Below are 55,433 nucleotides of genomic sequence, written 5' to 3' on the forward strand. Positions count from 1 at the left end.
GCACGCCTCAGGCGCCCAAAAAAAGTAGGACCGCAGGCGTTGGGACGCTCGCGCGGAGGCCTGACGACCAAGTTGCACTTTGCCGTCGATGCCTTGGGCAAACCGCTGCGCATGATTCTGAGCGCAGAACAGGTCGCCGACATCGAGTGTGCGCACGATCTGATAGCCGATATGCCGTGCGCCAGCTTGGTTGCCGACAAAGGATACGATGCCAACGCCTTGGTCATGAGTATCGAAGCATCCGGTACCCAAGCAGTCATCCCGCCTCGATCCAACCGCATTGCCCCCAGGCACTACGACCGCTGCGCGTACCGCGCGCGAAATCTGATCGAGCGCTTCTTCAACCGTATCAAGCATTACCGTCGGATCGCCACACGCTACGACAAGCTCGCATGCAGCTACATGGCATTCGTGCGGATCGTTTGCGCGGTGATCTCATATCGTTATATGTGAACAGAACCTAGCGCCTTGCAATCCAGCGGGGCGTTGCGACGCCTATCTGTTTTAAGCTTCTAAATGGAGGTCTGCACACGAGCGGTCTCCAAATTGTGGTTGTGGGGCTAGACTTGCATTTTGCTATCTATCGCTGACTGGGTTCGACCCAATCTGGACCTTCACTGCTTCGGGGCTTCATCGGCAGATTTCTGATTGCTGCTGCCGTTCACGGCCTTGGCTGAACGCGAACTCCTCGGCCGGAGCTGCCGGTGGCTTGATGGCGTAACCAGGCAGCAATGTGCTGGTCACCTGCCGTTCGAGCGTCGGGAGACGGCGAACGGCGGCTTCTCCGTTCTGCCAACTGGTGCTACCGACCCTAAGCGGAAATAGCCAAAGATGGGAAGCGGACGGTCGGGAACGTTGTAAATCACTGGTCCAAGCAAGCGCAGCTTGCCCAAAGCCCAGTTGATGTTGAACGTCAAGAACCTACCATCGGCCTTGCCGAATTGACTGAAGCCACCTATCGGCGACTCGCCGCACAAACCGCTCCGCCTCCGCCCTGGTCATTGGGTTCGTGCTATTCATCTTCTGGGGATAAGCATGCCTTGCCCAGTCGCCGGTAACCGCCGGATTGTGAACAGCATCCTTGAAGCGATTGAACTGCTCCTTATCAATAGCAAAATCAGCATGAAATTTTTGCCTGTTGCTTGGATGCCCTTCGGCTAGTTCGTAGATCTTGTACAAATTTTCACCAGATGGATCCTCAACGCATAGCAATTCAATGATCTTCGCAGCTCTTGGGTCAAGAAAAGCAGGCTCAAGAAGTGCACGTTGGCGCTCGAGTAGCGATTGATATTGGCGCTCGTTCTGGTCTTCGTGCCACTTGGCTAACTCGTTGGGAGAGAGTCCTTTTGGCGGACAGATGGTCATAGTTGCGGTACCGCTAGTAATACGCATCGCACGCAACGCCCCCTCTGCAAAGGCATGGCGTCGCGGTGGTGTTGTGCCGTAGTCAATCACCGATCCAAGCGTGAATTCCAGATCAATCCTTGCGGGCCCTTTGAACGCTGCTTCTACATCCTTGGCCATCTCAAATGCATCCGCTGCCGTCGCGCAGGCATCTATGCCCGGAGACGAAAATGCTGGGTATTCGACTCCCCGTATCAGGTCGAATCCCAGCCCATTAAGAAGATCAGCTAGATTCCTACCATCCAAACTCGTTCTTATTACTTCAATTGCCCATTTCATTGTGAGTCCGTATTTATGGTGTCGTCGCTATCCATAAAGGCTCGCCTCGCCCCACTCTGCAACAGTACCGACATCACACCCGCAGCCTCAGCCTATCCACTATGAATCCAAATTTAGCAGCTAAGAACGAACGCCGTGCTGCAGGCATTTCCAAGTGCATCGGGCGATAACTCTCTGCAACCCATCTTTTACATGCAAAAAATGCAATTTATTCAGGCCTGATAGCATCAAAAGGAACTACTTACATTGTGACGGCTTATTTGTCGTAGCTGCGCAGCGCTCATGATCATTAAAGCCAGAGCGTAAAACACAGGGGAAGTAGCGATTATCCTCCCAGTCAACACACGCAGCGCCATCTCTTGCAATACGTTTTGCACGCTTCCACTCCGCATACGAGGCATCTTCACCAAGCAAGTTTAAGCGTGAAGCTTCTGCATGACCAATCCATTGCACTTCGCTCGAAGGTATCTGAATCATACGCTCAAGGAGCCCCGCACCTATTTTCATCTCGACGAAGTACCTACGATGGGCTTCGATAACTGCATCGTACGTTTTCTGAAAGTTCGAGTAACCGCCTGCGATGGCCTGCCGTGGGTCCGCAAAATACGGCCGGTGAAGACCCAATTTCGCGTCTTCTCGCGCATATCGCCATACACCGCCGGCCAGCACTAAAATGCATGCCGACGCGCAGACGCTGCGCTCATGGACAGCAGTAACCACTTGCGCTTGGCGAGCTAGCTTTCCGATGGTCATCGCAGTTGAAACGTCACCCCCTTCAGAATTCAGGAGAAGAGTTCGATGTTTTTCCCAATCAGTATCCGACTTCGCTGCTTTATCTAACGCGTTCTTGAATCGCACTTCGTCGCCTGGCGTTATAGGCCCTTCGAGTATGATTCGAGGCAGCCAGCTGTCAGGAATTATCCCCTCATATCCGGCAATTCGCTCGGGCGCCCCTCTGAAGAAAAAGATGTCTGCGCCGAGTGCGCTCGTACAAACAAAAATAAGACTAAGAGCGAGTGCTTTCATATACAAATTCGGATGAGTGAGGATTCAATCCAAGCAGGACCACGGGGCTCCAGAGGGTGTGACTATGGAACTGCCCCTGACAGGGCATAACGACTACCCGCAATCTAGCTGCATAGCGTACTCCATGTGAGCGTCTATGTTTGGATCTCTAGGCTGAAGGACAGCTCTTGGCCGGCCTGAGACTTTCGGCCCCTTCTGCGCGGGGACGCTGCGAACGGACTGCGACCGTCCCAACCCGACCCGATGCAGCCGTTCAGCTTTGAGGGAAGCTTTCGTTAACGTTCGAAAGGAGCGGACTCGCGCCGCATATTGCGCGAGATCCGCTCGATTGAGGGGTTGGGCGTCATTTCGTTCCCGGATGGACGTGCCGAAAGTCTTTGTGCGTGAGAGCAGTGCTTCTCGTTAGCGTCCGACGCAAGAGGTCGCGTCGAATTGCAAGCACAAGATCTCCGATCCGCTCAAGGCGCTCTTCATTCGGAAGCTGGGTTCCTTCAACCATGCCTTCCATTGCAAGGTTGGCTGCGCGAATGACCTCATCCCCACAGTACAAGAAGCACCGCTTGTACTCCTCCAAGAACTGCCTACGAACCTCCGGATCACTAGCGTGGCCGTAGAACCCGGTGAGTGTCCGAAGTAGCTCTCTGTAACGTTCCTCCTTCCGTAGGTACTCCTCCCAAGCGCGACGTCTTCGTTCATTGAGAAACCAAGCGGCAACCGCACCGACTAGCGGAATGAAGAACTTCAAAAAGTCGGCAGACAAGAACTCGATCATGCTTGTGTGCATGTGTTTGGTGACACCCAACGTGAAAGCTCAGCCGACGCCGAAAAGCGTAGCTTTTTGGCGGTCGGCTGGAGCGGCCTGTTAGCCATGCTCACACCACACATTTGCACGATTTGTTTCTCGTGTAGCGACGAATCGATTTGTTGTGATACTGCGCCAACCAGATGTATTTATCCCGAACGTGATCGGACGTTGCACTGGCATGCGCTCGCTCGATGTGACGCGCATGCTCACAGAACCATCTATCGACGTTTTCTCTGTAACCTGCCTCTTGAATGATTGCCTTCTGTTCTGAGCTGGCGGTGCGAAACGTCTCCAACTGCTCTCTGCTTGTCTGCCAACCGATGGACTCGGTGAAAATTCTGATGTAATCAAGATACCAAAAAGATACGCGCTTTCCTTTGACAGCAGCGCTATACCGTAAGAACGTCCTCTTAACGGGGTCAGAATCGCTGCTGTACCAGCTTCGGTTCTTGTGCTCTGAAAGGAATTTGTAGAGGTCAGGAGTTAGTGCAATAACTGGAACATTTGCGGAGCCCTCGGCTTTGTATGCCCTCGTAAGGCTCTCACTGACTAAAGTAGCCCCATCTTTGTACCACCAGCCCAGATCAAGTCCGCCTCGTATGAAGAGACCTTCTGCAGCACATTGCCCTTGGGCTAGAGCCATGCTCGATATCTCGCTCATAATCGGGTCGAACGTCCCTTCGATTTTTGTGATATCGGACTGCAGAGGAACGTTAACAATCACCGAATCTGAAAACGCCAACACAGTCGTGCTCGAAAGCTTGTGGCTCTCTTTAATGTAGTCCTCATTCGTCTTGTGATCGAACCGCTTTCTAATCAGCTTCACCGATGCAGCGACGCTGCGAATATCTTTCGTTGAGGCTGCCGATAGAACCCGGTCACCGAAGCCGAGAATATCGATGAATGCGGTGACGCCAAAGGTTAATTTGGAAGTTCCCATGAGATCTTTATCAAATGGCTATTAACCCGGCAATCAAATAGATTTTGATATAATTCGGGCATGAAAAAGATCGATGCCCGCAAGCTCCCGCCCGAAGCCCTGGAACACATTCGTCGCCAAGCATTTGTGCTGCGCAAGCAAGGCTACACCTGGACGCACATCGCTGAAGTGTGTGGGGTTCATGTCGGGACCGTTTTGAAATGGGCACGCCGCGCGCAGGCCGACGACCTCGACGCCGTGATCAAGGGCGGGCAACGTGGTCGGCGCCATGGCTCGGGACGAACTCTGACGCTGGTTCAAGAGGAGCAGCTGCGCTTGAAGATCATCGGCTCGAATCCCGCCCAGCTTCAGCTTGAGTTTGCGCTGTGGAATCGTCGCGCAGTGATGCTCGCCATCAAGCAGCTCTTTGGCATCGACATGCCCATTCGCACCGTCGGTGAGTACCTTCGGCGGTGGGGTTTCACGCCGCAGCGGCCGGTCAAGCGTGCGCTTGAGCAGGATCCGGCCCGGCTCAAGGCGTGGCTTGAGGACGAGTATCCGAAGATCGTTGCGCGCGCCAAGACTGAGGATGCCGAGATCTACTGGGGTGACGAGACCGCCATTCGCCAGGACTCGCACTGGGTGCGCGGCTACTCGATGGCGGGGCTGACGCCTGAGCTTCGACTGCCGGCCGGTCGCCATGGATCGACATCGATGATCTCGGCGATCACCAACCAGGGCTTGGTGCGTTTCTCGTTCTTCGAGGGCGCCATCGATGCCGAGCGCTTCATCGTGTTCTTGAAGGGCCTGATTCAGGATGCGCAGCGTAAAGTGTTCCTGATCGTCGACAACTTGCGCGTGCACCGCGCCAACCTTGTCCGCGAGTGGGTTGCCGAAAACACCGAGAAGATCGAGCTGTTTTACCTGCCGCCGTACGCGCCGGAACTCAATCCCGACGAGTATCTGAACCGGGATCTGAAAACGACGATACGCTCCGGGCCGATTGCCAGGACCGCCGCCGCACTTCTCGAGAAGGCGCGTACGTGCATGGAGCGCATTGCCGCGATGCCGGATCGTGTGCGGTCGTATTTCAGCCATGAGTACGTTCGCTATGCTCAGTAATTTAGCTATTTGATTGCCAGGTTAATAACGTGTAGGTGACCGGCCTCGCGCGGCCTTGTCGCGCGAGGTCCAGCGACCGAAGGGAGCGAGGTCGACCGGAAGGTTAGAGGTTTCGTTCACGACAACCATGAGAATAGAGAGCATCCAAGACACGCCCCCTCCGCGCAGTAATCGGCCTTTCTTCCGGATGCGTCCTTCCCAGACTTAGACTGGCGAATCTCTTCTGCGGCCTGGGCACACAAGACGAAACGACGTCGCATTTGCCGCCAACCAACAACGAGCCCATGTTGTTGGAAGGCGACCTTGGCATGAGCTGAACATGATTGGCCACCGTGGTGTACCCGGAAAGCACACACGAAGCCCTTGTGAGGAGAAATGAAGCGTTGATATGCCGTGATAAGTGAGGCAACGACAGTGGCGGCGCACGACGTCATTGATAACCTCTAACGTGCAAAGTAAATGGCGTGCCGCTTGCGGCACGTCCAAGCGCCTGCAAGGCGCGGTTTGACTGGGATGTTAGAGATCACAAGCCCCCGCTAACTGCAATGAGAACGAACGTCAAAACAGCAGCTGCCACCGGGGAAAGCAGTACCCGCTTTTTAACGATGCTGAATCTATGGCGCATGAAGTAAACCATTAGCACGAGTGCTAACCATGCGGGGAAACCCATAATCAGACCCATCGCAGACCCCATCAATAATTCGTGATGCAATGGGTCTGGTGGCTCAACTAACCATCGGGTCGTGAAGTAGCCAGTTACCCCAACTGCAAATACCCCCCATGCGAAGGCAATCCAGGTGAGCACGATCATGATCTCTAACTTTGTTTTAGGGCGACTGCCCTGCTGCGTAACATCGTTGCTGTTCCATAACATCACACATCGACCCACGGCGTAACGCGCTTGCCGCTTGAATGCCCGAGGCATAGACTGTACAAAACAACAGTCATAACGGGCCATGAAAACCAGCACTGCACCGTTACCACCGCTGCGTTCGCTCAAGGTTCTGGACCAGTTGCGTGAGCGAATACGCTACTTGCATTACAGCTTACGAACCGAACAGGCTTATGTCCACTGGGTTCGTGCCTTCATCCGTTTCCACGGTGTGCGTCACCCGGCAACCTTGGGCAGCAGCGAAGTCGAGGCATTCCTGTCCTGGCTGGCGAACGAGTGTAAGGTTTCGGCATCCACACATCGGCAGGCATTCGCAGCCTTGCTGTTCTTCTACGGCAAGGTGCTGTGCGCGGATCTGCCTTGGCTTCAGGAGATCGGAAGACCTCGGCCGTCGCGGCGCTTGCCGGTCGTGCTGACCCCGGATGAGGTGGTTCGCATCCTCGGTTTTCTGCAAGCGGAGCATCGTTTGTTCGCCCAGCTTCTGTATGGAACGGGCATGCGGATCAGCGAGGGTTTGCAACTGCAGGTCAAGGATCTGGATTTCGATCACGGCACGATCATCGTGCGGGAGGGCAAGGGCTCCAAGGATCGGGCATTGATGTTGCCCGATAGCTTGGCGCCCGGCCTGCGCGAGCAGCTGGCGCGTGCCCGGGCATGGTGGCTGAAGGACCAGGCCGAGGGCCGCAGCGGCGTTGCGCTTCCCGACGCCCTTGAGCGGAAGTATCCGCGCGCCGGGCATTCTTGGCCGTGGTTCTGGGTCTTTGCGCAGCACACGCATTCGACCGACCCACGGAGCGGTGTCGTGCGTCGCCATCATATGTATGACCTGACCTTTCAGCGCGCCTTCAAACGTGCCGTGGAAGAAGCAGGTGTCGCGAAGCCTGTGCTACACCGCATACCCTGCGCCACTCGTTCGCGACGGCCTTGCTCCGTAGCGGTTTCGACATTCGAACCGTGCAGGATCTGCTCGGCCATTCCGACGTCTCCACGACGATGATTTACACGCATGTGCTGAAAGTTGGCGGTGCCGGAGTGCGCTCACCGCTTGATGCGCTGCCGCCCCTCTCTAGTGAGAGGTAGGGCAGCGCAAGTCAATACTGGCGGATTCACTACCCCTGCGCGAAGGCCATCGGTGCCGCATCGAACGGCCGGTTGCGGAAAGTCCTCCCTGCGTCCGCTTGTGGCCGGACTGAGACTTTCTGCGCCTCCTGCGCGGGAACGCTGCCAACCGACTGCGACCGTCTCAACCCGAGCCGGAAGAGAGATTCTTAGTGCTACCGCTTTAGCGTCAGATCCCTGAGTCAAGCTGCCACCCGACACGCAGAAGTCGAGAGTGGCACTTTGGCGTTGCAGTGACTCAATGTGAATGCCGGTGATGAATGTCCGGAAAGTGTGGATGTTTGTGCACCATCGCCTCATGCCGGTGCCAATGTTCGTGGGGCTCCTCGCCGGTCCATCCGAAGGCATGCTCGTGCTGGTGGTGATCGTCGTGGACATGCCGATGACTGTGTTCCATAGGCTCGTGCACATGCTCGTGCTCGTGGTGCTCGGTGAGGTGCAGCCACACGCCCCAGACCATCAGGGCGGAAGCGAGCCAGAATGCCGGTGAGGTCGATTCACCGAGCAGCACAAGGGAAACGGCCGCGCCGATGAAGGGTGCCGTGGAAAAATAGGCGCCGGTGCGCGCCGTGCCCAGTCCGCGCAACGCCAGCACGAAGAGCACCAGGCTGATGCCGTAGCCCAGCAGGCCGACGGCCAGGGTCACGAGCAGGATCGGGCCAGTGGGCAGACTGGCGCCAAGTGCGAACGCCAGCCCTGCATTGACCGAGCCCGCCACCGCACCTTTCGCACCGGCGATGAACAGCGCATCCGAGGCGGCGACTCTCCGCGTCAGGTTGTTGTCGATGGCCCAGCACAGGCAGGCAGCAACGATGGCGAAGGGCCCGTACCAATCGCTCGTCCCCGCATGACGGCCCGACCAGGAGAGCACCACCCCGCCCGCCACGATGGCGAGCATGCCGATCACGATGCGGCGGTCGGCGTTTTCCTTGAAGACAACCCAGGCGATCACGGCGGTCAGCACCGCTTCGAGGTTGAGCAGCAGTGAAGCCGTCGAGCCGCTGGTGCGCATCAGGCCGAACATCAATGCGAGCGGCCCGAGTACGCCACCGAAGAAGATCGCGCCAAGCAACCAGGGCCATTCGCCCTCGCCGAGTCCCGAGGGGCGCCAGGAGCGGTCGCGGATCAGCCGTGCCACAGCCAGCCCGATTCCACTCCCGAGATACAGCAATCCCGCCAACAACCACGGCGACATCTCGCCGACGAGCAGTTTGGCGAACGGGGTACTCGCACCGAACAAGGCTGCCGCGAGCAGAGCGTGAATGACGTAGATGTTGTTCATGACCTCGCCAGATCCGGCAGGCCTCCCAAATAACGGGGCACGCTGAACGCGGTCGCATCCATTGTGCCCCCAGCGCTGTGCCAGCAGCCAGTTACGGGCGCGACGTGGCGACCTCCTCGGCCACCAGGCGTGCCAGTTGCTCAGGACCGAAGCTCGGCAGGCTGCGTCCATTGACCAAGAAGGTGGGGGTCTTGCTCACCTGCAGGGCGGTCAGGTCCTCGACGTCCTGCGCGATCACTGCCTGGATCTCGGGCGTCTCCATGTCCTGCCGGGCGCGCCCCATATCCAGGCCGACGCGCGCGGCCGCTTCGAAGGCGAGATCGAGATTGGGAGCCGCATGGTCCGCCCACTGCGGCTGCGCGGCCAGCAGCGCCTCGAGCACCGGGGTGTAGAGCCCTTGCTTGCGTGCCGCCTCCATCAGCTTCACCACTTGGTCCGAGCCGTGGTGGAAGGGCGCATAGCGCAGCGCGAGGCGGACCTTGCCCGGATGCTGGGCCATGATCTGCTTGACGAGCGGATAGAAGGCGCGGCACGTCTCGCAGGCGGGGTCGAAGAACTCGACGATGGTGACCGGCGCGTTCTGCGGCCCGATGATCGGGGTGTGCATCCGCACGAGGCGGCTTGCTTCCACGGCGACGCGCGTGTCCAGCTCGGCCTGCGTGCGATCACGGTAGGCATCCATGCCGAAGTAGAAGGCCAGTCCGAGGATCAGCAGCACGGCGAGTGTCAGCAGTTTTCGTGTGTTCATGTACGGGGCCTTATCAGATAGATCGTCAGGGCGGCGGCGATGGCGAAGAAGGCCGCCAGCGACAGCCATGGAATCTGGATGTCGCCAAGGATGACCAGGGCCTGCTGGCTGCACGAGGGGCCGGTGCCACAAGGCACCCACCACTGCGGCACCCAGCCGGCAATCAGCGCGCTGTGATAGGCCGCGAGGGCGAGGCCAGCCAGCGCGAACGGCATCGCATACACCGCGCCGCGCCGGTCCTCGGTGAACACGGCCATGCCCAGGATGATGGCAAGCGGGAACATTGCGATGCGCTGGTACCAGCACAGCACGCAGGGCGTCATACCCATCACCTCACCGATGAAGAGCGCGCCGAGCGTGGATATCAGGGCCACCGCCCAGGCGACCATCAGCCACCACCATTGGGTTCGTTTGTCTTGCATCGAGTCGGTCTCAAGGTTTGGCTCCCGGGCTACGGGAGGTGCGGCATCCCCAGGCGTGCAGAGAAGTCCGCAATGGAGCACGCCGCCGCGACAGCGCGGTGCGTGCTCGACGAGAGAAGCAAAGGGGGGCTGCCGCTCAGGCAGCGCGGCGCCACTTGGGGCGTTCAGGCTCGGCCACCGGTGCCGAAGCGAGGCTATCCTGCACGGTGTCGACGAGAACCTGGCCCGCTCCTGTCAGCGGCAGGCGGCCTGCATCCAGCAGCACCGCGCCCGCCAGGACCTGGCAGAAGGCGCAGTCGGTGTGAAGCCTGCCCTCCTTGCCGATATCGCCTTCATCCATCTGGCAGGCATGCGGAGGGTGGTCGCCATGGCTGGTCGCGAGTCCACTCGACTGAAGGCAATACGCCTCCACGCCCGCCGAGGCGAACTGGAGCGGTACGAGCAGCAGGAGCAGGATGGCAAACCAATGGCGCATGGACGGCGATTCTAACCGCAGGAAGGAGACAGACGCCGCCATCGCAACCATGAACGAACCTGCTCAGGCCTGTACATCACTGCGGACGCTCTGCGTGGCACACGCAGGCACCGCCCAGCGTCGGTGCTTCGAGCTCATGCAGGATGCCGCATTGTGCAGCACGATCCGGGGCGCCGCACTGGCTGCGCAGGGCAACGAGTTGGTCTTCGAGCGTGCGCAGGCTGTCGAGGCGTGCGCGGACCCGGGCGAGTTGAGTGTCGATGAGCGTGTTCACCTCTGCGCACTCGGCAGACGGATCGTCCACAAAGCGCAGCAGCCGCGCGACGTCGGCCAGGGCAATGTCCAGCGCCCGGCAGTGACGAATGAAGGCCAGGCGCTCGAGATGCATCCCCGCGTAGGCCCGATAGCCGTTGTGGCTGCGGGCAGGCGCGGGCAGCAGCCCGATCCGCTCGTAGTAGCGGATGGTCTCGACCTCGACGTGGGCCGCTTTGGCCAATTCACCGATCTTCATCACGGCTTCTCCGCATTGCGGCGTGTCGTCAGCATAGCCCGTTGACCCTGTAGCGGCTACAGGGTGTGTCATGCACGCCTGACCCTCTTCCCGCCAACAGGAGAATGCCATGTCTGGTTGTTGTTCCCATTCCGCCTGCGATGCCAGCGCGGCGAGCCCACGTTTCCGCCAGGCATTGTGGATCGCCTTGATCGTCAACGCGGCGATGTTCGTGGTCGAATTCGTCGCCGGCCTCGCTGCCGGCTCGGTCGCCCTATGGGCCGACGCCCTCGATTTCGCCGGCGACGCCGCCAACTACGCGCTGTCGCTGACCGTGCTGTCGTGGGGGTTGATGTGGCGGGCGCGCGCGGCCCTGCTCAAGGGTGTGGCGATGGCGCTGTTCGGCGCCGTCGTGATGGCGCGCGCCCTGTGGGCGTTCCAGCACGGCGTTTCGCCGGAGCCGCTGACCATGGGCGCCGTCGGGGTGCTCGCGCTGCTCGCCAATGCGGGGGTGGCGCTGATGCTCTATCGCTTCCGCGCGGGTGACGCGAACATGCGGTCGGTGTGGCTATGCAGCCGCAATGATGCCATCGGCAATCTCGCGGTCATCCTCGCGGCGGCAGGCGTCTTCGGTACCGGCAGCGCCGTGCCGGACCTCATCGTCGCACTGGTGATGTCGGGACTCGCGCTGTGGTCGGGATTGCTCATCATCGCCCACGCCCGACGCGACATGGCCGATTCGGAACAGGTTCACCCCTAAGACCAAGCGCACTATTTGCAAACATACGCACGCTTGTTAGAGTGTGCGTATGAAGAACAACATCACCAAATCCTCCCTTTACGAACACGTCGCCCGCATCGGCAAGGCGCTGTCCAGCCCGAAGCGGCTCGAGCTGATCGAACTGCTCGCCCAGGGCGAGAAGACGGTGGAGACGCTCGCCCAGCAGGCACGCATCGACATGCGGCTGGCGAGCGCCCACCTAAAGGCGCTGCGTGAGGCGCGCCTGGTGGAGAACCGCCGCGAGGGCAAATTCATCCATTACCGCCTGAGCGGACAGGACGTCGCCGAGTTGTGGCTCAACGTCCGCGACGTGGCCGAGGCGCATCTGCTGGAACTGCGCCTCGCGCTCGAACAGATGAGCGCTGCACCCGACCTGCTCAGCGCGGAGAGTCGCGATTCCCTGCTCGCGAAAGCGCGCAGCGGTGACATCGTGGTCATCGACGTACGGCCCGAATCCGAGTACGCGGCGGGTCACCTGCCCTTCGCGCGCTCGATACCGCTCGGCGAACTGGAAAAGCGCCTGGCCGAGCTGCCGGCCAGCAAGGAAGTGGTCGCCTATTGTCGCGGGCCCTTCTGCCTGATGTCCGACGAGGCAGTCGCCTTGCTGCGCAAGCGCGGCTTCAACGCCCACAAGATCACCGACGGCGTCATCGAATGGCAGGCGGGCGGGCTGCCTGTCGAGCGCTGATCCATTCAACCTCCACCACAACAAACGACACAAGCGAGGAGACATCGCATGAGAAGTATCGGATTCACCCTGCTGGGCGCCCTGTTCAGCCTGTCGGCAGTCGCGGCCGACGTATCGATGGCCGTATCCGGCGCCCAGACCGCCGCCGGCCAGAAGGTGCTGACCTTCATCGCCAAGGATCCGCCCGGGCAGCGCTGCAACGGCAACCTGCAGGTGGCGGCCGAGATCGCCAACACCTACCGCGTGCCCATCCAGTTGCTGCCCTCCAGCCTGGCGCAGGGACTGCCCGCGCCGGCCGTGTTCTACGGCAACCAGCTGATCGTCGCCGACGGCAAGGAACACAACGGCGCGGCCAGCTACCAGATCGTCGCCGACGTGCTCGATCTGGAAGGCGTCGCGAAGCAGGACAAGTCCGGCCTGCTGTTCCAGGACACCGTGCGCAGTGACTTCGACGCCCTGAAGGCCACCATCAAGTCGGGCGGCAAGTAATCCCATCGATTGGCGGGAGTCAATCATGAACACGCTTTTCATCCTCAACGACGGCCCCTACGGTACCGTGCGCAGCTACAACGGCCTGCGTCTGGCACGTGCACTGGGCAAACTTCACGGCGAGACCGTGCGCGTTTTCCTGATGGGGGATGCGGTGGCCTGTGCCAAGGTCGGGCAGAAGGTGCCCGAGGGCTACTACAACGCCGGCGACATGGTGGGCATGGTCGGGGGCGAGGTGGCCCTGTGCGGCACCTGCATGGACGCGCGCGGCCTCGGTGACGGTGAGCTGGTCGACAACGCCCGCCGCAGCACACTGAAGGAACTGGCGGAATGGACGGCCGCCGCCGACAAGGTGCTGGTGTTCTGATCGTTCCCACACATGACAAGCAGACGAACACACGGAGACAAACCACATGCCCTTCAAGCTGATCGGCGCGACCGCCGTAGCCCTGGCCATCATCGCCTCACCCGCTATCGCTAACGCGCAGGCCGTCGACGAGATGGCCGGCTACCTGGATTTCGTCGAGTACGGCGGCGGCGTCATCTTCGCCGAGCAGATTCCGCCTGAGGACTGGCCGCGTTTTCACGTGATCGATGCGCGCGATGCGGGCCAGTTCGCCAGGGAGCACCTCCCCGGCGCAGTCAATCTGGAATGGCGCCGCGTGCTTGCCGAGCGCGACAGCATCCCGCGCGACAAGCCGGTGCTGATCTACTGCAACACCGGCAGCCTGTCGGCCCAGGCCGGCTTCGCGTTGCGCGTCGCCGGCTACGAGAACGTGCGCATTCTGCAGGGCGGATTCGAGGAGTGGAAGGCCAAAGGCGGTTTCGACGCGGCGAGCAAGGCGACGGGCCAGGCCAAGCACTGAGGCGTTCATGAAAGGGCGCGAGAGCGGCATGCCGGACGAGGCCTATTGGGCCTCGTTCTTTGATCCTCACACTGTGCTGGATCGGCTCCGGTTGCCGCAAAACAGCAGCTGTAATGTGCTCGAGTTTGGCTGCGGCTACGGCACGTTCACCTTGCCAGCGGCAAGCCGCACGCGTGGCAGGGTGACTGCGCTCGATATCGAGCCGGAGATGGTCAGCCTTGTCGCGCAACGAGCACAAGCCGCAGGACTGGTGAATGTCCATGCCGAGGTGCGCGACTTCGTCGAGCACGGTACGGGTGTGTCAGCTGGTTCGCAGGGGCACGTCATGGTCTTCAACCTGCTGCACATCGAAGACCCGCTGGCCCTGCTGCGCGAAACCCACCGCACCCTTCAACCCGGCGGCACGCTGTCGGTGATTCACTGGCGCAGCGACATCGAAACACCACGTGGGCCGCCACTGGCTATCCGACCCCGACCGGAACAATGTGCAAGCTGGTTGACTTGGTCTGGATTCGGTCCAGTCGTTCAAGTGGAGCTCGCAGCCGCTGCACCGTATCACTTCGGGATTCTGGCAACGCGTGCAGCAGACTGAATTCCATTACGAAGCTCTTCGACGCTGAGCAGCCTTTGATCGAGGCCGTTCCAGCTTCGTACGCGACATGAACTTCGCGAAGGCACGGGCCGCGTCGTTCGCACACCAGGAAGCTTTCGGAGCTCACCGGTCGCTCGCATGACGGCCCTGCTGACACAAGGTATGGCAGCAGTTGGCCGAGGCTGTGTAAAAACGTGAGAAGCCGGCAAGTCAGTTGAGAGATTTCCCACTAAGGGCCTCTTTTTCTCGCATGAAAGACGAGGATGCCCCACTGCAGCCAACCACTTTTCGCCTTTGCGACCATTTCTCCCCACTACGGCAAGCCGTGCGCGCGTTTTTACACAGTCTCGGCCGAATGCTGTCTGCCACTGTAGCCTAAGATCAGGCAAGGACCTTGCCGAAGAAAACCGATGTCATGAGCCCCTTCGCCAGTCCCATGGCGCTACAGGGGCTCTCTCTACCCAGAGCCCGCGTCCGGCGCTTCGGGCCTCGTCCTGCAGACGGTACAGCGTCTCGTCCGTTGCGTAGCGGTCGTAGACCCAGGCCAGGCCGCGGCGCACTTGTGCGGCGTTCGCATCTACGCCAGCGCAGGTGACGCGACCAACGATACGCTTGTACCGATCCACGTCGATGACCCGCACCTCCGCACGCTTCTCGTGGCAAAGCTCACCGAGCGACTGCCGGGAACGGGTACCGAAGGGTTGACGCTTCTCCGGGGCGTCGATCTCCGCCAGTCGAACCTTGACCTGCTGGAAGTCCTCGTTCAGAACAGTCAACGTATCACCATCAGCGACCGCCACTACGAGGCCAACGAGGAATGCTGCGACCCCCGCCACTACGCTGCCTCGCCGGCGGCGGTCTTTGTCCTCTTCTTCGGATGGCCGAACTGGCGGAACTCGTCAAAGATCGCTGCAGCCTTAGCATCCGTAGCAAGCGCGATATTCAGTAGGACCTGGACGGGGTCAGGGATCTCGCGCCCCGACTCGTAACGACTCCCGCCGCTCTGGGTCGTCTGGAAGTGCGCCCAGAACTCGGTCTGGTTCAACCCGAGCGTGCGGCGAAGCGCACGAACTTCCTCGCCGGTATAGATTTTCAGCTTCACCGCATTTCCCCAATTCTCAAAATGCATACTCTATGCCCAAAGGCTGATCGAGGCATCTTGCTCCAACCACGAGGTGGTGCGGGCTAGCGCGCGGCAATGCACCGTCCCGAACACGAGGAAGTTCGCACTGCCATCTAGCCAAGACCGCCGGAAGTTCGCTCCACTTGGTCGTATAATTCGGCGACAACCTGTTCCGACGCATCTGCCGCGGCCGCGCGATCCCCTCGGCAGCGAACTGCAGCGTCCTGCTCCCATAGGCTCATACAGGAGCCGCGCCGGTTTGTACTGCAAGGCCACCACCGGGCGCCGGGCGCCCGCTGCGTGGCCATCACTAGCGGCCGGGTCGTGGGCATGGCAGACGGTGCAGGCAAGCATGCAAGGCGAGGAGAAACGCCAAAGCCTTGCCTGACCGTCAAGGGACACCTAATCTGGCGCAACTTGATTGCCTCGGAGAGGACCGATGCCACCCGTCACTGTGCTTCAAGCGAAATCCATACTGTCTCGGCTAGTACGAGCAGTGGAGGAAGGAAGCGAACGCGAAATCATCATCACGCGTAACGGCCGTCCTGTAGCGCGGCTCGTGCCTTTCGAAGCGCCTTCAGCAGAACCACGGCTGGGTATCGCCAAGGGAGTCTTCACGGTGCCCGAGGACCTCAACGCCAGAAATGCTGAGTTGGCAGCGCTATTTCAGGGGAAGGCCGACTCCTGAACCGCGTGGCTCGCCGTGAATACCTCCCTATTCTGCTAGGAAAATTCTCCAATCTTTTAAGCCCCGTCCCTGACCGCGAACTGCGAAGTCCTGACAGGCAGAGCAGTTCTCGGTCCATACCTCGACCTATCACGTGGCGTCGGGGTGATAATTCGCGGTCGGCAGGCAGCCGTAATAGGCATGCTTCGCTTCATTCGTCAGCACAATACAGCCGTCCGTATGTATTCGCCGGCCGCCCCGTCATAAAGTTGGACTTCAGTGACTATTTTGTGCTGTTCTGGTCCCAGAAAGGCACAAAAAAGATAAAGATCACGCGGCTGCGAAAAGCTCCCCCGATACCGGGGGAGCAGAGATCACGTTAGCACTCTCACGTATCGCGTGATGCCAGCCAACTCCAGCGCTCCCTTCTTGACACGAGTTCGCCGGGGCCGACCATTGCCTCATACATGCCTAACACGAGCGACAGCATCCGCGCATCTGCCGCCATCAACAACTCCTTCGTAACCCCCGCTTCAAGCGCAAACGTCGATTCTGCGATGAATGCCGCTCGACGCTCCAACGACAAAAACTCATCGTCGTAACTACACGTCTCGAAATCCGCGGGCATCAGCCTTTCTGCAAGTACGAAACAGACAACCGGCGGCAGATACAAGAAACCAGCGACACGTCGAATCAAATCATCGCTCGCTTGAGTAAATGACTTGTCACCACCGAGTAGCTGCGACAGGTACGGTTGGCTGACACGCAACCGTTCCGCCAGTTCAGTCACGGAGACCCCTTCGCTACTCATCCGTTCCTTGATGCGGGTAGTAAGTCCGCTACTTTTAAGCGTATTCCTTTTCATTTTGGCCTTCCACGTTCAGGGCACATGCCCTTACTCGTATAGCCAAAAGACTCAAGTCGGATGAAACCTATTGCCGGGAGCAATAATCGCCACTCACTAGCAATGCTTTTTCAAGTGCACTTGTTTTCAGCTAGAGTGCGCGACACACCTTAGCCACCTGTGAAACTGCCTGTTCTTGCTGACGCGATCATGTCCTCAGAAAAAATCCACCGAACGTTAAGAAAATCTTTCGCCACCTTGTCCAACAACGACGACTGGCACACCCCTCTCAAGGGAGCACTGCTTCTAGCGCAGGCCAACACAGAATCAGAAAGGACACTTGGCCTCGTAAAGATGATGCTGGCGCATCTACAGCAGTTCGACGAGTGCTGCCACACGCTCGAAACCGACATCGAAGTTCCAGACGGAATAAACCCTGAAATTTTTCTCAAAGCACTCAAGGAGGAGATGATCGACGACGAAGTTCAGTGCTCCGCAACAAAAGAATCTATCTACGTCACGGCTACGATTAGAGGCTCCCTTGAATGCGCTCAAGCACTTTTTGATTCCAAGACAAGGTCGGCGATGCGATTAGCACGGCTAAGACTTTAAAATACCGCTGCCACGATTTACTCGACCAGCAAAAGTCTCCAGCGCGTCGCCCCACGAGATCTCCATTGGCTTTGAGCGCCTGCAAAAGGCTCAGACCAGCACTGCGAACAGTTTCTTCAGGTAGGCGCTGGGACCGTCTTCCATGAACAACACGTTGCGGCTTTCCAACTCGGCCTTCTTTGCCGGATCGCCCACGTTGAGCAGGTCGGCGAACTTCGTCGGCGAGAGCACGAAGGCATTCAAGACCAGCGGCGCTTCGCCCGCCTTGGCCTGCCCCGCCAGCGTCGTTTCCAGAGTCTTCACTTCCTTGTATAGCCCCAGCTTGGGGTGCGACAGGTCGAGATTGCGCAACCCCTTAGGGTCGACAAAGGTCAGCCACTGCTTACCGCTGGCATCGTCCACCAGCCACAGCAGGAAGTCCGGATAGAAGCTGCCCGCCAACGCGAAGCCCAGGCCTTTCTCTTCCCGATCCGCATTGCGCAGCAGGTACAGACTGCGCGGGCCAATGACTTCCTTGCCTTCGCTGGAGTGGTAGAACGCTTCGAGGTCACGGACAAAGGTCACTTCGCTCGGCGCGCCAAGGCCCAAAGGCTTTAGCTTCAAAGGAACGAGATCTTTGTCCCCATCCTGCTCGAAGCTGAACAACGGGTAAAACAAGTGCCGGTCGAAGCTGATGGCCACCATGTGTGGTGCGTTCCATTTGCTCGCATCACCGATCTTGCCTTCCGCCACGAGCTTCTTCAGAACTTCTAGCTTCGCCTGATACTCGAGGCCGTCGTCGCTGTTCTCGATCTCGAACTGGTATAGCTTGAGCATCGACCCGTGATCTTCATCGATGTGGGTGATGTCGTAGAACTGGCCTTCGTAGCCCGTCTTCAGGGCCTTGTAGAAGCGGTCGGTGTAGTCCGTCAGCAATCGAAGCAGGATGTCTTCCTGCTTGCGGATGTCGGCGAAGGTCGTCACGTTCAGTTCCGCCGCCGGGATGAACAGCGTGTACCAATCCTGCGCGCCCGCGCAGAAGTCGATCAGCTTCTGCCGTTCCAACCGAAGGTTGCTCCAGCTGCGCTGCAACTTGTAATCCTGCAACGCCAGATAGATGCGATCCCAATTGAAAGCCGTGAATAGCGTCTGATTCAGCTTGCCCTTGTTGCGGGCTTCCGCCGTAGGTGCTGTTGTGCCCTTGTCCTTGCTGGAAAGCGCTTCGACACGCGGGTACAGGTCAAGCACCACGTGGGGCGGCTTGATCTTGCCCTGGAACTGCGCGGGAATCTCGTACAGCCACGGGAAGTGCGTGCGCTTGAACCCGAGTTTCTGGTTGTCCTTGTAGCCATCCTTCAGCGCCAAGGTCTTGAGTTTGCCTTTGGGTAGGTTGGCCCGTGTTGGGAAGTCCAGCTCCAGCACTTCGTCACTGGGCGTGATGCCTTCCTCGCGAAGGTAGTCTTTGAACGCGGCCATGTAGCTGGCGCGCACGCCGAAGATGTTCAAGGCCTCCAGCTTGTCCAGATGCACGCCCTTGGGTCGGTCCTGCGGCAAGGTGCGCTTGAGCGAGAAGCCCTTGCCCTTGAGGCGCACCCCGCGTCCGAACAACTGGATGATCTGCGAGCCTTCACCCTGGCCCATGTTCAGCAGACCCATCGTGGACACGCGCCAACTGCTCCAGCCTTCCGTGAATTTGCGCGAGCCGATCAGCACGTTGAGGCGGCTGTCCTTGTTGTTCAGCGTGCCGAACAGCGCGCCGCCGAAGTCGTCGCGTTCGCTATCGAAGGCCTCCACGTCCTCCGCCATCCCGAAGAAGCCCGCATCGTCGCCGATGTTGATGAGGCCGAAGGGCTCTGCATCGCCCACGCGCAACGCCAGCTCACCCTTGCTGCTCTTGATGTTGACCAGTTTCAATCGCTGGCGGGCCGAGGCATTGAACACTCGCAGCAGGATGTCGGCGTACAGATCATCCACGCGACCGCCGAAGTCCATCAGGGGCGTGAAACGCCCGCTGAAGATGTTGTTGCCCTTGGCGTCCAAAATCTGCGCCTTGTCCGCAATCAGCTCGGCCAGCCAAATCTTGATCTGAGCCTCGTTGTTCAGGAACCAAGCAAGAAACTGAACAACTGCCAATACGTCGGAGAGGCTGGCCAAATCATCTTCGGTGAGCTTCTGTTTCTTTTTATCGTCTGAACCAGTTACCGAGTGGCCCACGAACACCCACAGCGGCTTCTCGATGTTGAAGTCGGCAAGCGCCGAACGGTGGGTGCTCCACAGCCAAAGCTGCTGGTAGTAGGCCAGCAGGCAGGCGGTGAAATACTTGCGCGCGTTGTCCGCCTGCTCGTAGGCCTCGCCATTCATGTTGAGGATCAGCGACTCTTTGCCGTAGCCGTCCTCATAGAAGAATTTGTACGAGTAATCGAACAGGATGCACTTGGCGTAAATCTCGCGCGTAGCGGTGATGCGCGCGCGGCGCTTGTCCTCGGCGGTCAGCGCGAGTTGCGCCTTTTGTCCGTCGTCCAGGCTGCGCAGACTGGTGGTGTTGAACAGCATCTTGGCGCGCTTTTTCTGGATGTCTTCTTCCGCCGCCGCCACGGTCATGCCCTTGGCCACTGCCTGCCCGAAGGTGGCCGAGTACTCGAAGGCAAAACCGCCTCGCACCAGCGCATCGCGCCGCGCCATCCACGCACCCGCCGCCGTGCCCGTACCACGGTGGCCTTCGTCCACCAGCACCAGGTTGTTGCCCTCGAAGGCATCCACGGCGACGGTCTTGTCCCCCATCTCATCGCCCAGCTTGTTGATGTCGATGATTTCGATAGTGCCGCGCGCGGGTGACTGGGCCTTGTTGAAGAACTGCGAGAACCCGAAGCCGGACAGGTGCAACTCATCCAGATGCTGACGGCTCAACCCTTCGTTGGGCGTGAGCAGGATGATCTTGCTCGGGTAGTGATCGCTGCGCCCCGCCTGGAAGTAGTGCAGGTACTGGCGGATGTTGACGTGCAGCAGCAGGGTCTTGCCGCTGCCGGTGGCATTCCAGAAGGCGATCTTGTTTAGGTCGTCCGCCTCGAAATCGCGGAACGGCTCCGCGCCCGTCTCTGCGCGGTAGCGAACCATTTCCTCGTTCAGGCCATCGAGCAAGTCCTGACGGTGGTTGAAGTACCAGTCCAGATACAGCTCGGTGAACAGCAGAGAGAGATACTGGAAGTACTTCATCTGCAGTTCGTGGCCTTCCAGCTTGTTGCGCTGGGCGGTGATGGCCTGCCAGTGGGCTACGACGTTCAAGTCGTAGCGCCGCAGGTCGGCCTCGGGCACCTTGTTGGGATCGAACAAGCCTCGGATCAGTTCGTGGAAGAACTTGGTCTGGCCGTCCTCGTCGATGCCCTCAAAACGGTCATCGCCCAAACGCATCTTGAGTGCCGCCAGCGTGCCGCCCTGAAAGAAACCCAGCACCCAGCGGTTGAGCACCAATTCCTGATGGAAGCTGCGCTTCTTGCCGCCGACTCTCGAGGCTGCACCGCCAGTGCCGGAACCGACGGCAGGGGTCTTGCGTGATCGTGCCATCAGATGTCCTCCACCGAGAACATGCGCTCCAGAAACTCCGGCTCAATCTGGCGCAGCTTGAGCACGCGTGTGGCACCACCTTCCTCCGCCGTCTGTGTCAGCACAGTGGGGATGTTGTGGTCGCCGTTGATGTAGACCACGTCGAACTCGTTGTCTGCCGGGTTGATGGCCAGTTTGTCGCAGAGCCTGGCTACACCTTCGTAATCCAGCAAATCACAGTCGCGCCATAGCACCAGACAGCTTTCACCGCTGGGTAGCGTGCCGGAGACGGTGACAAAGCCGCGGTGCGGCTGGGCGTCGATGTGCTTGACCCGCAGGCCGATCAGGAAATTGAAGGTCTCGACCAGATCGATCTTGCGCGGCTCGAAAGCGCCCGCCGAATCCACGGCCACGTTGAGGGTGTAGTCAAAGGGCTTCTTGAAGTCATCCACCGACAGCAGCGAGCCACGGCTTTCCACGTCCAGCAGGTAGTTGAGCAGGTAGTCGTCCTTGGCCTGCTGCGGCAGCGTGTTCAGTAAATCGCCTTGCGCGGTCGTGCGGCCCAGTTGTAGGTTGTTTAGGGTGTCTTCGTAGCTTTCGAGCTTGATGACTTTCAAGCAGTAAGAAATGCCGGTTTCGGGAGTAATTGGCTTGCCATCCTTCCACTGAGCGGCGTAGACGGCCTTAATAGTTCTCGGCTTGGTTACGGTCTCGAAATACTCTCCTTGTTCGACAAGAATGAACCCGAGCTTCGGGCTAGCACCTGCGGCCTGTGCCTCGCGTCGCATTTCGATCACTGCATGAGCCGTAGTACCGCTGCCACCGAAGTAGTCCAGCACTACCTCCTCTTCCTCCGCTTTAGTCGCCAAGGAAATACATTTCTTTACCAAGTTGATTGATTTCGGAAAATCAAAGCGTTTCTCGCCGAGCATGTTGATCAGAAGGCTGTTGCCGTAGTTTCCAGCATCGAACTCCCCGCCGCTCCAAACGGTCTTGGGCACGGTCTGTTCATGAGTAACGAAGAGATCCCAGTCGTCTCCAACCTTGAGTGCAGCGATGCGATCAAGGTTCTGGCGGATTGAATCAAGACCGAAATTCCAGCGTCGTTCGACTCCATCTTGGTCAATCGGCCAGACTTCAGTGCGTCCATCAGGCAAATGAACGTTCTTGCCCGAAGGATGGAAATCCTCGTCCGGAACTGTGCCAATATCGACAACCTGACCGTTAGTGACATAGATCGGATAAAACGACAGCCGACGGTCGATCCGGCGGGAATTTTCGCCCCATCGGCGCATCTTGCGAGGTGTTTCATTTTCTTCCAGCGTTCTGGCGACACTGGATAGCCCGTCACGAGTTAGAAACAATGCGTATTCGTGGGTGCGATTGAAGTTTTTAGTGATCGACCCCTTCGGGTTATGCACCACGGTGACTTTAGAAAGCGTGTGCTCAGGAGCCACAGATTCCATGACTTTGCATAAATTAACCATTTCAGAGTCGTCGATAGCAACAGTCTTTACTCCGTCGAACTTGAGCAAGTTCATTCCTTTAAGTAGGCGATCTTGCATCAGACTCATCCAAGACGAATGCTTGTACTCGTTCTTGTAGAGAATAGGCGTTGAGTTTGTATTGTAGGGAGGGTCGATATAGATGTACTTGACCTGCTCCCGATACCTCGCCTGAAGGATATTTAGTGCTTGGAAATTGTCACTATGAATCAGCAGACCATTAATGCCGCCGTCAAGAGACGAAACTTGTTGCAGTAGCTTGGCCTTAAACTCTGCAGTAAACAGACTCGTATCCACCATTCGATAAGGACTAGCCTTCAAGTCCGTCATCGTCCCTGGAGCATCGCCATCCCACACGCCCAGCTGTTTCCACCGCGCCCATTGCTGCGCGTTCGCTACTACTTCCGGCCACAGCGCTTCCGGTACCCGATCCAACGTGATGCAGTAGTGACTGGAGACAACAAACTTCTTTTTCAGCCACAGCTTCTTCTGGAAGTCTTCCAACTGAGCCAAGAAAGTGATCAGCTCCAGCGCGATGCTGCGCAGGCACTGGATCATGCGCAGGTTCTTTTCGATGTCGGCGAACGCGCCCGCGTTCTGCACGTCATCCAGATGCATGACTTCGTTCTTGATGTAGAAGTCCAGCTCGCGCCGCAGGAAACCACCCAGATCCTTGTGGATGAAGTAGTCCGCCGTGTTCTTGGTGGTGTAGTCGCTCAGGTGCTTTTCAAGCAGGGTGCGCTGCGGGCTCTTCTCGGTGGGCGCGCGGCTGCCCAGGACCTGCCAGCGGGCCTTGACGGCGGCGTCCGCCAGCACTGTTTCTACGGCCTTGGTGACCAGCGCCTCTTGCTTGGTGCCTTTGGGCTGGGCGACGTACTCGAAGCGGATGATCAGCTCCTGATTGCCATCAGTGCCCGAAACTTCCTCCACGGGCACCAGTTCTTCTTCGGCCTCGTCGCCGTTTTCATCCACGCGGGTAACGGTCTTGGCCGCTACCAGGGCAAATCGACGTTCCTTGTCGTTGTCCTTGCGGTTGTCTTTGGCGGTGTCGGCAGCGGCGAGGCGGAAATGCACCGTGCGACCGTCTTCCAGCTTGAAGCTGTAATTGCTGAAGTTCTCGCCGCTCTTGGTGTAGTACTGATCCTTGTTGGCCCAGTGCAGCATCACCTCTTCGCCCGCGTAGGGGATGGCGTAGGTGTCGCCCTTGTAACGGCGCTGGCTGATGAAGTCGCCTTGCTCGTAGTAGCGGGAGAAAAAGGCCAGCAGGTGCGAGAACACTGCGTTCTCGTGTTCGCTGCTGCCTGCTGCTGTCTCTTTCAGCTTGGCGCGTAGTTCCTGTACCTTGGGTACGGCATCGGGGCTGACACCCAAGGCTTGGGCGTTCTTCTCTGCCTCTTGCAACTCAGCTTGCAATTGCACGGCGCTGGCGGTGCTCCCTGCGGAGAGGGCTGCCTGAACCTTCTCAGCCAGCCGGTTTTTCAGGTAGTCGTTGATCTCGCCCGCGCGGGCGTTGAGGATGCGGTAGATACCGAAGTCCAGTTCCGGGCGGTCGATCTGGAAGATCTCGCGCAGCTTGGCGACGAGCTCCTGGAATTTGGGATTCTGTTTGGTGGTCATAGGTTGCCCTGATCTCGGGATATCTGATTCTTCGGTTACGTGACCTGCCAGCGGATGCTGAACAGGGTCTCGTTGCTTGTTTTTTCTTGCAGGCGCTGCTGGAGCGAGGCAATTAGCTCATCGCGCTTGGCGATGATCTCGTCCTCGACAGCGAAGATTTCTTGCCGCAGGCGGCGTTGCTTGCGCTCCAGCTCAGATAGCTCGCGCTGGATGCCGTCCTGCTCCTGCAAGGTGACAGCCTTGCGGGCGTCACGCTTCAACTGTGCGATGCGCGCCTTGGTGTTCTTCAAGGCTTCCTCTGCGGCCAGCAGCTTGTCGTCTGCCCAACGTTCCAGTTTGTCCCGTTCTTCATTGAAGAGGCGCTGGTTGGCTTCCAGTACCTGGGCAATGGTGGCGGCGACCGCGCGCTGGCTGTTTGCCAGAAGAGCCTCGGGCACGGTGGTGCTCAAGGGAGTGGGTTTGCCTGCTGCTGGAATGGCCATCAGCCTTTCGCAGGTTTCCTGATCCAGCACCTGACCATCGTCGGTGAGGCCGGAGAACAGCAGCGCCTCGGTGGTCTCGAAGGCGGTGACTTCCAGCCGGGCCAGCGTCAGCCAGCCGGACATACCTCGCAGTCTCTCGATCACGGAGACGCGCGCGCCGTGTTTGTCGTAGTCGAGCTTCAATGTGGCGACAGGCGTGGCCGCATTCAGGCTGGCTTCAATGCTCCACTCCCCCAGCGGGTGGCTGAGGCGATAAGCGTGCGCCAGCATGTCCGGCTGCGCCGCACCACGAATGAGCTGGTAGCGGCCAGTGGCGATTCCAGTTGGCGGCGTGCTCAGAGAGAACGCATAGGACTGCTCGTCGAAGCGTGCTCGGTCATTGAGCGCATAGCGGGTAACACCCCAGAACCAGCGCCCCAGTTTGTCGAGGCGCGCTTCGGCGTCCTGAAGACGCAGCTTGAGCCGGTCGTGGACATCCTCGTCAAAATTTTCCAGCAGCTGTGACTGGGTGTCTTTGATCCGGTCGGCAATGACTTCTTCCAGCTCTGTTTGGAGGGCATTGAAGGCTGCTTCGATCTGCTCGGGTTGACGGCAGGTGTCGTAGATCTGGAGGATGCGTTTTTCAAAATCGAGGCCACCCTCGATGCGGCCCAGCACTTCATCGCTTGCGCCAAACACGCCGGAGAACAGGTTGAATTTCTCGGTGAGCAGTTCCAGCACGCGCTGGTCTGCCTGGTTGCGGGTGTTTAGGAAGTTGATGACCACCACATCGAAACGCTGACCGTAGCGGTGGCAGCGGCCAATGCGTTGCTCAACGCGCTGCGGGTTCCACGGCAGGTCGTAGTTGATGATCAGCGCGCAGAACTGCAGGTTGACGCCTTCGGCAGCCGCTTCGGTGGCGATCATGATTTCCGCGCCGGTGCCGTCGTCCTTGCGGAAGTGGTCGATCAGCGCCGTGCGGCGATCTACCTGCGGCGAGCCGGTGACGCGATCCGTGCCTTTGTACTCTTCCAACCAGCGCTGGTAGATAGCGGTGGATTCCTCGTGGGTGTTGGTGCCACTGAACAACACCAACTTGCCCGCGTGCCCGTTAGCTGAGAGGAAGCGGTGCAGGTACTCCTGCGTGCGCTTGGACTCTGTGAAGATGATGGCCTTACGTGGCGCGTTCAACTCGGCCATCTTGCCGAAGCCCAGTGCGAGCGCCTTCAATAGCGCCTGCGCTTTGGTGTCGGTTTGCAGCGCTTGGGCGGCATCGACGAATGCGGTCAGTTCCTCGATCTCGGCGGTGATCGCGGCCCGGACGGCCTGGAAGTCTTTTGAAACGTCCGGTTTACTGCCTTCTGCTGGCACAGGCGTGAGGACTTCGGCGCCTTCCTCTGCCTCGCTGACCTCCTCTTCCAGGTAGTCCTGCTCCAGATCGTCTTCGGCGATGAGCTGTTCGACCAGTTGGCTGCCGTCGTCTTCCGCTTTGTCTGCTGTGAGCAAGCCCCGCAGGCGCTCGCGGATGGTGATCAAGGTGGCAGCAACGGCGTGCGAACTGGAGGCGAGCAGTTTGCGTAAGATCAGTGCTGTGAGGTGGCGCTGCCGCTTGGGAAGGGCGTAGGAGTCTTCCTTCTGCAGAAAGGCCGAGATGCGCTCGTACAGCGCCTGCTCGTCGTCGGTGGGGTTGAACGGCTGGGTGAGCGCCTTGCGTTCGGTGTACTTGATGTACTCAAGTACGTCACGGCGCAGTGTGCGTTTGGCGAAGCTGGCGAGGCGCTCGCGCAATTCGTCCAACCCCGTCCCGCTGTTCATGAACTGCTTGCGGAAGGCGGCTTCGTCGCCGAACAGGTGCTCGTCGATGAGTGTGGACAGGCCGTACAGCTCCATCAGCGAGTTCTGCAGCGGCGTGGCGGTGAGCAGCAGCTTCTTGCGGCCTTGCAGCGCACGCTTGAGCGCCTGGCCGGTGCGGTTGCTGGCGCGGTGTGCGTTGCGCAGCTTGTGCGCTTCGTCGATGACCACCACATCCCAAGGCACGGCTCGCAGCTCGGCTTCCAGCTTGGCGGCAAACTGGTAGGACATGATGACGACCGCCTTGCCAACCTGCCGCTGCAGGGTGGCGAGGATGTCTCCGGCCGACTGTTTGCGCAGTGAGACTGCATCCACCACGGTGGTGGGCACGGCGAACTTGTCATGCAGCTCCTGCGCCCATTGCTTGCGCAGGCTAGCCGGGCATATGACCAGCAGCCGACGACGGCGCTCGGCCCAGTACTGGCAAACGACCAGCGCGGCTTCAATGGTTTTGCCCAACCCCACCTCGTCAGCCAGCAGCACGCCTTCCTGCAACGGGTTTCGAAGTGCGAACAGCGCCGCCTCGATCTGATGCGGGTTCAGATCTACGCTGGCATCAAACAGCGATTGGGAGAGGCGATCTACGCCGTCTGCAGCGTGTCGTCGCGTCAGCTCGTGGGCGTAGTACTTGGCATGGTAGGCGGAGATCATCGGTTCCCCTCTCCGCTCTGAGCACGAATCCAAGCCTCAAGCTCTGTTCGCCTGAAGCGCCAAGACGTACCCACCTTGAACCCCGGCAGCCGCTTCGCCGAGGCCAACCGGTAGACTGTCCGCTCGTTAACCTTGAGGTAGGCTGCCACCTCAGAAACGGTCAGCACATCATCGTTGGGCAGATCAGCCACGCCAGTCCCCGTATGTGTCGACAAAGTACAAGAGAATACATCATGACCGCACACCGAGCACGATACTCCTGAACATCTACGCTACCCTTTCAGCATGTAGCCCTACCTCCTCTAGCAGCACGCATGCGATGCATACAGGCTCGCAGTGAGTAGTCGCGCTCAGCAATCGACTAACAGATGGCTGATCAATGTAGCCACCGGTTGACACTGCCAACTTCAAGAGCCTGATTGCATCCTTCTTGATGGTGGGGCTTCGCCCCCTCGCGCAGGCACAGCGACAAGCCTTCACTGTAATCGCGCGAGCCTCCCCCGCTGCTTGAGTCCAAGCCTTCTGATTTGCCTGCAAGGCCTCCGCCCGCTGTGGCTGGTATCTGATAGGCTTTTCCCCACCCTTCTTTTTCCGCCCTACGAAGCCAATTGCCTACGGTCTTATGATCGATACCGAGCTGTGCTGCGATCTGACGATGAGAAACCCCGGACTCGGCAAGCTCGAGAACTCTTGGAAGCAGCTCAGCACGCTTTACGGCCCCTTTCTTCCGTCCGCGAGCGGCCTGTAAATCCAAGAAGTCCTCACTTTGACCTGAATACTCACTCGAGTAGTTCTTTAACACCCAGCGGGAAACTGATCGCGCAATACTGCGTACTTCATTGAAGGAAAGCGCACCCGACTCATATTCTCGAAAGTCGTTGAACTCCAGCGCCTTCTCGAGACATTCAGACTCGAAGTCGCCGGACCAGTTTTTTCCGTCGTCTAGATAATCATCAACATGAAGGTACGCCCAACGCCTCAGCTTCTCGAAAAGCGTACAATTTCGACCGCGCGGATCCACGACATAAGAAATGTCTCGAGCCTTTCTAATCCACTCGGTGCCTGCAAGTCGGTCCCACACGTACTCATCAAGTTCAGCAAGCTCATAGGGCTCGGAACGCGGATAATGCGTAATATGATGCGGATGCAACGGATTTCGCCCCATCAACTGGGTGAACCGCGGATCTGCACCGAGCTTTGCGCCCAAGCCTCTGTAGACCGCATTAGCGAAAGCTTGGGGACCCCGCCGCCCGTTCTCGCTTCGAACGACCGGCGTCTTGAGCGCATAGTAGTAATGCGCATGCCCGTTCTCCGGATTGATAACGATAATATTCGGAGGCGGAGCAAGGACTTCGTCGTAGTGCCACTGCGCCACAGTCAGCGGCACCGGTCTGCCGTCGAAATCAAGATCAAAAACGAGCCAATATCTTAAGCTTGGCGGATTGAACTGTATGTGCGTGTAGTTCAGTGCGATCTCAAGCGACCTGAAGCGAGACGCCGTTTTGTCGTCAGAGCAGTAAGGCTTTCTCGGCAAGCGTTCAGCCGTGAAGAGTTGATGTTCCGGTTGTGGTTGTAACAAGGCACACCCTTATTGGTGTGCCGCGAAGCTATTTCAAATAGCTGACCTCAATCTCCCCATATCACATACCTCGGTATCGCGTCGCGGCGTCGTCTATACACGTGCCACCCATGCATACGCGCACCGATGACACCCGAGTGCTAGGCCAAATCGATCATGGCTTCACATAGTTGTATAGCTTCGACTCTCGCTGAATTAGCGCGCTACAATCAAAAAAATTACTCCGTCGTTCTAACTTGATTATCTCGCCAGCCATCAATTGATAACGACATGCAAGGCAAGCCCTGGCCTACGAGAACAGATAGCCCGTAGGCCTCGAGCAAACGCCGATCCTACCCAGAATCGGCGACTGCTCTTGCTTTTGTAGACTGACCTACACAGCCACACCCGAGTTTGCCACCGCCGGGCACACCTCTGGCCTTTCCGGCGTCAGAAGCTCCACAGTCCATCTCGCCTCACCGAAATTGTGGACCGGCCAGTAGCGCAACAAGAATCGCAGCTCGATCTCCTGCTCTTCAATCGTCTTCGTGTCACTCAACATCGCAAGTGCAACGCCGGGAGAAAAGCGGACCGAGAAAACAGACTGATATGTACTGAGCTTTCTTTCGAGCACGACAGAAGGAAAGAGTCGGGACAGTACAGCGCGGACTTGTGCAGCCGGAATGTCAGCATCAAAGAGGTCATCGAGCACGCGCAGCGGATCCACGACATCGATCTGCGCTGCGATGGCCTCTCTATCGACGGCTTCAGCCCCCGCCACCAACTCATTCACATGAATTCGCTGAGTTTGCGCGCGCTCACGCGCTTCGCTGTACCGTGCAAGTAGAACGGGATCCTCACTTTCGTCAGCCGCAATCAGTCGCGAAATACGTTCTTGCGCACCTTCCAAACGAGCGAGCTCAACCCTAGCCGCGCGGAGTTGCTCGTCCACATCACCAACCAACTTCGCGCGCAACTTCGCCCTGAACTCTTCAATGAACGGCTCGCTGAGAAAGTGACGCGCTGCGTGAATGAGAAGATGCTGAACCCCCTCTGTCGCGACGGTGCCCGTCAAACGTTCATCTGCACTGATGACGCTCTTCGCAACAGTGCATCGTGGACAGTAAAGCGACCGACAGCGACTCTTGCTCGTCACCGCAAGTATGCTTTCACAACAGCCACAGGTTACTAGACCAGCCAGCGCGTGTCGCCCCCCGCCGTAGCCCGAACGGCTTATCGTCTTCTGATTGCATCGCTCCCAGAGCTCCTCGCTAACGATCCGCAGTTCGGGGCGTAAGAATGGCACGGGCTCGACGACGTGACCGTGCTTCTTCGCACGCGCGCAAACCGTCGTTGACCCGTTCCAGATAAAAACCCCTTTATAGATTGTGTTACCCAGAAGATTCCGAACGCTCGAGGGCCGCCAATATCCGCCACTTGCCTCGCGGGCTGCCCGCCGCGTCGGAATACCGCGCTCATTCAGGCTTCGCGCGATCTGATGCATAGACTCTCCGCGCGCACGGCGCTCAAAAACGTCACGAACCATATCGGCTTCAGATTCATTGATCAGCCAGCGGGAGCCGATGCGATTACCGGCAGCATCGAGTTCGCGCTGCAGCGTGTAGCCATACGCTGGTGTACCGATCATGTAGCCCCGCTCAAGCTGTCCAAACATGCCGCGAATAACGCGATGGCGGGTATCTCGCCCCGACTGCTGACTCACGATACCTTCCAACCCGAGCTGCAGTTGCCAGTTCGGTCTTGTGGTATCGACACCATTCGCCGTCACCATCCGGACGCGCGCACTCGTCTCAAGTCGACGGATAATCTGCGCCTGAGTGAGCGCATCACGCGAGAGCCGTGAGAACTCGTCAACAAGCAGCACGTCGAAAGCCTGGCGATCCCAATCTTCCAAGAGCCGTCGGAGTCCCTTTCGCTTCGCTTCACCCTCGAATTTTCCGGTGATTGCGACATCTTGATAGATCTTCACATGCTCAAGTGAAATTCCGTTCTTCAGCGCGATTTCTTTGCAGCGGCGCACTTGATCGTCTAACGACGTAGCGCGCTGCTGATCATCAGAGTAGCGCACATAAATTGCACAGCGTTGATTCATTTTTTCACTGCCCCTACTTCTTTTGTCGGTTGCTTTACGCGAACCTGTCTCGCTGCAATCTCAGCGAGCAACTCCGCCAAGTCCCGCACGGGACCGGGCAATGCCGATTCGGTGCAGTTAATAGGTATAGCGTTCGACTCAGTGTCTGAGTTGATTTTTTTCATGCGTCAATTTCCCCTTGAGCAGGGCCAGATGATCGATGGAGCACCCAGGGCTGCCGCAGCTACGCATATTGCATCCAGGGCTGGTTTGTGGCCTTCCCGTGGCAACAGCGGTTTGCCCGATGCTTGTGCAACTTGAGGCCGCTTTCGCGTGAAAGATGACTTCCGTGACCAGCGACGACGACGATTGACTCATGCGGAAGGGATAGCTGCGGCAGCCCTGATGGAGCACCCTAGGAGTGATGACGACTTTTCTACCACCGCACACTCGATGTCGGATGCAGTGCAGCCTTCATTCACGAGTTGATGACTTGCAGTCGATCCGCGGAGGTAATTCGTCTTCACATGAAGCCAATCTCCCGCCAAAGAACCCGAGCCGATCTCGACCAGTGGCGTTATGTCTCGACCAAGAATTACACCCCTTACGCGGTCGGATTCAATCAGTTCAAGAGCTCGGAGACTCTGATGTAGCGCTCATCGAAGCTACTTACTCAACGCTTTCCCCACCACATCGTGCTTTCGCGACAATGTAATCATGGTATGACATGTAACGCCATTTGTCAACTATTGATTACACCACGTAGAATGAGGGCACGTTCACTTTGGAGTTGGGCATGCAGGAGGCACGTGGTGGCGCGGGTAGGGTGGACTTGGGGTCCCGCAATAAGTCTGAAGTGATCACGATCCGGATCACGCCCAAGGCGAAGTTCGGCCTTGAACTTATGGCTCGGATGTGTAACCGATCCGTGGCGCAGACCGTGGAGTTCGCGATCCAACGACTACTCGACGAACCTCATCGGCAGAGAGCGCCGCTCGAAGGAAGTGACTACGCTCATGCTGTCATTGAGGAGCTGTGGTCTCCTCATCGAGGCGAACGTCTACTCAAGATGGTATTCAAGCATCCGGAACTGCTGAGCTACGACGAGGAAGTAGCGTGGAACAAGCTTCTACGTTCCGGCGCACTAGATGCTTACATTTCGAACGCCGGGGCTGCATCTCGGGAAATGTTGCCCACAGCGGATATGCGCGAGCTCGAGGATCGGATCGATCAGTTCCTGGAAGATCTTGATGCAGCCGCGCGTGAGGAAGCGGCTCAAAAGAAGAAGCGTAGCAAGGAGTGAATCTGCGGTAGCCAACACCGATGGCCCTACGCTAAGTGGACACGAAGCAGCGGGCCTTATGGGGTCACCTCTGTATTTGTCCGTGCTAACACGTGTCCCGCGTTCAACCGCCCAGCAGGATGGCGTTGCGGTCAATAGGGCACTTGTCGTCAGGCAGGTGCCGTGCGGCGCTACCGTTTGCAGGGGCTGTAGATCAATAGATGGCCGCCCTTCCGCACGCAACCGATGTCGATATCGGGTACCGTCAGTGAGTTGTCGCGTAAGTTGCCGGGAGAGGTCACCGCGGCACGCGACTTACTGGCGCCGCAGGATGTTCAGCTCGGTGCGTGCTGCGTCCCGTATGGCGAGCCTCTGGGCGGCCAAATCTTCATCCGTACGCGCACCGGCACATGACGCCGGCAACTCCATGTTCGCGACGGCGAAGTCAAACCACGTTGGATAGCCGGCGGGCACGCCGGTGGGCGTATGGATGATTACCGCGTGCCTGCGCAGGGTAAGCACTCGGCGACCCCGTCTTGCCGTTTCACTCAGACGCAGACGGCCGGCTGCCAGCAATGCGGGAGCAACTCCCCAATCCTGTTGTAGGGCTGCGTCGGCAGCCGTTCGACAGCATCTTTCAGATAGGTTGTCGGTGCGCCAGCTCATGCGTGAGTCGCTCGATCTTGGTCTGGCGCCACACGAGCTCGCGCTCCTGCTCGATGAGCAGGCGGCGCAAGGTGTCGGCATCCAGTTGATCGAGGTCGGCGGGCAGCGGCATGGATCGATCATGTCCGATGCACGCATCCGCCGCCATCGGGGCATCCGCCGATAGCGCGTACTTAGAGCGTTCGGATCACACCGCCATCGCCCAGCCGTTGCCACGGCAGCCCGAGCACCAGCGCATCCAACTGCGCCCGGGTGAGTGCGACACCGCCCTGGCCCTCGGTCCAGTGAAACCGCCCTTGGTTCAGGCGCCTGCACGCGAGCCACACTCCGAAGCCGTCATGGACCAGTACCTTCAAGCGGGTGCCGCGCCGGTTGCTGAAGAGATAGGCGTGATGCGGCTGCGCCTCGCCGAACACGCGCACCACCTGCGCGAGCAGCGTGTCCATGCCGGCGCGCATGTCCAAGGGCGCGGCTGACAGCCACAGCGCCTCGATGCGGATCATGCGAGCCACTCGCGCAGCGATGCACCACATGCATCGGCGGCCTGGAGCGGCCACTCGAGCTTGACGCGGGCGTTGCCACGCTGTGCCTCGAGGCGGATTACCGGTGTCTCGACTGCGGGGGCGACCTGCACCGGCATAAAGCCCGGCTCGGCCAACGCAGTGAGTCCGACGCCCACCGGTTTGCGCCGGCTCGGCGGCTCGATGCCGCGCTCGCGCATCCAGCGATGCACCTGATTGGCGTTCAGACCACTTGCCAACGCAACGCCTCCCACCGAGACGCCCGGCTCACGGCAGGCCGAGATCACCGATTGCTTGGAGGCTTCGCTGTGCGTGCGCCGAGTCCGGCGCGAGATGACGACATCCATAGTGCCCACCATCAGAACTAGTGGACACGATCTTCAATGGGCTAGGCGGATGGGGGAAGGTGGGTTCACCGGGTGCTTACAACCACCGGGCGTATCTATGGCTATCGCAGGATCCATAACGATCCCCACGACATGGACGAGGCGTGTGACAAACATCGCATGGCGCGGCTGATACGCTTCGCGGGCCTGCGCTCGCACACTCGCTATGGGCGCCGCCCCGGTCGCTACGGTGGGCGGCCAGCGGTGGTGGCACCAAACCTGCGTCAGCGCCAGTTTGCCCCGACAGTGCCGAACAAGAGCTGGGAGGGTGACCGACATCGCCCGTTTTTTAAGGAATGGGACAGTTTAGGAAGCCCGAGACGACTCAATAAACCATTAAAAATAAAGGCAATTTTCTCCTAACAGTCAGGAAAAATAGAGTAATTGCGGGGGAGAATAACAAAGTAACTCTGACGACAAACGCATGGATATCGTAGCCCTTGTCGGCAATGAGACTGGTCCAGTCGATGCCGCCGAAGCCGCTCAGCCTGCGCGCGACGAGGCGATTCGCCTGGCGACAGGCGCAGTGAAGGCTTTGGGGTGAAAGGCAATCGTCGTCGAGCGAACGCGATCAGCACACAACCAACGCCATCAGATCTGAGGCCCACTTTCCCGAGTTGGGTAGCTTCCTGAGTGCCCAGGCTCGACGCTGCTCGGCTGACGGGAAAAGGGAGGGATCATGCTTCACCATGTCCATGAGCTCCGAAAAGTGGCGAGCGTCTCCTTCAAAGTTATCGATCAGGGCGAATTTCAGTTCCGGATCGCCATTGGTGCTCAGGAGCCACAGCGTTCGCTCCGGATCGGCTTGCCACAACCATGATTCGCCGAAACCCATTGTGGCATTTACCAACGGCAGTACTGCGTCAAACAGGATCTTTGACGGATTTGGCCTGACTCGATTCCAGAACGAGGTCTTTTCCTCCAGGGATGCGCCAGCAGCGAAATCTTTGCAGAGCGCGATCTGAAGACCGGACGGGAGCTCGTTGAAGTATGCCATCAGCACCTTCTTGCCCACCGGACTCAAACATGGAAGCAGTTGCTCTGGAGTAAACGATTCAAGGAACTTTGCCGTCAGCCAGTCCCGAATCAACGGCAGAGTCGTCCGCGACCCAAGTGGCAGGACGTCGTAACAGTTAAAGATCGACGCGAGTATCGGCGCAGTGTTCCGACCAGACTCCCTTGCGGCCTCGACAAGGACGTCCAACCAAAAAAAGACGTCTGGACGCTCAAGAATCTCCTTCCACCACCTCGCCTCAGTCTCTGCCGGCTGAGTTCCGGCAAAACGTGCGAGCAGGTAGGGGATGAACACACCGGGCGGATTGCCTGGAGTCACAACGAAGCGTTCCACGACCGCTTTCGCGCACCGCAGGATCGTCTTGACGCTCTGTCGCCTAGGGCACCTTACCAAGCTTTGCCGATCAAGCATCCACAAGACGTTGTAGAAGTCCGCTTCGTGCAGATCGAACCACCCAGGGAACAACGGAGCCCACTCATTCGGAAACGCGCCCGAGGGACGCTCCATCCCCAGACTCAGCGACCAACAGGCGCCAACCCACAAGTCAGGAAGCTCCCAACCCACGGTCATCGGACTGAGGCTATCCGGCGCAACCTGAACCATCCGGTTCAACACGATCTCCACAATGGAGCGAAGGCTCTCTGGCACCACTTGACGACTTAGGTCGCGAGTACCCAACGCACAGAAAATCGCTTCACTGGCGCCGACGCCGACTGCGTCGTCTTGGTACCGAGCCAGGACCTGCGTCGCGCAAGCGGCAAGCTCCTCGATTGACAGCAGAGCCAATGCGCGTTGTATCGTTAGAAATCTGTCCGTATCGAAACACAGTGCCCCCCAGTGCGGGCGTGACTCCCGGGTGATCAGGCGCTGCAGGCGTTCACGAGCCACGAGCTCCACGACAAACCGCGGCGCCAAGGCAGCCCGCCCCTGCTCGTCATGCGTCACAAAGGCTGTGTCCACAAGGTCCAATCGCGCCTGCTCGGTCGCGCGCTCTTCGAGTGTCCGCAACAGACGTAGGCGCTCATCCTCTTCACTCTCCGAGCAGAGCTGCCTGATTATTCTCGACGGGGTGGAAATCAACCTCTTCCAGTCATCCGGGCCGATACGCCCCGCCCAGGGCAGGCCTGGATCGTTGAACCAATCCCACGCAACGTCTGCACAGGCGAGACAGCTCTCGGCGTCATCTTGCGCGATCTGCCCAAGCAACTTCTCGCCGGCCTCTGCCGCCTCAAGATCAGGCAGCCCCCCAACCCCCACGTGGTGAACAACGCGGCACAGCCCCATCAGGCTTCGGGGCGTGTCAAACAGCGAATCATCGCCGAATGCTCCAAGCCAATTCTCCAGTTCCGACGCATCGAACAAGGTGCTGGAGGCCCGCGATAGCCGCGCTCCAACCCATTTCAGCAGTCGCGCCCTCCAGCCTCGGCGCAACTGCCACGAGTACTCGGTCCAAACGTCATCCGACTCGTTCTCGGACAAGGGCCTATCTTCTGGGCGCCAGCACAGGTCACCTCGGCCGCTAGGCGGCATGCGAAAAGGGGCGCAAACGAGTACTGCCGCAGATGCCCGCTTGAGCAACGCAGAAACGTCCCTGCCCCCCTGACTCTCATCGATCTTGATGCAAATGGATTCTCGCGCCTGATGCAAGAGTTCTGCATCCGCAAGACATCTAACTTCCAACGTTCTGTAGGGCGTTTGCCGCTTCAGTTCAGCCCAATAAGTGTCTCGCCCCGTGCCCGGCGGAAAGTGCAACCAGAAGACGCCTTCAAGCGCGCTCGATAGTCCCGACTGGTCGCCAAACCACGGCCGCAGCGCCAAATCGTCAGCATCGAACTCGCCTAACGAGCAGGCAGCCTCACGCGCCAGATCCAGCCCCGGGAGCTCCGGAAAATTATCGAACTCCAGCAGCCTTCTCTGCTTGCCCGGGGTCCCCAGCCTCAGATCCTCGCGGCGGCATTTGAGCAAGGTTACGAGGGCATCTGCGAACGCCGGCCGCTTGAGCCACCAGTCGGACTCGCCCCTGCTCAGCAGACCCAGCTTCGCGCTCACTGAGCGCGCGGCGGGCCACTTCTCTGCGGTTCTCACCTCACACAAACGGCGCGCAAGCTCGTCGAGCGACTTGATACCTTGTTCCGTCATCACGGCAATCAGCGGGGCAGCCATACGATCTCCTGTTGAGGACTCAAGCGTACGGCAGGCGCCTCTACTTCTGCATCTTTTTTTGCATCGTTGCATTACGTTGCAATGCAGTGCATTTCTCATTGCAGGCACAGGTGACACCCCCCGATGATGCGCACTCCAAAACACAACGCGAGTACCCATCATGGAAATTCAATTCGTCGGTCCCCTCGGAAAAGTGACCGGTTCATGCGCATGGCTTCGCGATGAAGGCAGGAAGTGGAGCTTTTTGGTGGACTGCGGGATGCAGCAAGGCGAGTACGATGCCCAGCGCTGGAACCGGGGGGAACTGTGGCCCTTCAAGCCAAGCGACATTCAGTTCGTCATCCTTACCCACGCCCATATCGACCACAGCGGACTGCTTCCCGAACTCTATCGGCAGGGCTTCAAGGGACAAGTGTTCTGCACCCGGGCCACTCGCAAGATTGCAGAGGTCCTTCTGCGCGACGCGGCACGCTTCAGCGCCGCCCCCTATGACGAAGCAGACGTCGAACGCATTCGCTGGAACGACAGAAAGCTCAAGCACGGGCACCCAACGCCACTGGATACGGACCTATTCGTGCAGATCCTGCGCAACGGGCACATCCTGGGGTCCGTGAGTGCAAGCGTCCTGTGGGGCAAGCCCAAGGATCCGACGCAGCGCTCGATTCTGTTCTCGGGAGACGTCGGCCCCGGGAGCGAGGACAACGAGGTCCTGCCGTTTTTGAGATTTCCGCTGAACGCCCAGAAGAGCAACTTCGCTGTTCTGGAGTCCACGTACGGAAGCACCGTCCGCACAGCACAAGAACGCGACCCGGGCCACCGCAGGGCGCAACTGGCCGCATTGCTTGACCGCATTGTCGCCACCAAAGGGACGTTGGCCATCCCCTCGTTTTCCGTCGGTCGCGCGCAGGACATCATGTTCGATCTCTCCTACCTGGTCGCGGCACATCCCGAGCAGTACGGTCAGATCGAGTACCTGCTCGACTCCCCAACTGCCAGCAAGATCAGCAAGATCACCCTCGAAATGCTCAGCGAAACGGTCGAAGCAAACGGAGGCGGGAAGATCAGACCGATGTGGCTTGGAAAGCAACTTCTGCGTGACCTCGGACTGCAGACCAATTGCCGTCAAGACTTCGATGCAGCACTGAAGATCTGCCAGATGACGCTCGAGGGCCAAGCACATGGAGGCGACCGCAACACCCTTGGCAACCAGATTGCCCAACAGTGGCGACCAATCTTCTCGACGGTAACGGACCGCGAGCAGATGCTCGATGCGCCCGGTCCGCGCGTGATTCTGATGGGATCGGGCACATGTGACGGCGGACCGGCCGCCACTTGGCTCCCCCGCCTGCTGAGCTCACCCGAGAACACTGTTGCCCTCAGTGGCTACTGCAGCCCGAAAACCGTTGGCGGCAGCCTCCTGCAGCTCGGCGGACTGCGTGACGCGGATCGGGAATTGCATACCACCGAAGTGACTTGGCGCGACCATGAGGGCAGCACCCTTCATGCGCTGCAGGCGCGAGACATCAAAGCGAACATTACCCAGCTCACGGGCTATTCCGCCCACGGGGATCAGACCGAACTTGTCCGCTGGATCTTCGACGAACATGCTTCGACAAAGGGCGGCGGGCACCCCAGGAGCGGGATCTTCTTGAACCATGGCGAAGACAGGGAGCGCGGCGCACTGAAGGACGCACTTGAAGCAAAGGCTCGCCAGCTTGGCATTACCGTGCCCGTCGAGTGCCCGGACGAGAGCGCAGGCTGGTTCGATCTCGAGGATGATGATGCTCTAGCACCCCTCGCTGAGGACAACCGCAAAGTCATCAACCGGGAAATTGCAGAGTTGAGGGCACGGTTGCAGCAACTTGAGCGGCGCGTTGCTTGAGCTTCTCGTCTTTGCCAAGAGAGCTCAGGCCAAAAGATCCGGTCGCGCGCAAGCGCGGCCGGAAACGGGCCGCAAGAGATGCCTTATCGTTCGTGGGCGGTCGCATCCCGTGGCGGGGTGTAAGAGAAGCGTCAGCATAAGGGGGGATCGGCGGGCGACCGTCTCCAGTTGGGCAGGAGCGCGAGTCAGACTGCGACCGCACGCATTATAACGATGGAATTACCACCAACTTCGGCGAGCGTTTCCATCGGAAATTAACGCCGCTGCATTGCCCACTCTTCGCACTACTCAAGCAGCAAGACGCCTACGAGGCGGTAGATCGAGGCCTCATCCGGCAAGATGCCCACGACGTCGGAACGACGCTTGATCTCCCCATTCAAGAGCTCGAGCGAGTTGGTGCTGCGGATCTTGCGCAGTGCTCCCTCGGAAAACCGCTGTCGCGCCTCGTATTGGAAACCCAACTGAGTCATCAAAACTCAAGCGTAACCGGAGGAAACTCACCGAAGACGCGAACCTGTCGAAAGCGGAACCCATGTTCGTTGTCGGCGGCGAGGGCAAGTGACGGCGACGCTCGCAGATGATTTCCCTCGCTAGCAGGGCTTTTCTGCTGTCGAGCTAACGACTCATGGTCGACGCTATACGGAGGTGAAAGCCGCATCACGCGGCACGACTCGCCAACACAACCGACAGGAACAACATGAGAACTTTTAGCAAGCTCGCCACGAGCTTCTGGACCGATGACTTAGGTCGGGAACTTCGCCCGCGTGGACCGCAGCTTCAACTGCTCGCAATCTATCTCTTTAGCAACAAGCACTCGAACTACACCGGCATCTACATACTGCCGAAGATGTACATCGCTGCTGATTTAGGCATCGACATGAACAGCGTCGACGCGATGCTGCGCACGCTCGAAGAGATGAACTACGCGCGCTACGATGAGAGCACCGAGACAATCTGGGTCATCGATGCGGCGCGCGAGCAGATCGGCGAGACCCTGAAGCCAGCCGACAAAATGGTGAAAGCGATCCAGCGTGAGCTGAGCGAGCTGCCCAAGAAGTGCGTGCTGACTGCGCAGTTCATCGAGCGCTACGCCGACGCATACCACCTGCGCGAAGAAGAAAAGGCAGCCGCCCCGGCGAAGCGCCCGGCAACGGCCAAGGTCGAGACACCGGCCCCGGTCGAAGCCCCCGCGCAGCAAGCCGCGATAGAAGAGCCCGCGTGGACCCCGGCCGATAGCTTCTGGGTCAGCGCAGATGTGCCGACGGGGCTCGACGCCTTCATCGAGCTTCGCAACGCGCAAGAAGACAAGCGTCTGTACGTGAGCGATGAGCAAGTTGTCGAACGCGTGCTGCAGTTGCAAGAGTCCGCGGGCTACCGCTTCACGATCAACGCACTGCGGCGCGCATACGAGTCGCAAGACTACGACCTTGAGCACCTGCCCGAGCCGATCTTCAACGACATTTAACCCTCGAACGCCCACGCCAGCAGCCCCGCGCCCGGCGGGGCGTTGGCGCATCCGGCCGAGTCTAAAGAACAACAACAACACAGGCGGGCACATGCAGCTCAACGCACAACTAGACATACTGCCGCTCGTCGAGCAGACGACGAAAGCACAGCGCAACCTCGCGTACAGCGCGGTGCAAGGCATCAACGCGACCGCCAAGCAGATACAAGACGCACAGCGCGAACAGCTCAACAAGCGCTTCACATTGCGGACCGGGCGCACGAAGCAGTTCCTCGAACGACAAGCGGCGGTGATCAAGCCATGGGCCTCTGTGCCGCAGGGGCGGCTCTATGCTGAGGTGGCCGTGGGGCAGCGCCAGAACCTTCTGCTGAGCGGATTCGAGCGCGGGGACGAGCGGGAGCCCGTGCGCGGCAAGCTGATCGCGCAGCCTGTCACCGGCAACGCCGCCAGGCCCAGCTTCGGCGCGCAAGTCGCGAAGCAATTCACATTCACCGCCATGCGACTGAAAGCGCAGCAGACCGCCGGCGGCAAGCAGTTCAAGGGGCGGGCGGGCACCTTCACGATTGAGGGGGTCGGCGTCTTCTTGCGCACGGGCAAGAAAGCGCGCGACGTTGAGCTGCTCTACGCGTACGCGAGAAAGCAGACACTGCCGCGCAAGCTCGGCTGGCTGAGCACCGGGCGCGGCGTCGCTGATCGATGGCTGAGCGAGAACATCACGCAAGCGTTCCTGCGCAGCCTGCCCCGGCGCTGACCCCTGCGGGAATGAATCGCGAAGCGGCGGGCCGACAACGCTCGCCGCTTTATTTCGCATGCTGAAACAGATCCCGCGTTCATTCGCCCGACCTCGTAGCAAGGGGCTTCGAAGGGGGACCGAAGGGGGATCGAAGCCCCTTCGAAGGGGGATGCGCATACTAAGACTAAGACGTAGCGCTACGCTGCAAACATAGACAGCGAAGCGCTAACGCTGCAGCCTCTTCAGCGCGGGGCTTCTCTTTTGAGTAAGCCACGTCAGCCCGACACCCCGCTCGAATCGCCAGGCCCGCAGAGCGGGCTCAGCGCGGAGCCAACGCAGGCACGCGCGGACACTGAACAGCGCGGCCGGCGAGCAGCCGGCCCTGGCCATAAGGAAGCCACCCGCGCGGCGAACAGCAACCCCATGCCGCGGCGGCTCAGCGCCCACCCTCAAATAGCCAGGCCGCCAGCTGCGCTGGCTAGTCGCATAGCGCCAACACAGCCCCATCGTGACCCCTTGCCGACCACCCCACAGCCCGCGGCTATTGCGCCCCACCTGAGCCCTCCTGCGCAGCCCCCGGGGCATCAGGCTCATACAGCAGCGGCGCCGCCTGATGCTGTAGCGCGGGTGCCGGCCGCCGGGGCTCCGGCAGCTCAAGCTGCCCACGTAGTGCCATCATTTGCAGCGGCTGCGGCTTGATCTTGCGCGCCGGCGGCTTGTGATATTTCGCCTCCGGTTTCGCGCGCGACGGCAACTGCTTCGGCGGCAGCGGCACAGGCTTCATCAGGCCATTCTTGAAGCGGATCATCGCAACCTCGTATGGATACAGCCACACCGTCTCGACGAGCCGCGCAATGCGCAGATGCAGCGACGCCCGGGCCTCACGCGCTGCATCGCTAATCTCGTACAGCATGTCGCGCGCATCGCTGATCCAGTCAACATCAAGCTCTGCGCTACTGCCGTCGGTCAGCGCAAGCTCAACGGCAAGCGTTTCGCGTTGCAACGCACAGTTGAGAAGCTCTTCTTGCAGCTGCTCAGCCTTGCTGATGAGCGCCGTCACCCTCCCGCCGGTCGTTGCGATTGCATCAGCGATGCGCTCGCTCTCATCACGCAAGCGCTTGAACTGCGAGTCCAGCACAGCGATGCGCTCTTCAATCTTGCGCGTTGCGTCGCTGCCGAGCATGTCAGTTGCTTCGGCAAAAATCGCGAGCAGCAAGTGCTCATCGGTCTGCAGCGCCGCGCCAGTCGGGCACTTCGTCGCGCCGGCGACTTTATCTGCGCACACAAGCTGCGCACGGCTCCAGCCGCGTCGCTCGATCTTGCGCTGCATCGGAGCCCCGCAGTGCCCGCAGAAAAGCAAGCCACTGAAAATATTGAAGTAATGTCGATCCCGGCGCGGCGCAATTTTTCGCGACTCAATCGCAGCGCGCGCACGATGCCACAGCTCATCGGATATGATGCGCGGATAATAGTCAACCCGGGCAATGCCGGTCCCGCGGCCTCGCCAATGTTCAGCCCGTGCTTCGTGCGTTTGGATCCGGTGCTCATGCTCGCCGAGCACAGCCCTGTTGCGAAGCAGCTGTCCGGGCATCTGCGCATGCCAGCGCTTGCCCGTCAAGTTGAGCCGCGTTGGTACGGGCCAGCTTTCCTCGTTCGCGATCTTCGCTATCGCCTTGCCGCCAAGCCCCTTCGCAGCAAGTTCGAACACTTTGCGTACACTCTCTGCGCGCTCTTCGATAATCTGCCAGGGCGCCGTCTTGTCGCTTCGCGTGAGCCACCCCGGCGCGCTGCCGAACGCTTCACGCGATCCGCGCTTGCGATGCGTGGCGAACGTTTCACGCAGGCGCTGCGACTTGTATTCGCTTTCCTGGTGCCCGCGGTAGAGCGTAACGAGCGACAGCAAGAACGACTCAAGCGACGACATTGTGCGCTTCGACCACACCTTGCCGTCGGTCAGCGTGACAATCGTCAAGCCGTTATTCACGAGCGACAGCAGCAACTCGTACGCGTCAGGCAAAGGCAGACGGGTGAGCCGGTCGAACGCTTCAATCAGTAATATCGTGCCGGGCTCAAGCTTGCCTTCGAGCGTCATCAGCTGCAGTACCCCGAGCGCACCGCGCTTAGCATTCGCGCCGGAGTAGCCGCTGACACCAAGATCTTCAAGCCGCAGCGTCGTGTCAAGCTCGTGACCGTGCTGCTTGCACCATTTCAGAGCAGCCTCGGTTTGTCGCCGATACGAGTCACCCGCCGCTTGCCGCCGCGTGCTGAAGCGGGTGTACGAGATTACGCGCGACATAGCACCTCCACGGCGCAGCCATAGCCGCTCAGGCGGGCACTGACCCCGCGATGGCTCACCCCGGCATTGCCGCTCATATCAAGCACCTCCCCCGTCGCTTTTGCAGACTACGGGCAGGATAGCAAATCCGCAGTTAGTATGCACTCACCCAGACCAGCGTCTACCCGCGCGAGGTCGTCAAGCTGGCACTGGCGCACAACGCTGCAGCCGTGATCCTCGCCCACAACCATCCCTCTGGTGCCGCCGAGCCCAGCACCGCCGACGAGATGCTGACCCGCGCGCTCAAGGACGCACTGGCCCTTGTGGATGTAAGGGTGCTGGACCATTTTGTCGTCCCGTCGCACGGTGCACCTGTGTCATTTGCCGAACGCGGCTTGCTGTAACGCCCGAAAAGCGATTTAATCCGCCCCCGACGAGCAAGATCCGCACGCAACACTTGCCTTCCCGACCGAGGATGCATTATCCTCGTGCGTTTTCCGCAATCAGAATTCCCTGGAGCATCGTATGGCTCGCGTCTGCCAAGTGACCGGTAAAGCACCGATGGTGGGAAATAACGTTTCCCACGCCAACAACAAAACCAAGCGCCGTTTCCTGCCGAACCTGCAAAACCGCCGGTTCTGGAGCGAAGGCGAGAACCGCTGGATCAGCCTGCGCGTTTCCAACGCCGGTCTGCGCACCATCGACAAGAAAGGCATCGACGTCGTCGTTGCCGAGCTTCGCGCCCGCGGCGAGAAGCTGTAAGCAACCGCACTGAACGGAGAACGCCATGGCCAAGGGCATCCGCGAAAAGATCAAGCTGGAGTCGACCGCTGGTACGGGTCACTTCTACACCACGTCGAAGAACAAGCGCACCACCCCGGAAAAGCTCGAGTTCAACAAGTACGACCCCGTCGCCCGCAAGCACGTGCCGTACAAGGAAGTCAAGCTGAAGTAAGTGCCTTCGGCTGCTTTTGACGGCAGCCGACCGGGACGTACTGACTCCAGAAAGCAGAAGGGCCATCGATATCGATGGCCCTTCTGCTTTTGCGTCCGGCGCTGACGCGTCGGACGCGCCACCCCGCAACACCCGGATCAGGCGCGCTGGATGTTCGAAGCCTGCTTACCCTTGGGGCCCTGGGTGACCTCGAAGGAAACCTTCTCACCCTCTTTCAGGCTCTTGAAACCGCTCATGTTGATGGCGGAGAAATGCGCAAACAGGTCTTCACTGCCATCATCGGGCGTGATGAAACCAAAACCCTTGGAATCGTTGAACCACTTCACGGTGCCAGTTGCCATATTGCTTCGTTCCTTCAAGGTTGCTTGATACAGCCGGAGCTCCGGCTGGTACATCGGCGCCGCCAGCTACTTGAGAAGCAACAAAGCCCCACGAATTAAGCTCAAGCCTGCGCACGGCCTAGCTTTTACGCAGTTGCTCCGGCACCGTCAACGGTTTACATCCAGCTATTTTTTCCGCATCGCAACAACAAAAGCCGCGGACTCTGCCATGCTTTCCAGGGCTTTTTCATGTCGTTCGCGCATTTATCTCTTTTGCCGCAGTGCACGATCGATGTTGCGCTCCCAGTACGCGATCATCGTCACCGGCAGGCGAGGACATTGCGTGGCAAGCGTGATTTCTTAGCGTGTTGCACTCGGCTCCGACTTCATTAGAATGAATTTCATGGGTACCCGGAAACAGAACGAATTCGTCCTCGAGGCGAAAAGGACGCGCACCCGTCCGCCGCCCCTGTACAAGGTGCTTCTGCTGAACGATGACTACACCCCGATGGATTTCGTGGTCGAAGTTCTACAGAAATATTTCGGCATGGATCGCGAACGTGCCACGCGAGTCATGCTCCAAGTTCACAGAGAGGGCATGGGGATCTGCGGTGTCTTTCCCCGAGACATCGCATCGACCAAGGTGGAGCAGGTCGCCTCGTTTGCTCGTCAGCATCAACATCCGCTGGCATGCGTGATGGAGGAAAACTGAATGATCGCGCAAGAGCTTGAAGTGAGCCTGCACATGGCTTTCGTGGAGGCACGTCAGAAACGACACGAGTTCATCACCGTGGAGCATCTGTTGCTCGCGCTGCTGGACAACCCGTCGGCTGCCGAGGTGTTGCGCGCCTGCGCCGCCGATATCGACGAGTTGCGTCGCGAGCTGACCAACTTCATCAACGAACACACGCCGCGTATCGAAGGCAGCGAAGAGATCGACACGCAGCCGACGCTCGGCTTCCAGCGGGTGATCCAGCGCGCGATCCTGCACGTGCAGTCCTCGGGCAAGAAAGAGGTGACCGGCGCCAACGTCCTCGTTGCGATCTTCGGCGAAAAGGATTCGCACGCCGTTTATTATCTGCAGCGGCAGAACATCTCCCGACTCGACGTCGTCAATTTCATCTCGCATGGCATTGCCAAGGCGCCTCCGCAGGGTGGCGCATCGCAAACCCGGGGCGAGTCCGAACAGGGCGAACAGGAATCGGACGAGAAGCAGGCAGGCGGCGCGCTCGAGAGCTACACGCAGAACCTCAACCAGCAGGCCCTGGTCGGCAAGATCGACCCGCTGATCGGGCGCGAGAAGGAAGTCGAGCGCGTCATCCAGACCCTGTGCCGCCGGCGCAAGAACAATCCCCTGCTCGTCGGCGAGGCCGGCGTCGGCAAGACCGCGATCGCGGAAGGCCTCGCGCGCCGCATCATCGAGGGCCGGGTACCCGAGATTCTCGAGAACGCGCAGGTGTTCGCGCTCGACATGGGCGCCCTGCTCGCCGGCACCAAGTATCGCGGCGACTTCGAGCAACGCCTGAAGGCGGTACTGAAGCAGCTCACCGAGAACCCGAACGCCATCCTCTTCATCGACGAGATCCACACCCTGATCGGTGCGGGCGCGGCGTCGGGCGGAACACTGGACGCATCGAACCTGCTCAAGCCCGCACTGTCCTCGGGCCAGCTCAAGTGCATCGGCGCGACCACCTACAACGAGTTCCGCCAGATCTTCGAGAAGGACCACGCGCTGTCGCGGCGCTTCCAGAAGATCGACGTGGTGGAGCCATCGGTGGCCGAGACGGTCGAGATCCTGAAGGGCCTCAAGAGCCGCTTCGAGGAGCATCACGGCATCAAGTACTCGAGCTCTGCGCTGTCGAGCGCGGCGGAGTTGTCGGCCAAGTACATCAACGACCGCCACCTGCCGGACAAGGCGATCGACGTCATCGACGAGGCCGGTGCGGCCCAGCGCATCCTGCCGAAGTCCAGACAGAAGAAGACCATCGGTCGCAACGAGATCGAGGAGATCGTCGCCAAGATCGCCCGCATTCCGCCGCGCACCGTGTCGAACGACGACAAGGCTGCGTTGAAGACGCTGGAGCGCGACCTCAAGAACGTGGTGTTCGGCCAGAACGCCGCGATCGAGGCGCTGGCCAAGGCAATCAAGATGTCGCGTTCGGGCCTCGGCAACCCGCAGAAACCGATCGGCTCCTTCCTGTTCTCGGGGCCGACAGGCGTCGGCAAGACCGAAGTCGCCCGCCAGCTCGCCTACACGCTGGGTATCGAACTGGTGCGCTTCGACATGTCCGAATACATGGAGCGCCACGCGGTGAGCCGGCTGATCGGTGCGCCGCCGGGCTACGTCGGCTTCGACCAGGGCGGCCTGCTGACCGAGCAGATCACCAAGAAGCCGCATTGCGTGCTGCTGCTCGACGAGATCGAGAAGGCCCACCCGGACATCTACAACATCCTGCTGCAGGTGATGGACCACGGGACGCTGACCGACAACAACGGCCGCCAGGCGGACTTCCGCAACGTGATCATCATCATGACCACCAACGCGGGCGCCGAAACGATGCAGAAGTCCGTCATGGGCTTCTCCGCCAAGCGCGAGACCGGCGACGAGATGGCCGACATCAAGCGCATGTTCACGCCGGAGTTCCGCAACCGCCTGGATGCGACGATCTCGTTCAAGGCGCTCGACAACGAAGTCATCCTGCGCGTGGTCGACAAGTTCCTGATGCAGCTCGAGGCCCAGTTGCACGAGAAGAAGGTGGAAGCGCACTTCACCGACGAGCTGAAAGCCTGGCTGGCCGAGAAGGGCTTCGATCCGCTGATGGGCGCCCGGCCCATGGCCCGCCTCATCCAGGACACCATCCGCGCCGCCCTGGCGGACGAGTTGCTGTTCGGGCGCCTGGTCAATGGTGGCAGGGTGACGATCGATCTCGACGAGGACGACAAGGTCAAGCTGGTGTTCGAGGAAGCTGCTGCCGAAGCCGTCTGAGCAGGCAGGCCGATCAAGAGGGCGCACCCTGCGGGGTGCGCTTTTTTTGCGCCCGACTCCCGCCACGAGGCCTGCATCGCTCGACTATCATGCGCGCAGACCGGACTTGCCGGCCCGCAATCCATCCCGAGACGAGGAACAGACATGAACATCCAGACAGCCGATCTGTGCGACGCCCACGAGGACAAGATCAACGTCGTCAGCCCCATGTTCGGCAGCTACGGCGGTCGCAGCGCCGTTGGCGGCCCGATCAGCACACTGAAGATCTTCGAAGACAACTCCTTCGTGCGCAAGGCAGTCGAATCCGCCGGTAACGGCCGCGTGCTGGTGATCGACGGCGGCGCGTCGATGCGCTGCGCCCTGGTCGGTGACCAGCTCGCGGAGCTGGCGGTCAAGAACGGCTGGGCAGGCATCATCGTGTATGGCTGCATCCGTGACTCGAAGGCCATCGGCGAGATGGACCTTGGTGTGTTCGCCCTCGGCACTCACCCGCGCAAGACGGTCAAACGCAACGTGGGCGAGGTCGATGTTCCCGTCACCTTCGGCGGCGTGACCTTCCAACCCGGACACTATGTGTATGCGGACGAGGACGGCGTCATCGTCGCCGAACAGGCGCTCGTCTGAATTGTCGTGACGGCATGCTGCCCGGCGGCCAAAGCAGGCCGTTCGGGCGCCGAGCGCACCGACGCGCCGCAGCGCAGCAACACACCGCACCCGATCCATTTCACAAAGCTCATTGCCGTTTCGTATAGCAAAACATCAATCTCAACCTTTTGTTTTTTTTGAACAAGATTTTTTCTTATATCTTATATAAGACCTATTGCTGCTGCGCAGGATGCCTCCTATACTGCACCCCATCTGCAACGCTTTTCTCCCTCGGAAACGTTGCGGCAGGAACACCGCGACGGGCGCCTGAACCGACCGCGATGGTTGACACCCTTCTGCACTGAAAAGGAAGCATCATGACTCTGACCCGCGAACAGCAAATCGCCGCCCTGGAAAAAGACTGGGCTGAAAACCCCCGCTGGAAGGGCGTCAAGCGCGGTTACACCGCAGCCGACGTGGTCCGCCTGCGTGGCAGCCTCCAGCCCGAGTACACCCTCGCCCAGCGTGGCGCCAAGGTGCTGTGGGAGAAGGTCAACGGCGGCGCCAAGAAGGGTTATGTGAACGCCTTCGGCGCGATCACCGCCGGTCAGGCCATGCAACAAGCCAAGGCCGGTCTGGAAGCCGTGTATCTGTCCGGCTGGCAGGTCGCCGCCGACGGCAACACCTCCGAAACCATGTACCCGGACCAGTCGCTGTACGCCTACGACTCGGTGCCGACCATGGTTCGCCGCATCAACAACACCTTCAAGCGTGCTGACGAGATCCAGTGGTCGCGTGGCATCAACCCGGGCGACAAGGAATTCATCGACTACTTCCTGCCGATCGTCGCTGACGCTGAAGCCGGTTTCGGCGGCGTGCTGAACGCCTTCGAACTGATGAAGAACATGATCGCCGCCGGTGCCGCCGGTGTGCACTTCGAAGACCAGCTGGCCGCTGCCAAGAAGTGCGGTCACATGGGTGGCAAGGTGCTGGTGCCGACCCGTGAAGCCATCGAGAAGCTGATCTCGGCCCGTTTCGCCGCCGACGTCATGGGTGTCCCGACGCTGATCCTGGCCCGTACCGATGCCGAGGCCGCCAACCTGATCACCTCCGACTACGACGCCAACGACAAGCCCTTCCTCACCGGTGAGCGCACCCAGGAAGGCTTCTACCGCGTCAAGAACGGCCTGGAGCAGTCCATCTCCCGCGGCGTCGCTTACGCCCCCTACGCCGACCTGGTGTGGTGCGAAACCGGCGTGCCCGACATCGGCTTCGCCCGCGAATTTGCCCAGGCCGTGCTGGCCGCCTGCCCGGGCAAGCTGCTGTCCTACAACTGCTCGCCGTCCTTCAACTGGAAGAAGAACCTCAACGACTCGCAGATCGCCTCCTTCCAGGAAGAACTGTCGGCGCTGGGCTACAAGTACCAGTTCATCACCCTGGCTGGTATCCACGTCAACTGGTACAACACCTTCAAGTTCGCCCACGCTTACGCTCGCGGCGAAGGCATGAAGCACTACGTCGAAATGGTTCAGGAACCGGAATTCGCCGCTCGCGAACAGGGCTACACCTTCGTGTCCCACCAGCAGGAAGTCGGCACCGGTTACTTCGACGAAGTCACCACCGTGATCCAGGGCGGCTCGTCCTCGGTCAAGGCCCTGACCGGCTCGACCGAAGAAGAGCAGTTCCACTAAGAAGCGTCGCGGGCGACGCACGTCGCCCGGCCTCTCTGATGAAAAAGCCACCCCCGCGGGGGTGGCTTTTTCATTGTGCTGTGTCGTGGGTAGCGCTGATTGCTCAGCCGCGGTCCTGCCCCATGCGCGGCCCGCCGCCATCGCGCGGACCACCGCGCATGCCGTCACGCATGCCCTTGCCGCCGAAGGCGCGGAATTCGGCGTCGAACACGGTCTTCTGCGGATCGCTCAGCGTCGCATAGAAGCGCTCGATCGACTTACGGCTATCGGCCAACTCGGTCGCGCGCAGCTTGGTCATCTCCTCCATCGCTGCCATGCGCTCGACTGCCGTCTTCGGCTGGGCGGCCTCGCGCCGCTCGGTCATCGCGGCGGCCATGCGCTCGCCACGCGCCTTCATGTCGGCCTTGAAGGTCTCGAACGCGGGCTTCTGCTCGGGCGTCAGGGCCAGCGCCAGCTCCAGGCGTGCGAGGTGCAAGTCGGCACGCTCGGCCATTTTCGCCTTCATCTGTTCCGGCTCCATCTTCGACCAGCCGGCCTTGCCACCCCGCGGACCGTCGCACTGGCCGCCCCATGCAAGTGCGGCGGTTGTTCCAAGGGCGCCGGTGGCGATGACGGCGGCGGCGATCGAAGACTTGATCCAGGTTTTCATGATGCTCTCCTATTGGGTCTGCTGTTTCCGGCACCCGAACGTTCGGGCGACGAAGCCATTACAGCACCGCGATGTAAGCGCCATTTGTCCCAGGCACGCCGTATTGCAGCTTCGTGTCACATCGGCCGGGTTTGATACGCTGGGATACAAACACGACAGCCGCGGGCCGTAAGATGCGCGCCATGGAGAACGCGCGATGAACCATCAAGACCACATCCTTATCGTCGACGACGACCGCGACATCCGCGGCCTGCTTGCGGATTACCTCGAGAAGCAGGGCCTGCGCTGCAGCACGGCGGCCGATGGGCGCGAAATGAAGGCGGTGCTCGAGCAACACCGCATCGACCTGATCGTGCTCGACATCATGATGCCCGGCGACGACGGCCTGACTCTATGCCGCAATCTGCGCGCTGCAGGTGGCCCCCAGGCGAACACGCCCATTCTGATGCTCACCGCGCGCGGCGAGGACATGGACCGCATCCTCGGCCTGGAGATGGGCGCCGACGACTACCTGACCAAGCCTTTCGTGCCGCGCGAGCTCTATGCGCGCATCCGCGCGGTGCTGCGCCGGACCCGCGCCCTGCCGCCCAACCTGGACGCGGTGCCACCCGCCAACGCGCGCGAACTGCATTTCGCCAACTGGCGTCTCGATACCGTCAATCGGCACCTGATCGACACCAACGATACGGTCGTTGCCCTGTCGGGCGCCGAGTACCGCATGCTCTCGGTGTTTCTGTCGCACCCGCAGAAGATCCTGTCCCGCGATCAGCTGATGGAACTCACGCAGGGGCGCGAGGCGGACGTCTTCGATCGCTCCATCGACCTCCAGGTCAGCCGCCTGCGCCAGCGGCTCGGCGACAACGCCCGCGAACCCGCCATCATCAAGACGGTGCGCAACGAGGGTTACGTGCTGGCCGCCGAGGTCAGCGCGGCGGCCGATGGCGGACCGGAGGCCCCATGAGGATGCTTTGGCCGCGCAGCCTGTTCTCGCGCCTGATGCTGATCTGGCTCGTCGGCATTGCCATCGTGCTGGCGGTGAGCTTCACGCTTTTCGTCGGTGAGCGCGAGCGTGTCGGTCGCGCCGCGCTGTTCGAAGGCGTGGCGCAGGAAATCGCGGCAACCGCCGACGTGCTCGACCGACTGAGCCCAGCCGAGCGCGAACGCTGGATCGACGAACTCGGTCGCCGTCGACTGCGCCTTTCGCTGCGCCCCATTCCTGAACACCTTCGCCCCGCCCCTGACGGCCACCCGCTCGGGTCGGCACTGCGCACCGCGATGCCCGAGCGCGAAACCAGAATCCATCTTCATCACCGCAACGGCGCGCCACACGCGGCGCTGATCGTCTCCGTCACTCTCGCCGATGGCCAGCCGTTGCTGATCCGCCTGCCAGGCATCCCGCCCACGCCCAGCATCCGCCCGCCAGAACCGGGGCGCCTGCTGGCGGCACTGACCGCGCTGATCGGCGGCGTGGGACTGCTGACCTGGATTGCGGTCAGGCTCGCCACCCGCCCCCTGTCACGCATGGCCGACGCGGCACGCGCACTGGGCGAAGACCCAAACAGTCCTCCACTGCCGACCCGTGGCCCAACCGAGGTGGTGCGCGCCGCCGACGCCTTCAACCAGATGCAGAAACGGATCCGCGAGCATGTGAGCGAGCGGACCCGCATCCTCGCCGCCATCTCGCACGATCTGCAGACACCGATCACGCGGCTGCGCCTCAGGGCCGAGCTGGTCGACGATGAGGCCCTGCGCGCGCGCATCCAGGCCGATCTGGACAGCATGCAGGTGCTGGTCAAGGAAGGGCTCGCATACGCACGCAGTCTCGACGACGCCGCACCTGCGCAGGCAATCGACCTGGATCGCCTGCTCGAAGCCTTGCGCGACGACGCCGAAGACATGGGCTGGCAGGTCAGCCTGAATGGCCACGCCGGCGCGCCACTGCACGCCCAGCCCGGCGCAGTGCGGCGAGCCCTGTGGAATCTGATCGAGAACGGGGTGAAGTTTGGCAATGCGGTTGCGATCACGGTTACGCCGGAAAGCGACGCCTTCGAGATCTGCATCCGGGACCACGGCCCGGGCCTGCCCGAGGACGAGCTGGAGAAGGTCTTCGAGCCCTTCTACCGGGTCGAGACGTCGCGCAACCGCGAGACCGGCGGCACCGGCCTAGGGCTGGCGATCACCCGAAATCTGCTGCGGCGCCAGCGTGGCGAGGTCAGCCTGCAGAACCACCCCGACGGCGGTCTGTTGGCGACGGTTCGCCTCCCGCGCACGTTGGCGAGCGCCGCGTAGCGGCAGCTTTTCCCCCACGGCGGCAGGCAGTGTGCTTCAATGCGCTGCCGTATCGCTGCACTGCAACGTCACCGCCATGCCCTCCCTCTGGATGCTCGTTTCCTGCCTGCTGTTCGCCGCCATGGGGGTGTGCGTCAAGTTCGGGGCGGAAACGTTTTCCACCGGCGAAGTCGTGTTCTATCGCGGCTTCGTCAGCATGTTGATGATGATCGGTCTCGCCCGGCTTCAGGGCGTCTCCCTGCGGACACCGCACTGGCGCATGCATGTGTCGCGCAGCGTGTCCGGCTCAGTCGCGCTGAGCTGCTATTTCTTCGCCATCGGCATCCTGCCATTGGCGACCGCGGTTACGCTCAATTACACCTCGCCGATCTTCGTCGCCCTGCTGCTGGCAGCGGTCTTCGGCGAGCGCCTGCGCCGGTCCGCACTGGTGGCGATCCTGGTCGGTTTCGCTGGGGTGGTGCTGCTGTTGCGCCCCACCCTGTCCGCCGACCAATGGCTCGGGGCCTTGGCCGGCCTCGGCTCGGGTGCAGTGGCGAGCATCGCCTATGTCAGCGTGCGCGAGCTGGGCCGGGCGGGCGAGCCGGAGGTGCGTACCGTATTCTGGTTCTCGCTCGTCACCAGTCTGTTCGGTCTGGTCGGCGCCCTGTATGCCGGACCGCATGCACCGGACGCCAGGGAGCTCTTCACCCTGCTCGGCGTGGGCGTCTTCGGCGGACTCGCGCAACTGGCGATGACCCGCTCCTACCGCTATGGGCGGACGCTGGTGTCCGCCAACCTCAGCTACGCAACCGTCGTTTTCGCCAGCCTGTTCGGTGCCCTGTTCTGGAACGAGATCATGCCTTGGTCGAGCTGGGTTGGGATCGCACTGATCGTCGCAAGCGCAATCCTGATCTCCCTGCCCGCGCGCAAGCCCCGCCTGGCGCGGGCCCTGCACGATTGAGCGCGAACCCGTCGAGGGCTATAGTAGGGGCATCCTTTCTGGCAAGGCGGAGGGCATCATGATCAACATCGAGCATCGCGACAGGCTCGTCGCCGTTACCGTGTTCGGCGAGTTCGCACTGGCCGACTACAAGGAGTTCGAGGAACTGGTGAACTACAAGATCCAGTTCAGTGGCCCAATCGATCTGCTGTTCGACCTGCGCGAAATGGTGGGCTTCACGCTCGATGTCGCCTGGGAAGAAGTCAAGTTCTCGCGCCAGCATTCGCATGACTTCCGTCGCATCGCCGTGCTCACCGACGACCAGTGGTTGACCTGGAGCGCGTGGGTGTCTCAGTTGTTCGTCGATGCTGAGGTACAGGTCTTCGACGACGAGGCGGAGGCCCGCGACTGGCTCGGAAGCGCAGCCGAGACCGTCGAGTGAACGCCTCGTACACGACCCTGATCGGGGCCGGCGAGCTTGCACAAAGGCTTCGTGACCCCGACTGGATCGTCTTCGACTGCCGCTTCGACCTGAACGACAGCGGGTTCGGGCGCCGCGTCTATGGAGAAGGCCATCTTCCGGGGGCTTACTTCATCGACCTCGAGACCGACCTGTCTGCACCGAAGACGGGGCGCAATGGACGCCACCCCCTGCCCGACCCCGCGCAGCTTGCCGCGCAACTCGAACGCTGCGGTGTCTCCAATCACACCCAGGTCGTCGCCTACGACGACGCCAGTGGCATGTTCGCGGCGCGCCTGTGGTGGCTGTTGCGCTGGCTCGGACACGACCGCACCGCCGTGCTGGATGGCGGCCTGCAGGCGTGGTGCCGTGCGGGTTTCCCTCTCGACACGGAGCTTCCACCTCCCCGCACCAGTACCTACACGCTTTCTCTGCGTGCCGCCCGCGTCGATGCCGATTTCGTTGCGTCCCATCTCGGCAAACCCGACATGCTTCTGATCGATGCACGCAGCCCCGACCGGTTTCGGGGTGAGAACGAGATCCTCGACCCGGTCGGCGGTCATATTCCCGGCGCAATCAACCGCTTCTTTCGCGACAACCTGACGGCGGATGGCTGCTTCAAGCAGGCTTCGGTGCTACGCGAGGAATTTGGCACCCTGCTGAAAGGACATCCTCCCGCTCAGGTCGTCCATCAATGTGGTTCGGGCGTCACCGCCTGCATGAATGTGCTGGCGATGGAGTCGGCCGGCCTGACCGGATCGCGCCTCTATGCCGGATCGTGGAGCGAGTGGTGCGCGGATCCTCGCCGACCGGTCGCGACTGGCCCGGCTTGATCGCGCGCCGATTGCCAGCGCCGGCATCCGCCTGGTGACCTACCAGTCGACTTTTTCCACCTGTCCGAGGGACCGTCCGAGGAAACGCTCGCCGATCGTCTGGAAGCGGAGCGGAACGTCGCTGACAACGAAGCGATAGTCCGCCGCCGCGCCGCCCTGCCGCGTCAGACCTTCCTGCTGCAGGCGCTGCGCGGCAAGTTCGGCGGTCGTTACGGCGGAGTCGATCAACCGCACACCGGCCCCCGCCACATCTCGCAGCAAGGGCTTCAGCAACGGGTAATGCGTGCAGCCCAGCACCAGGCTGTCGACTTCCTCGGCCAGCACCGGGCGGAGATACTCCTGTGCCGTAAGGCGGGTCACAGGATGGTCGAGCCAACCCTCCTCCACCAGCGGCACGAACAGGGGGCAGGCCTGCGAATACACGCGCACCGACGGATCGAGCTCGTGCATGCGCCGCGC

Annotated in this window: 55 protein-coding genes and 5 pseudogenes (1 of these 60 running past the window's edge); 29 read left to right on the top strand and 31 right to left on the bottom strand. The window is 60.3% G+C overall.

Going from position 1 to position 55,433, the window contains the following annotated elements; genetic code table 11:
• Positions 1–453: IS5 family transposase (locus tag CGK74_RS17830; RefSeq protein ID WP_133091938.1), on the top strand; the 453-nt coding region annotated here is incomplete at its 5' end.
• 468 nt (positions 454–921) lie between these two features.
• On the opposite strand, the gene CGK74_RS18870 is transcribed toward CGK74_RS17830, so the two are convergent.
• From CGK74_RS18870 to CGK74_RS17840, 3 genes are all read right to left on the bottom strand, one after another.
• Positions 922–1,683, bottom strand: coding sequence for a hypothetical protein (locus CGK74_RS18870; RefSeq protein ID WP_133091940.1), 762 nt, complete (start codon positions 1,681–1,683; stop codon positions 922–924).
• 237 nt (positions 1,684–1,920) lie between these two features.
• Positions 1,921–2,709, bottom strand: a complete 789-nt coding sequence (locus CGK74_RS18875) for a COG3904 family protein (RefSeq protein WP_133091942.1) — start codon at positions 2,707–2,709, stop codon at positions 1,921–1,923.
• 872 nt (positions 2,710–3,581) lie between these two features.
• Entirely contained in the window at positions 3,582–4,454 is an 873-nt protein-coding gene (locus CGK74_RS17840; protein ID WP_094269729.1) for a hypothetical protein, read from the bottom strand.
• 60 nt (positions 4,455–4,514) lie between these two features.
• Between CGK74_RS17840 and CGK74_RS17845 the strand changes: the two genes are divergently transcribed.
• Positions 4,515–5,555 carry an IS630 family transposase gene (locus CGK74_RS17845; protein ID WP_094269730.1) on the top strand — a complete coding sequence of 347 codons (1,041 nt, stop codon included), beginning with the start codon at positions 4,515–4,517 and terminating at the stop codon, positions 5,553–5,555.
• A 116-nt stretch (positions 5,556–5,671) separates the two neighbouring features.
• On the opposite strand, the gene yidD is transcribed toward CGK74_RS17845, so the two are convergent.
• Both yidD and CGK74_RS18880 read right to left on the bottom strand, forming a co-directional pair.
• Positions 5,672–5,989 (bottom strand): membrane protein insertion efficiency factor YidD, encoded by a 318-nt coding sequence (gene yidD, locus CGK74_RS19540; protein WP_082794349.1) that lies wholly within the window; start codon positions 5,987–5,989, stop codon positions 5,672–5,674.
• 89 nt (positions 5,990–6,078) lie between these two features.
• On the bottom strand, positions 6,079–6,366 hold the full coding sequence (locus CGK74_RS18880; protein WP_133091947.1) for a hypothetical protein: 288 nt from the start codon (positions 6,364–6,366) through the stop codon (positions 6,079–6,081).
• A 145-nt stretch (positions 6,367–6,511) separates the two neighbouring features.
• Here CGK74_RS18880 and CGK74_RS17855 point away from each other — a divergent pair.
• Positions 6,512–7,527 (top strand): annotated as a pseudogene (locus tag CGK74_RS17855) (integron integrase).
• A 277-nt stretch (positions 7,528–7,804) separates the two neighbouring features.
• Here CGK74_RS17855 and CGK74_RS17865 read toward each other — a convergent pair.
• The 5 genes from CGK74_RS17865 to cadR form a co-directional block, all read right to left on the bottom strand.
• The gene (locus tag CGK74_RS17865) at positions 7,805–8,848 is read right to left on the bottom strand and encodes a DMT family transporter (protein WP_094269732.1); all 1,044 of its coding nucleotides are present in this window, start codon (positions 8,846–8,848) and stop codon (positions 7,805–7,807) included.
• A 91-nt stretch (positions 8,849–8,939) separates the two neighbouring features.
• Complete coding sequence (locus CGK74_RS17870) at positions 8,940–9,596, bottom strand: DsbA family protein (protein WP_094269733.1); 657 nt, start codon at positions 9,594–9,596, stop codon at positions 8,940–8,942.
• Positions 9,593–10,018, bottom strand: coding sequence for a disulfide bond formation protein B (locus CGK74_RS17875; RefSeq protein WP_094269734.1), 426 nt, complete (start codon positions 10,016–10,018; stop codon positions 9,593–9,595). The genes CGK74_RS17870 and CGK74_RS17875 overlap by 4 nt, the downstream gene beginning before the upstream one ends.
• A 136-nt stretch (positions 10,019–10,154) precedes the next feature.
• On the bottom strand, positions 10,155–10,493 hold the full coding sequence (locus CGK74_RS17880) for a DUF2946 family protein (protein ID WP_094269735.1): 339 nt from the start codon (positions 10,491–10,493) through the stop codon (positions 10,155–10,157).
• A gap of 76 nt (positions 10,494–10,569) precedes the next feature.
• A complete protein-coding gene (cadR, locus tag CGK74_RS17885; protein WP_094269736.1) occupies positions 10,570–11,004 on the bottom strand; it encodes a Cd(II)/Pb(II)-responsive transcriptional regulator in 435 nt (144 codons plus the stop codon).
• 109 nt (positions 11,005–11,113) lie between these two features.
• Here cadR and CGK74_RS17890 point away from each other — a divergent pair, with 109 nt between their 5' ends.
• Genes CGK74_RS17890 through CGK74_RS17915 form a run of 6 tightly spaced genes read left to right on the top strand, consistent with a single transcriptional unit; the run spans position 11,114 to position 14,399 of the window.
• Complete coding sequence (locus tag CGK74_RS17890; protein ID WP_094269737.1) at positions 11,114–11,743, top strand: cation efflux transmembrane domain-containing protein; 630 nt, start codon at positions 11,114–11,116, stop codon at positions 11,741–11,743.
• 49 nt (positions 11,744–11,792) lie between these two features.
• Positions 11,793–12,452 (top strand): ArsR/SmtB family transcription factor, encoded by a 660-nt coding sequence (locus CGK74_RS17895; RefSeq protein ID WP_094269738.1) that lies wholly within the window; start codon positions 11,793–11,795, stop codon positions 12,450–12,452.
• A gap of 48 nt (positions 12,453–12,500) precedes the next feature.
• On the top strand, positions 12,501–12,941 hold the full coding sequence (locus CGK74_RS17900) for a hypothetical protein (protein ID WP_094269739.1): 441 nt from the start codon (positions 12,501–12,503) through the stop codon (positions 12,939–12,941).
• A gap of 25 nt (positions 12,942–12,966) precedes the next feature.
• Positions 12,967–13,308: a DsrE/DsrF/TusD sulfur relay family protein gene (locus CGK74_RS17905; protein WP_094269740.1), complete on the top strand. Its 342-nt coding sequence runs from the start codon at positions 12,967–12,969 to the stop codon at positions 13,306–13,308.
• 46 nt (positions 13,309–13,354) lie between these two features.
• Positions 13,355–13,807: a rhodanese-like domain-containing protein gene (locus CGK74_RS17910; protein WP_094269741.1), complete on the top strand. Its 453-nt coding sequence runs from the start codon at positions 13,355–13,357 to the stop codon at positions 13,805–13,807.
• Positions 13,808–13,814: 7 nt separating this feature from the next.
• Positions 13,815–14,399, top strand: a complete 585-nt coding sequence (locus tag CGK74_RS17915; RefSeq protein ID WP_094269742.1) for a class I SAM-dependent methyltransferase — start codon at positions 13,815–13,817, stop codon at positions 14,397–14,399.
• Positions 14,400–14,812: 413 nt separating this feature from the next.
• Here CGK74_RS17915 and CGK74_RS17920 read toward each other — a convergent pair whose 3' ends face one another.
• The 3 genes and pseudogenes from CGK74_RS17920 to CGK74_RS17930 form a co-directional block, all read right to left on the bottom strand.
• On the bottom strand, positions 14,813–15,175 hold the full coding sequence (locus tag CGK74_RS17920; protein WP_240498777.1) for a thermonuclease family protein: 363 nt from the start codon (positions 15,173–15,175) through the stop codon (positions 14,813–14,815).
• A gap of 59 nt (positions 15,176–15,234) precedes the next feature.
• Positions 15,235–15,501, bottom strand: a complete 267-nt coding sequence (locus tag CGK74_RS17925; protein ID WP_240498778.1) for a helix-turn-helix domain-containing protein — start codon at positions 15,499–15,501, stop codon at positions 15,235–15,237.
• A 16-nt stretch (positions 15,502–15,517) separates the two neighbouring features.
• A pseudogene (locus CGK74_RS17930) lies at positions 15,518–15,745 on the bottom strand (DUF4113 domain-containing protein); the annotation flags it as partial.
• 216 nt (positions 15,746–15,961) lie between these two features.
• On the opposite strand from CGK74_RS17930, the gene CGK74_RS17935 reads away from it, so the two are divergent.
• The gene (locus CGK74_RS17935) at positions 15,962–16,210 is read left to right on the top strand and encodes a type II toxin-antitoxin system Phd/YefM family antitoxin (protein ID WP_094269746.1); all 249 of its coding nucleotides are present in this window, start codon (positions 15,962–15,964) and stop codon (positions 16,208–16,210) included.
• A gap of 367 nt (positions 16,211–16,577) precedes the next feature.
• Here CGK74_RS17935 and CGK74_RS17940 read toward each other — a convergent pair whose 3' ends face one another.
• On the bottom strand, positions 16,578–17,054 hold the full coding sequence (locus tag CGK74_RS17940) for a helix-turn-helix domain-containing protein (RefSeq protein WP_133091951.1): 477 nt from the start codon (positions 17,052–17,054) through the stop codon (positions 16,578–16,580).
• 189 nt (positions 17,055–17,243) lie between these two features.
• On the opposite strand from CGK74_RS17940, the gene CGK74_RS18885 reads away from it, so the two are divergent.
• Positions 17,244–17,645, top strand: coding sequence for a hypothetical protein (locus CGK74_RS18885; protein WP_133091952.1), 402 nt, complete (start codon positions 17,244–17,246; stop codon positions 17,643–17,645).
• Between the two features lie 90 nt (positions 17,646–17,735).
• On the opposite strand, the gene CGK74_RS17950 is transcribed toward CGK74_RS18885, so the two are convergent.
• A complete protein-coding gene (locus CGK74_RS17950; protein ID WP_240498780.1) occupies positions 17,736–20,936 on the bottom strand; it encodes a DEAD/DEAH box helicase family protein in 3,201 nt (1,066 codons plus the stop codon).
• Positions 20,937–20,969: 33 nt separating this feature from the next.
• Between CGK74_RS17950 and CGK74_RS19340 the strand changes: the two genes are divergently transcribed.
• Positions 20,970–21,176 carry a hypothetical protein gene (locus tag CGK74_RS19340; protein WP_240498781.1) on the top strand — a complete coding sequence of 69 codons (207 nt, stop codon included), beginning with the start codon at positions 20,970–20,972 and terminating at the stop codon, positions 21,174–21,176.
• 8 nt (positions 21,177–21,184) lie between these two features.
• On the opposite strand, the gene CGK74_RS17955 is transcribed toward CGK74_RS19340, so the two are convergent.
• The 6 genes from CGK74_RS17955 to CGK74_RS18990 all read right to left on the bottom strand — a co-directional run bounded on the left by CGK74_RS17955 (position 21,185) and on the right by CGK74_RS18990 (position 31,084).
• Positions 21,185–24,286, bottom strand: a complete 3,102-nt coding sequence (locus CGK74_RS17955) for a site-specific DNA-methyltransferase (protein WP_094269750.1) — start codon at positions 24,284–24,286, stop codon at positions 21,185–21,187.
• Positions 24,287–24,321: 35 nt separating this feature from the next.
• Positions 24,322–27,249, bottom strand: coding sequence for an SNF2-related protein (locus CGK74_RS17960; RefSeq protein ID WP_094269751.1), 2,928 nt, complete (start codon positions 27,247–27,249; stop codon positions 24,322–24,324).
• Positions 27,246–27,494 (bottom strand): helix-turn-helix domain-containing protein, encoded by a 249-nt coding sequence (locus tag CGK74_RS17965; RefSeq protein WP_476718184.1) that lies wholly within the window; start codon positions 27,492–27,494, stop codon positions 27,246–27,248. Before CGK74_RS17965 ends, CGK74_RS17960 begins: the two co-directional genes overlap by 4 nt.
• 131 nt (positions 27,495–27,625) lie before the next feature.
• Positions 27,626–28,828 (bottom strand): replication initiation protein, encoded by a 1,203-nt coding sequence (locus tag CGK74_RS17970; RefSeq protein WP_094269752.1) that lies wholly within the window; start codon positions 28,826–28,828, stop codon positions 27,626–27,628.
• 373 nt (positions 28,829–29,201) lie between these two features.
• Entirely contained in the window at positions 29,202–30,920 is a 1,719-nt protein-coding gene (locus CGK74_RS17975; RefSeq protein ID WP_094269753.1) for a recombinase family protein, read from the bottom strand.
• On the bottom strand, positions 30,917–31,084 hold the full coding sequence (locus tag CGK74_RS18990; RefSeq protein WP_165770112.1) for a hypothetical protein: 168 nt from the start codon (positions 31,082–31,084) through the stop codon (positions 30,917–30,919). Before CGK74_RS18990 ends, CGK74_RS17975 begins: the two co-directional genes overlap by 4 nt.
• A 611-nt stretch (positions 31,085–31,695) precedes the next feature.
• On the opposite strand from CGK74_RS18990, the gene CGK74_RS17980 reads away from it, so the two are divergent.
• Positions 31,696–32,202, top strand: a complete 507-nt coding sequence (locus CGK74_RS17980) for a hypothetical protein (RefSeq protein ID WP_094269754.1) — start codon at positions 31,696–31,698, stop codon at positions 32,200–32,202.
• 294 nt (positions 32,203–32,496) lie between these two features.
• On the opposite strand, the gene CGK74_RS17985 is transcribed toward CGK74_RS17980, so the two are convergent.
• From CGK74_RS17985 to CGK74_RS18000, 4 genes are all read right to left on the bottom strand, one after another.
• The gene (locus CGK74_RS17985) at positions 32,497–32,703 is read right to left on the bottom strand and encodes a hypothetical protein (protein ID WP_094269755.1); all 207 of its coding nucleotides are present in this window, start codon (positions 32,701–32,703) and stop codon (positions 32,497–32,499) included.
• A gap of 115 nt (positions 32,704–32,818) precedes the next feature.
• Positions 32,819–32,959 carry a hypothetical protein gene (locus CGK74_RS17990; RefSeq protein WP_165770113.1) on the bottom strand — a complete coding sequence of 47 codons (141 nt, stop codon included), beginning with the start codon at positions 32,957–32,959 and terminating at the stop codon, positions 32,819–32,821.
• Between the two features lie 61 nt (positions 32,960–33,020).
• Entirely contained in the window at positions 33,021–33,350 is a 330-nt protein-coding gene (tnpB, locus tag CGK74_RS17995; RefSeq protein ID WP_094269756.1) for an IS66 family insertion sequence element accessory protein TnpB, read from the bottom strand.
• On the bottom strand, positions 33,347–33,715 hold the full coding sequence (locus CGK74_RS18000; protein ID WP_133091954.1) for a transposase: 369 nt from the start codon (positions 33,713–33,715) through the stop codon (positions 33,347–33,349). Before CGK74_RS18000 ends, tnpB begins: the two co-directional genes overlap by 4 nt.
• A gap of 84 nt (positions 33,716–33,799) precedes the next feature.
• Here CGK74_RS18000 and CGK74_RS19345 point away from each other — a divergent pair.
• Positions 33,800–34,027, top strand: a pseudogene (locus CGK74_RS19345) (IS3 family transposase); the annotation flags it as partial.
• Positions 34,028–34,325: 298 nt separating this feature from the next.
• On the opposite strand, the gene CGK74_RS18005 reads toward CGK74_RS19345, so the two are convergent.
• Positions 34,326–36,932, bottom strand: a complete 2,607-nt coding sequence (locus CGK74_RS18005; RefSeq protein ID WP_094269757.1) for a hypothetical protein — start codon at positions 36,930–36,932, stop codon at positions 34,326–34,328.
• A 160-nt stretch (positions 36,933–37,092) separates the two neighbouring features.
• Here CGK74_RS18005 and CGK74_RS18010 point away from each other — a divergent pair, with 160 nt between their 5' ends.
• Entirely contained in the window at positions 37,093–38,814 is a 1,722-nt protein-coding gene (locus CGK74_RS18010) for an MBL fold metallo-hydrolase (protein WP_094269758.1), read from the top strand.
• Positions 38,815–38,999: 185 nt separating this feature from the next.
• Here the strand turns inward: CGK74_RS18010 and CGK74_RS19545 are convergent.
• Positions 39,000–39,224: pseudogene (locus tag CGK74_RS19545) on the bottom strand (transposase); the annotation flags it as partial.
• 287 nt (positions 39,225–39,511) lie between these two features.
• Here CGK74_RS19545 and CGK74_RS18020 point away from each other — a divergent pair.
• Entirely contained in the window at positions 39,512–40,279 is a 768-nt protein-coding gene (locus CGK74_RS18020; RefSeq protein WP_133091955.1) for a hypothetical protein, read from the top strand.
• Between the two features lie 91 nt (positions 40,280–40,370).
• Positions 40,371–41,030 carry a hypothetical protein gene (locus tag CGK74_RS18025; RefSeq protein ID WP_094269760.1) on the top strand — a complete coding sequence of 220 codons (660 nt, stop codon included), beginning with the start codon at positions 40,371–40,373 and terminating at the stop codon, positions 41,028–41,030.
• A gap of 523 nt (positions 41,031–41,553) precedes the next feature.
• Here CGK74_RS18025 and CGK74_RS18030 read toward each other — a convergent pair.
• Entirely contained in the window at positions 41,554–43,308 is a 1,755-nt protein-coding gene (locus tag CGK74_RS18030) for a recombinase family protein (RefSeq protein WP_094269761.1), read from the bottom strand.
• Positions 43,309–43,451: 143 nt separating this feature from the next.
• Between CGK74_RS18030 and CGK74_RS18035 the strand changes: the two are divergent.
• The 3 genes and pseudogenes from CGK74_RS18035 to rpmG form a co-directional block, all read left to right on the top strand.
• Positions 43,452–43,691 (top strand): annotated as a pseudogene (locus tag CGK74_RS18035) (JAB domain-containing protein); the annotation flags it as partial.
• Positions 43,692–43,812: 121 nt separating this feature from the next.
• Entirely contained in the window at positions 43,813–44,049 is a 237-nt protein-coding gene (gene rpmB, locus CGK74_RS18040) for a 50S ribosomal protein L28 (RefSeq protein ID WP_004258827.1), read from the top strand.
• Between the two features lie 25 nt (positions 44,050–44,074).
• Positions 44,075–44,242, top strand: coding sequence for a 50S ribosomal protein L33 (gene rpmG, locus CGK74_RS18045; protein ID WP_004258834.1), 168 nt, complete (start codon positions 44,075–44,077; stop codon positions 44,240–44,242).
• A gap of 137 nt (positions 44,243–44,379) precedes the next feature.
• Here rpmG and CGK74_RS18050 read toward each other — a convergent pair whose 3' ends face one another.
• The gene (locus CGK74_RS18050; RefSeq protein ID WP_002924494.1) at positions 44,380–44,583 is read right to left on the bottom strand and encodes a cold-shock protein; all 204 of its coding nucleotides are present in this window, start codon (positions 44,581–44,583) and stop codon (positions 44,380–44,382) included.
• 382 nt (positions 44,584–44,965) lie between these two features.
• On the opposite strand from CGK74_RS18050, the gene clpS reads away from it, so the two are divergent.
• The 4 genes from clpS to aceA all read left to right on the top strand — a co-directional run bounded on the left by clpS (position 44,966) and on the right by aceA (position 49,824).
• Positions 44,966–45,274 carry an ATP-dependent Clp protease adapter ClpS gene (clpS, locus tag CGK74_RS18055; RefSeq protein ID WP_004258840.1) on the top strand — a complete coding sequence of 103 codons (309 nt, stop codon included), beginning with the start codon at positions 44,966–44,968 and terminating at the stop codon, positions 45,272–45,274.
• Positions 45,275–47,548 carry an ATP-dependent Clp protease ATP-binding subunit ClpA gene (clpA, locus tag CGK74_RS18060; RefSeq protein WP_094269762.1) on the top strand — a complete coding sequence of 758 codons (2,274 nt, stop codon included), beginning with the start codon at positions 45,275–45,277 and terminating at the stop codon, positions 47,546–47,548.
• A gap of 144 nt (positions 47,549–47,692) precedes the next feature.
• Positions 47,693–48,172: a ribonuclease E activity regulator RraA gene (gene rraA / locus CGK74_RS18065; RefSeq protein WP_094269763.1), complete on the top strand. Its 480-nt coding sequence runs from the start codon at positions 47,693–47,695 to the stop codon at positions 48,170–48,172.
• A gap of 338 nt (positions 48,173–48,510) precedes the next feature.
• A complete protein-coding gene (gene aceA / locus CGK74_RS18070; protein ID WP_094269764.1) occupies positions 48,511–49,824 on the top strand; it encodes an isocitrate lyase in 1,314 nt (437 codons plus the stop codon).
• 103 nt (positions 49,825–49,927) lie between these two features.
• Here aceA and CGK74_RS18075 read toward each other — a convergent pair whose 3' ends face one another.
• Positions 49,928–50,473, bottom strand: a complete 546-nt coding sequence (locus CGK74_RS18075) for a Spy/CpxP family protein refolding chaperone (RefSeq protein ID WP_094269765.1) — start codon at positions 50,471–50,473, stop codon at positions 49,928–49,930.
• 196 nt (positions 50,474–50,669) lie between these two features.
• Between CGK74_RS18075 and CGK74_RS18080 the strand changes: the two genes are divergently transcribed.
• From CGK74_RS18080 to CGK74_RS18100, 5 genes are all read left to right on the top strand, one after another.
• Positions 50,670–51,434, top strand: a complete 765-nt coding sequence (locus tag CGK74_RS18080) for a response regulator (protein WP_094269766.1) — start codon at positions 50,670–50,672, stop codon at positions 51,432–51,434.
• Entirely contained in the window at positions 51,431–52,762 is a 1,332-nt protein-coding gene (locus CGK74_RS18085) for an ATP-binding protein (protein ID WP_094269767.1), read from the top strand. Before CGK74_RS18080 ends, CGK74_RS18085 begins: the two co-directional genes overlap by 4 nt.
• A gap of 76 nt (positions 52,763–52,838) precedes the next feature.
• Positions 52,839–53,702, top strand: a complete 864-nt coding sequence (locus CGK74_RS18090; protein WP_094269768.1) for a DMT family transporter — start codon at positions 52,839–52,841, stop codon at positions 53,700–53,702.
• A gap of 58 nt (positions 53,703–53,760) precedes the next feature.
• Entirely contained in the window at positions 53,761–54,123 is a 363-nt protein-coding gene (locus tag CGK74_RS18095) for a SpoIIAA family protein (RefSeq protein ID WP_094269769.1), read from the top strand.
• Positions 54,120–54,974, top strand: coding sequence for a sulfurtransferase (locus CGK74_RS18100; protein WP_094269770.1), 855 nt, complete (start codon positions 54,120–54,122; stop codon positions 54,972–54,974). Before CGK74_RS18095 ends, CGK74_RS18100 begins: the two co-directional genes overlap by 4 nt.
• Before the next feature lie 39 nt (positions 54,975–55,013).
• On the opposite strand, the gene murI is transcribed toward CGK74_RS18100, so the two are convergent.
• Positions 55,014–55,433, bottom strand: the 3' portion of a protein-coding gene (murI, locus tag CGK74_RS18105; protein ID WP_094269771.1) for a glutamate racemase. Its footprint extends 393 nt past the window's final position; only the last 420 of its 813 coding nucleotides appear in the window; the start codon falls outside the window, past its right edge — the gene reads right to left on this strand; it ends in the stop codon at positions 55,014–55,016.

This window comes from Thauera propionica (assembly GCF_002245655.1).
GTDB classification, from domain to species: Bacteria; Pseudomonadota; Gammaproteobacteria; order Burkholderiales; family Rhodocyclaceae; genus Thauera; species Thauera propionica.

Bases quoted from the DNA above. Each gene is read 5' to 3' on its own strand.
- CGK74_RS18870 (WP_133091940.1), bottom strand. From the start codon at position 1,683: ATGAAATGGGCAATTGAAGTAATAAGAACGAGTTTGGATGGTAGGAAT.
- CGK74_RS18875 (WP_133091942.1), bottom strand. From the start codon at position 2,709: ATGAAAGCACTCGCTCTTAGTCTTATTTTTGTTTGTACGAGCGCACTC.
- CGK74_RS17840 (WP_094269729.1), bottom strand. From the start codon at position 4,454: ATGGGAACTTCCAAATTAACCTTTGGCGTCACCGCATTCATCGATATT.
- CGK74_RS17845 (WP_094269730.1), top strand. From the start codon at position 4,515: ATGAAAAAGATCGATGCCCGCAAGCTCCCGCCCGAAGCCCTGGAACAC.
- yidD (WP_082794349.1), bottom strand. From the start codon at position 5,989: ATGACGTCGTGCGCCGCCACTGTCGTTGCCTCACTTATCACGGCATAT.
- CGK74_RS18880 (WP_133091947.1), bottom strand. From the start codon at position 6,366: ATGATCGTGCTCACCTGGATTGCCTTCGCATGGGGGGTATTTGCAGTT.
- CGK74_RS17865 (WP_094269732.1), bottom strand. From the start codon at position 8,848: ATGAACAACATCTACGTCATTCACGCTCTGCTCGCGGCAGCCTTGTTC.
- CGK74_RS17870 (WP_094269733.1), bottom strand. From the start codon at position 9,596: ATGAACACACGAAAACTGCTGACACTCGCCGTGCTGCTGATCCTCGGA.
- CGK74_RS17875 (WP_094269734.1), bottom strand. From the start codon at position 10,018: ATGCAAGACAAACGAACCCAATGGTGGTGGCTGATGGTCGCCTGGGCG.
- CGK74_RS17880 (WP_094269735.1), bottom strand. From the start codon at position 10,493: ATGCGCCATTGGTTTGCCATCCTGCTCCTGCTGCTCGTACCGCTCCAG.
- cadR (WP_094269736.1), bottom strand. From the start codon at position 11,004: ATGAAGATCGGTGAATTGGCCAAAGCGGCCCACGTCGAGGTCGAGACC.
- CGK74_RS17890 (WP_094269737.1), top strand. From the start codon at position 11,114: ATGTCTGGTTGTTGTTCCCATTCCGCCTGCGATGCCAGCGCGGCGAGC.
- CGK74_RS17895 (WP_094269738.1), top strand. From the start codon at position 11,793: ATGAAGAACAACATCACCAAATCCTCCCTTTACGAACACGTCGCCCGC.
- CGK74_RS17900 (WP_094269739.1), top strand. From the start codon at position 12,501: ATGAGAAGTATCGGATTCACCCTGCTGGGCGCCCTGTTCAGCCTGTCG.
- CGK74_RS17905 (WP_094269740.1), top strand. From the start codon at position 12,967: ATGAACACGCTTTTCATCCTCAACGACGGCCCCTACGGTACCGTGCGC.
- CGK74_RS17910 (WP_094269741.1), top strand. From the start codon at position 13,355: ATGCCCTTCAAGCTGATCGGCGCGACCGCCGTAGCCCTGGCCATCATC.
- CGK74_RS17915 (WP_094269742.1), top strand. From the start codon at position 13,815: ATGAAAGGGCGCGAGAGCGGCATGCCGGACGAGGCCTATTGGGCCTCG.
- CGK74_RS17935 (WP_094269746.1), top strand. From the start codon at position 15,962: ATGCCACCCGTCACTGTGCTTCAAGCGAAATCCATACTGTCTCGGCTA.
- CGK74_RS17940 (WP_133091951.1), bottom strand. From the start codon at position 17,054: ATGAAAAGGAATACGCTTAAAAGTAGCGGACTTACTACCCGCATCAAG.
- CGK74_RS18885 (WP_133091952.1), top strand. From the start codon at position 17,244: ATGTCCTCAGAAAAAATCCACCGAACGTTAAGAAAATCTTTCGCCACC.
- CGK74_RS17955 (WP_094269750.1), bottom strand. From the start codon at position 24,286: ATGACCACCAAACAGAATCCCAAATTCCAGGAGCTCGTCGCCAAGCTG.
- CGK74_RS17960 (WP_094269751.1), bottom strand. From the start codon at position 27,249: ATGATCTCCGCCTACCATGCCAAGTACTACGCCCACGAGCTGACGCGA.
- CGK74_RS17975 (WP_094269753.1), bottom strand. From the start codon at position 30,920: ATGAATCAACGCTGTGCAATTTATGTGCGCTACTCTGATGATCAGCAG.
- CGK74_RS18990 (WP_165770112.1), bottom strand. From the start codon at position 31,084: ATGAAAAAAATCAACTCAGACACTGAGTCGAACGCTATACCTATTAAC.
- CGK74_RS17980 (WP_094269754.1), top strand. From the start codon at position 31,696: ATGCAGGAGGCACGTGGTGGCGCGGGTAGGGTGGACTTGGGGTCCCGC.
- CGK74_RS17990 (WP_165770113.1), bottom strand. From the start codon at position 32,959: ATGCCGCTGCCCGCCGACCTCGATCAACTGGATGCCGACACCTTGCGC.
- tnpB (WP_094269756.1), bottom strand. From the start codon at position 33,350: ATGATCCGCATCGAGGCGCTGTGGCTGTCAGCCGCGCCCTTGGACATG.
- CGK74_RS18000 (WP_133091954.1), bottom strand. From the start codon at position 33,715: ATGGATGTCGTCATCTCGCGCCGGACTCGGCGCACGCACAGCGAAGCC.
- CGK74_RS18005 (WP_094269757.1), bottom strand. From the start codon at position 36,932: ATGGCTGCCCCGCTGATTGCCGTGATGACGGAACAAGGTATCAAGTCG.
- CGK74_RS18010 (WP_094269758.1), top strand. From the start codon at position 37,093: ATGGAAATTCAATTCGTCGGTCCCCTCGGAAAAGTGACCGGTTCATGC.
- CGK74_RS18020 (WP_133091955.1), top strand. From the start codon at position 39,512: ATGAGAACTTTTAGCAAGCTCGCCACGAGCTTCTGGACCGATGACTTA.
- CGK74_RS18025 (WP_094269760.1), top strand. From the start codon at position 40,371: ATGCAGCTCAACGCACAACTAGACATACTGCCGCTCGTCGAGCAGACG.
- CGK74_RS18030 (WP_094269761.1), bottom strand. From the start codon at position 43,308: ATGTCGCGCGTAATCTCGTACACCCGCTTCAGCACGCGGCGGCAAGCG.
- rpmB (WP_004258827.1), top strand. From the start codon at position 43,813: ATGGCTCGCGTCTGCCAAGTGACCGGTAAAGCACCGATGGTGGGAAAT.
- rpmG (WP_004258834.1), top strand. From the start codon at position 44,075: ATGGCCAAGGGCATCCGCGAAAAGATCAAGCTGGAGTCGACCGCTGGT.
- CGK74_RS18050 (WP_002924494.1), bottom strand. From the start codon at position 44,583: ATGGCAACTGGCACCGTGAAGTGGTTCAACGATTCCAAGGGTTTTGGT.
- clpS (WP_004258840.1), top strand. From the start codon at position 44,966: ATGGGTACCCGGAAACAGAACGAATTCGTCCTCGAGGCGAAAAGGACG.
- clpA (WP_094269762.1), top strand. From the start codon at position 45,275: ATGATCGCGCAAGAGCTTGAAGTGAGCCTGCACATGGCTTTCGTGGAG.
- rraA (WP_094269763.1), top strand. From the start codon at position 47,693: ATGAACATCCAGACAGCCGATCTGTGCGACGCCCACGAGGACAAGATC.
- aceA (WP_094269764.1), top strand. From the start codon at position 48,511: ATGACTCTGACCCGCGAACAGCAAATCGCCGCCCTGGAAAAAGACTGG.
- CGK74_RS18075 (WP_094269765.1), bottom strand. From the start codon at position 50,473: ATGAAAACCTGGATCAAGTCTTCGATCGCCGCCGCCGTCATCGCCACC.
- CGK74_RS18080 (WP_094269766.1), top strand. From the start codon at position 50,670: ATGAACCATCAAGACCACATCCTTATCGTCGACGACGACCGCGACATC.
- CGK74_RS18085 (WP_094269767.1), top strand. From the start codon at position 51,431: ATGAGGATGCTTTGGCCGCGCAGCCTGTTCTCGCGCCTGATGCTGATC.
- CGK74_RS18090 (WP_094269768.1), top strand. From the start codon at position 52,839: ATGCCCTCCCTCTGGATGCTCGTTTCCTGCCTGCTGTTCGCCGCCATG.
- CGK74_RS18095 (WP_094269769.1), top strand. From the start codon at position 53,761: ATGATCAACATCGAGCATCGCGACAGGCTCGTCGCCGTTACCGTGTTC.